General features: G+C 65.0%; 60 protein-coding genes, 4 tRNA genes and 1 pseudogene (2 of these 65 running past the window's edge). 6 read left to right on the top strand and 59 right to left on the bottom strand.

The window, feature by feature from the left end; genetic code table 11:
• From EV191_RS14985 to EV191_RS14850, 28 genes and pseudogenes are all read right to left on the bottom strand, one after another.
• Nucleotides 1-54: the start of an ABC transporter ATP-binding protein gene (locus EV191_RS14985; protein ID WP_132877652.1), read on the bottom strand. The gene continues 1,521 nt to the left of window position 1, outside the view; only the first 54 of its 1,575 coding nucleotides appear in the window; it begins with the start codon at nt 52-54; its stop codon lies beyond the left edge, outside the window.
• Nucleotides 55-418: 364 nt separating this feature from the next.
• Nucleotides 419-862, bottom strand: coding sequence for a 50S ribosomal protein L15 (gene rplO, locus EV191_RS14980; protein WP_132877651.1), 444 nt, complete (start codon nt 860-862; stop codon nt 419-421).
• On the bottom strand, nt 862-1,044 hold the full coding sequence (gene rpmD / locus EV191_RS14975; RefSeq protein WP_132877650.1) for a 50S ribosomal protein L30: 183 nt from the start codon (nt 1,042-1,044) through the stop codon (nt 862-864). Before rpmD ends, rplO begins: the two co-directional genes overlap by 1 nt.
• Before the next feature lies 1 nt (nt 1,045).
• Nucleotides 1,046-1,687, bottom strand: coding sequence for a 30S ribosomal protein S5 (gene rpsE, locus EV191_RS14970; protein ID WP_132877649.1), 642 nt, complete (start codon nt 1,685-1,687; stop codon nt 1,046-1,048).
• 49 nt (nt 1,688-1,736) lie between these two features.
• Nucleotides 1,737-2,144, bottom strand: a complete 408-nt coding sequence (rplR, locus tag EV191_RS14965) for a 50S ribosomal protein L18 (RefSeq protein WP_132877648.1) — start codon at nt 2,142-2,144, stop codon at nt 1,737-1,739.
• Nucleotides 2,141-2,680, bottom strand: a complete 540-nt coding sequence (gene rplF / locus EV191_RS14960; protein ID WP_132877647.1) for a 50S ribosomal protein L6 — start codon at nt 2,678-2,680, stop codon at nt 2,141-2,143. The genes rplR and rplF overlap by 4 nt, the downstream gene beginning before the upstream one ends.
• Before the next feature lie 16 nt (nt 2,681-2,696).
• Entirely contained in the window at nt 2,697-3,095 is a 399-nt protein-coding gene (gene rpsH / locus EV191_RS14955; protein ID WP_132877646.1) for a 30S ribosomal protein S8, read from the bottom strand.
• Nucleotides 3,096-3,214: 119 nt separating this feature from the next.
• Complete coding sequence (locus EV191_RS14950) at nt 3,215-3,400, bottom strand: type Z 30S ribosomal protein S14 (RefSeq protein ID WP_132877645.1); 186 nt, start codon at nt 3,398-3,400, stop codon at nt 3,215-3,217.
• A gap of 6 nt (nt 3,401-3,406) precedes the next feature.
• Nucleotides 3,407-3,973 carry a 50S ribosomal protein L5 gene (rplE, locus tag EV191_RS14945; RefSeq protein ID WP_132877644.1) on the bottom strand — a complete coding sequence of 189 codons (567 nt, stop codon included), beginning with the start codon at nt 3,971-3,973 and terminating at the stop codon, nt 3,407-3,409.
• The gene (gene rplX / locus EV191_RS14940; protein ID WP_132877643.1) at nt 3,973-4,287 is read right to left on the bottom strand and encodes a 50S ribosomal protein L24; all 315 of its coding nucleotides are present in this window, start codon (nt 4,285-4,287) and stop codon (nt 3,973-3,975) included. The genes rplE and rplX overlap by 1 nt, the downstream gene beginning before the upstream one ends.
• Nucleotides 4,288-4,289: 2 nt before the next feature.
• Nucleotides 4,290-4,658 carry a 50S ribosomal protein L14 gene (rplN, locus tag EV191_RS14935; RefSeq protein ID WP_132877642.1) on the bottom strand — a complete coding sequence of 123 codons (369 nt, stop codon included), beginning with the start codon at nt 4,656-4,658 and terminating at the stop codon, nt 4,290-4,292.
• Nucleotides 4,659-4,666: 8 nt separating this feature from the next.
• The gene (rpsQ, locus tag EV191_RS14930) at nt 4,667-4,972 is read right to left on the bottom strand and encodes a 30S ribosomal protein S17 (protein ID WP_132877641.1); all 306 of its coding nucleotides are present in this window, start codon (nt 4,970-4,972) and stop codon (nt 4,667-4,669) included.
• Nucleotides 4,969-5,250, bottom strand: a complete 282-nt coding sequence (rpmC, locus tag EV191_RS14925) for a 50S ribosomal protein L29 (RefSeq protein WP_132877640.1) — start codon at nt 5,248-5,250, stop codon at nt 4,969-4,971. Before rpmC ends, rpsQ begins: the two co-directional genes overlap by 4 nt.
• 2 nt (nt 5,251-5,252) lie before the next feature.
• Entirely contained in the window at nt 5,253-5,672 is a 420-nt protein-coding gene (gene rplP / locus EV191_RS14920; protein ID WP_132877639.1) for a 50S ribosomal protein L16, read from the bottom strand.
• A gap of 140 nt (nt 5,673-5,812) precedes the next feature.
• Nucleotides 5,813-6,554: pseudogene (gene rpsC / locus EV191_RS14915) on the bottom strand (30S ribosomal protein S3); the annotation flags it as partial.
• A complete protein-coding gene (gene rplV / locus EV191_RS14910; RefSeq protein ID WP_132877637.1) occupies nt 6,554-7,003 on the bottom strand; it encodes a 50S ribosomal protein L22 in 450 nt (149 codons plus the stop codon). The gene rplV and the pseudogene rpsC, both read right to left, overlap by 1 nt.
• A gap of 44 nt (nt 7,004-7,047) precedes the next feature.
• Nucleotides 7,048-7,329 (bottom strand): 30S ribosomal protein S19, encoded by a 282-nt coding sequence (rpsS, locus tag EV191_RS14905; RefSeq protein ID WP_132877636.1) that lies wholly within the window; start codon nt 7,327-7,329, stop codon nt 7,048-7,050.
• Between the two features lie 18 nt (nt 7,330-7,347).
• Complete coding sequence (gene rplB / locus EV191_RS14900; RefSeq protein WP_132877635.1) at nt 7,348-8,181, bottom strand: 50S ribosomal protein L2; 834 nt, start codon at nt 8,179-8,181, stop codon at nt 7,348-7,350.
• A gap of 34 nt (nt 8,182-8,215) precedes the next feature.
• Nucleotides 8,216-8,515, bottom strand: coding sequence for a 50S ribosomal protein L23 (gene rplW / locus EV191_RS14895; RefSeq protein ID WP_132877634.1), 300 nt, complete (start codon nt 8,513-8,515; stop codon nt 8,216-8,218).
• Complete coding sequence (gene rplD / locus EV191_RS14890; RefSeq protein WP_132877633.1) at nt 8,512-9,228, bottom strand: 50S ribosomal protein L4; 717 nt, start codon at nt 9,226-9,228, stop codon at nt 8,512-8,514. The genes rplW and rplD overlap by 4 nt, the downstream gene beginning before the upstream one ends.
• The gene (rplC, locus tag EV191_RS14885; protein ID WP_132877632.1) at nt 9,225-9,881 is read right to left on the bottom strand and encodes a 50S ribosomal protein L3; all 657 of its coding nucleotides are present in this window, start codon (nt 9,879-9,881) and stop codon (nt 9,225-9,227) included. The genes rplD and rplC overlap by 4 nt, the downstream gene beginning before the upstream one ends.
• A 34-nt stretch (nt 9,882-9,915) precedes the next feature.
• A complete protein-coding gene (gene rpsJ, locus EV191_RS14880; RefSeq protein WP_132877631.1) occupies nt 9,916-10,221 on the bottom strand; it encodes a 30S ribosomal protein S10 in 306 nt (101 codons plus the stop codon).
• A gap of 440 nt (nt 10,222-10,661) precedes the next feature.
• Complete coding sequence (gene tuf / locus EV191_RS14875; protein WP_132877630.1) at nt 10,662-11,855, bottom strand: elongation factor Tu; 1,194 nt, start codon at nt 11,853-11,855, stop codon at nt 10,662-10,664.
• Between the two features lie 165 nt (nt 11,856-12,020).
• A complete protein-coding gene (fusA, locus tag EV191_RS14870; RefSeq protein ID WP_132877629.1) occupies nt 12,021-14,120 on the bottom strand; it encodes an elongation factor G in 2,100 nt (699 codons plus the stop codon).
• A 65-nt stretch (nt 14,121-14,185) separates the two neighbouring features.
• The gene (gene rpsG, locus EV191_RS14865; RefSeq protein ID WP_132877628.1) at nt 14,186-14,656 is read right to left on the bottom strand and encodes a 30S ribosomal protein S7; all 471 of its coding nucleotides are present in this window, start codon (nt 14,654-14,656) and stop codon (nt 14,186-14,188) included.
• Complete coding sequence (gene rpsL / locus EV191_RS14860) at nt 14,656-15,030, bottom strand: 30S ribosomal protein S12 (RefSeq protein WP_132877627.1); 375 nt, start codon at nt 15,028-15,030, stop codon at nt 14,656-14,658. Before rpsL ends, rpsG begins: the two co-directional genes overlap by 1 nt.
• 423 nt (nt 15,031-15,453) lie before the next feature.
• On the bottom strand, nt 15,454-17,001 hold the full coding sequence (locus EV191_RS14855; RefSeq protein WP_132877626.1) for a long-chain-fatty-acid--CoA ligase: 1,548 nt from the start codon (nt 16,999-17,001) through the stop codon (nt 15,454-15,456).
• A 75-nt stretch (nt 17,002-17,076) separates the two neighbouring features.
• The gene (locus EV191_RS14850) at nt 17,077-17,781 is read right to left on the bottom strand and encodes a dienelactone hydrolase family protein (protein ID WP_243658965.1); all 705 of its coding nucleotides are present in this window, start codon (nt 17,779-17,781) and stop codon (nt 17,077-17,079) included.
• 122 nt (nt 17,782-17,903) lie between these two features.
• Here EV191_RS14850 and EV191_RS14845 point away from each other — a divergent pair, with 122 nt between their 5' ends.
• The gene (locus tag EV191_RS14845) at nt 17,904-18,731 is read left to right on the top strand and encodes a M15 family metallopeptidase (protein WP_132877624.1); all 828 of its coding nucleotides are present in this window, start codon (nt 17,904-17,906) and stop codon (nt 18,729-18,731) included.
• 212 nt (nt 18,732-18,943) lie between these two features.
• Here the strand turns inward: EV191_RS14845 and EV191_RS14840 are convergent, their stop codons facing one another.
• From EV191_RS14840 to rplJ, 15 genes are all read right to left on the bottom strand, one after another.
• A complete protein-coding gene (locus tag EV191_RS14840; RefSeq protein ID WP_132877623.1) occupies nt 18,944-22,855 on the bottom strand; it encodes a DNA-directed RNA polymerase subunit beta' in 3,912 nt (1,303 codons plus the stop codon).
• Between the two features lie 144 nt (nt 22,856-22,999).
• On the bottom strand, nt 23,000-26,512 hold the full coding sequence (gene rpoB, locus EV191_RS14835) for a DNA-directed RNA polymerase subunit beta (protein WP_132877622.1): 3,513 nt from the start codon (nt 26,510-26,512) through the stop codon (nt 23,000-23,002).
• A 449-nt stretch (nt 26,513-26,961) separates the two neighbouring features.
• Nucleotides 26,962-27,939: a hypothetical protein gene (locus tag EV191_RS14830; protein WP_132877621.1), complete on the bottom strand. Its 978-nt coding sequence runs from the start codon at nt 27,937-27,939 to the stop codon at nt 26,962-26,964.
• Between the two features lie 131 nt (nt 27,940-28,070).
• On the bottom strand, nt 28,071-28,706 hold the full coding sequence (locus EV191_RS14825) for a hypothetical protein (protein ID WP_132877620.1): 636 nt from the start codon (nt 28,704-28,706) through the stop codon (nt 28,071-28,073).
• A gap of 83 nt (nt 28,707-28,789) precedes the next feature.
• Nucleotides 28,790-30,049, bottom strand: coding sequence for an MCE family protein (locus EV191_RS14820; RefSeq protein ID WP_132877619.1), 1,260 nt, complete (start codon nt 30,047-30,049; stop codon nt 28,790-28,792).
• A complete protein-coding gene (locus EV191_RS14815; protein WP_132877618.1) occupies nt 30,049-31,284 on the bottom strand; it encodes an MCE family protein in 1,236 nt (411 codons plus the stop codon). Before EV191_RS14815 ends, EV191_RS14820 begins: the two co-directional genes overlap by 1 nt.
• Before the next feature lie 2 nt (nt 31,285-31,286).
• The gene (locus EV191_RS14810; protein ID WP_132877617.1) at nt 31,287-32,492 is read right to left on the bottom strand and encodes an MCE family protein; all 1,206 of its coding nucleotides are present in this window, start codon (nt 32,490-32,492) and stop codon (nt 31,287-31,289) included.
• Nucleotides 32,489-33,472, bottom strand: a complete 984-nt coding sequence (locus EV191_RS14805; protein WP_132877616.1) for an MCE family protein — start codon at nt 33,470-33,472, stop codon at nt 32,489-32,491. The genes EV191_RS14810 and EV191_RS14805 overlap by 4 nt, the downstream gene beginning before the upstream one ends.
• Nucleotides 33,469-34,497, bottom strand: a complete 1,029-nt coding sequence (locus tag EV191_RS14800) for an MCE family protein (RefSeq protein WP_132877615.1) — start codon at nt 34,495-34,497, stop codon at nt 33,469-33,471. The genes EV191_RS14805 and EV191_RS14800 overlap by 4 nt, the downstream gene beginning before the upstream one ends.
• Complete coding sequence (locus EV191_RS14795) at nt 34,494-35,858, bottom strand: MCE family protein (protein WP_132877614.1); 1,365 nt, start codon at nt 35,856-35,858, stop codon at nt 34,494-34,496. The genes EV191_RS14800 and EV191_RS14795 overlap by 4 nt, the downstream gene beginning before the upstream one ends.
• A complete protein-coding gene (locus EV191_RS14790) occupies nt 35,855-36,703 on the bottom strand; it encodes an MlaE family ABC transporter permease (RefSeq protein ID WP_424565460.1) in 849 nt (282 codons plus the stop codon). Before EV191_RS14790 ends, EV191_RS14795 begins: the two co-directional genes overlap by 4 nt.
• 5 nt (nt 36,704-36,708) lie before the next feature.
• A complete protein-coding gene (locus tag EV191_RS14785; protein WP_132877613.1) occupies nt 36,709-37,503 on the bottom strand; it encodes an MlaE family ABC transporter permease in 795 nt (264 codons plus the stop codon).
• A 2-nt stretch (nt 37,504-37,505) separates the two neighbouring features.
• Nucleotides 37,506-38,684, bottom strand: a complete 1,179-nt coding sequence (locus EV191_RS14780; protein WP_132877612.1) for an ABC transporter ATP-binding protein — start codon at nt 38,682-38,684, stop codon at nt 37,506-37,508.
• A gap of 421 nt (nt 38,685-39,105) precedes the next feature.
• Nucleotides 39,106-39,492: a 50S ribosomal protein L7/L12 gene (rplL, locus tag EV191_RS14775; RefSeq protein ID WP_132877611.1), complete on the bottom strand. Its 387-nt coding sequence runs from the start codon at nt 39,490-39,492 to the stop codon at nt 39,106-39,108.
• A gap of 63 nt (nt 39,493-39,555) precedes the next feature.
• Entirely contained in the window at nt 39,556-40,110 is a 555-nt protein-coding gene (gene rplJ, locus EV191_RS14770; RefSeq protein ID WP_132877610.1) for a 50S ribosomal protein L10, read from the bottom strand.
• A 343-nt stretch (nt 40,111-40,453) separates the two neighbouring features.
• Between rplJ and EV191_RS14765 the strand changes: the two genes are divergently transcribed.
• On the top strand, nt 40,454-41,482 hold the full coding sequence (locus tag EV191_RS14765; protein WP_132877609.1) for a hypothetical protein: 1,029 nt from the start codon (nt 40,454-40,456) through the stop codon (nt 41,480-41,482).
• A gap of 80 nt (nt 41,483-41,562) precedes the next feature.
• Here the strand turns inward: EV191_RS14765 and rplA are convergent, their stop codons facing one another.
• The 5 genes from rplA to EV191_RS14740 all read right to left on the bottom strand — a co-directional run bounded on the left by rplA (nt 41,563) and on the right by EV191_RS14740 (nt 44,392).
• Entirely contained in the window at nt 41,563-42,279 is a 717-nt protein-coding gene (rplA, locus tag EV191_RS14760; protein WP_132877608.1) for a 50S ribosomal protein L1, read from the bottom strand.
• A 75-nt stretch (nt 42,280-42,354) separates the two neighbouring features.
• The gene (gene rplK / locus EV191_RS14755; RefSeq protein ID WP_132877607.1) at nt 42,355-42,789 is read right to left on the bottom strand and encodes a 50S ribosomal protein L11; all 435 of its coding nucleotides are present in this window, start codon (nt 42,787-42,789) and stop codon (nt 42,355-42,357) included.
• An 89-nt stretch (nt 42,790-42,878) separates the two neighbouring features.
• Complete coding sequence (gene nusG, locus EV191_RS14750) at nt 42,879-43,742, bottom strand: transcription termination/antitermination protein NusG (protein ID WP_243658964.1); 864 nt, start codon at nt 43,740-43,742, stop codon at nt 42,879-42,881.
• A gap of 79 nt (nt 43,743-43,821) precedes the next feature.
• Nucleotides 43,822-44,256: a preprotein translocase subunit SecE gene (secE, locus tag EV191_RS14745; RefSeq protein WP_132877606.1), complete on the bottom strand. Its 435-nt coding sequence runs from the start codon at nt 44,254-44,256 to the stop codon at nt 43,822-43,824.
• Between the two features lie 63 nt (nt 44,257-44,319).
• A tRNA-Trp gene (locus EV191_RS14740) sits at nt 44,320-44,392 on the bottom strand.
• Between the two features lie 159 nt (nt 44,393-44,551).
• Here EV191_RS14740 and EV191_RS14735 point away from each other — a divergent pair.
• Nucleotides 44,552-45,811: a pyridoxal phosphate-dependent aminotransferase gene (locus EV191_RS14735; protein WP_132877605.1), complete on the top strand. Its 1,260-nt coding sequence runs from the start codon at nt 44,552-44,554 to the stop codon at nt 45,809-45,811.
• 2 nt (nt 45,812-45,813) lie between these two features.
• On the top strand, nt 45,814-46,710 hold the full coding sequence (locus EV191_RS14730) for an LLM class F420-dependent oxidoreductase (protein WP_132877604.1): 897 nt from the start codon (nt 45,814-45,816) through the stop codon (nt 46,708-46,710).
• A gap of 86 nt (nt 46,711-46,796) precedes the next feature.
• Here the strand turns inward: EV191_RS14730 and EV191_RS14725 are convergent, their stop codons facing one another.
• The 11 genes from EV191_RS14725 to EV191_RS14675 form a co-directional block, all read right to left on the bottom strand.
• Nucleotides 46,797-47,654 carry an NAD(P)-dependent oxidoreductase gene (locus tag EV191_RS14725; RefSeq protein ID WP_132877603.1) on the bottom strand — a complete coding sequence of 286 codons (858 nt, stop codon included), beginning with the start codon at nt 47,652-47,654 and terminating at the stop codon, nt 46,797-46,799.
• 8 nt (nt 47,655-47,662) lie between these two features.
• Complete coding sequence (locus tag EV191_RS14720; RefSeq protein WP_132877602.1) at nt 47,663-49,141, bottom strand: MFS transporter; 1,479 nt, start codon at nt 49,139-49,141, stop codon at nt 47,663-47,665.
• Nucleotides 49,142-49,237: 96 nt separating this feature from the next.
• Nucleotides 49,238-49,645 carry a MaoC family dehydratase gene (locus EV191_RS14715; protein ID WP_132877601.1) on the bottom strand — a complete coding sequence of 136 codons (408 nt, stop codon included), beginning with the start codon at nt 49,643-49,645 and terminating at the stop codon, nt 49,238-49,240.
• Nucleotides 49,642-50,091: an FAS1-like dehydratase domain-containing protein gene (locus EV191_RS14710; protein WP_132877600.1), complete on the bottom strand. Its 450-nt coding sequence runs from the start codon at nt 50,089-50,091 to the stop codon at nt 49,642-49,644. Before EV191_RS14710 ends, EV191_RS14715 begins: the two co-directional genes overlap by 4 nt.
• Nucleotides 50,092-50,228: 137 nt before the next feature.
• The gene (rpmG, locus tag EV191_RS14705) at nt 50,229-50,393 is read right to left on the bottom strand and encodes a 50S ribosomal protein L33 (RefSeq protein ID WP_132877599.1); all 165 of its coding nucleotides are present in this window, start codon (nt 50,391-50,393) and stop codon (nt 50,229-50,231) included.
• A 103-nt stretch (nt 50,394-50,496) separates the two neighbouring features.
• Nucleotides 50,497-50,569, bottom strand: a tRNA-Met gene (locus EV191_RS14700).
• A gap of 145 nt (nt 50,570-50,714) precedes the next feature.
• A tRNA-Thr gene (locus EV191_RS14695) sits at nt 50,715-50,787 on the bottom strand.
• A gap of 77 nt (nt 50,788-50,864) precedes the next feature.
• Entirely contained in the window at nt 50,865-53,597 is a 2,733-nt protein-coding gene (locus EV191_RS14690) for a putative bifunctional diguanylate cyclase/phosphodiesterase (RefSeq protein ID WP_132877598.1), read from the bottom strand.
• A gap of 383 nt (nt 53,598-53,980) precedes the next feature.
• Entirely contained in the window at nt 53,981-54,577 is a 597-nt protein-coding gene (locus EV191_RS14685) for a hypothetical protein (protein ID WP_132877597.1), read from the bottom strand.
• Nucleotides 54,578-54,765: 188 nt separating this feature from the next.
• On the bottom strand, nt 54,766-55,635 hold the full coding sequence (locus EV191_RS14680) for a 2-oxo acid dehydrogenase subunit E2 (protein WP_132877596.1): 870 nt from the start codon (nt 55,633-55,635) through the stop codon (nt 54,766-54,768).
• 166 nt (nt 55,636-55,801) lie between these two features.
• A tRNA-Tyr gene (locus EV191_RS14675) sits at nt 55,802-55,883 on the bottom strand.
• Nucleotides 55,884-56,039: 156 nt separating this feature from the next.
• Between EV191_RS14675 and EV191_RS14670 the strand changes: the two genes are divergently transcribed.
• Together EV191_RS14670 and EV191_RS14665 are read left to right on the top strand one after the other, a co-directional pair.
• Complete coding sequence (locus tag EV191_RS14670; protein ID WP_132877595.1) at nt 56,040-56,531, top strand: YajQ family cyclic di-GMP-binding protein; 492 nt, start codon at nt 56,040-56,042, stop codon at nt 56,529-56,531.
• 87 nt (nt 56,532-56,618) lie between these two features.
• Nucleotides 56,619-56,682, top strand: partial view of a sialidase family protein gene (locus EV191_RS14665; RefSeq protein WP_132877594.1) — the 5' portion only. It continues 1,127 nt past the right edge of the window; 64 of the gene's 1,191 nt are visible here — the first part of the coding sequence; it begins with the start codon at nt 56,619-56,621; the stop codon falls past the right edge of the window.

Here is a 56,682-nt window from a genome sequence, read left to right as displayed (position 1 = left end):
CTTCCTGGCGAGCAGGACGGACAACAGGAAGCGTCGCGGGGATCGGGCGTCCACTCGCGACGAGGTGTCAGATTGTCAATCGAATGGTGCTGAGTACATGCGCCTCAAACTACTCGGCGCCACCCCGCCCAGCCACCGATTTATCGCGTTCAGCGGGCTGACCGTCGATAGGCCGCCGCGTTCAGCGGGCTAACCGCGGTCCGCGGGCAACCCGAGGCGCCGCGGCCAGTTGTTAGTTCAGCGGGCTAAACGTCGATGGGTAGTTACGTTTAGCGGGCTGAACGTCGATGGGTGGTCGCGTTTAGCGGGCTGAACGTCGATGGGTGGTCGCGTTTAGCGGGCTAAACGCGCATAAGAAAGCGGCCGGCGGGTGTCCGCCGGCCGCTTTTGCTCGCCTCAGCCCACTGGGCTGACGGGCTCAGAGCTTGGTGGCGGTGCCACCAGCAGCGGTGATCTTCTCGGCCGCGCCGGCCGAGAAGGCGTTCGCGGTGATGTCCAGCTTGACGCCCTGCAGGTCGCCGTCGCCGAGCACCTTCACGAGCCGGTTCTTCCGCACGAGGCCGTTCGCCACCAGCTCGTCCACGCCGATCGTGCCACCGTCCGGGAAAACCCGAGCGATATCGGCAAGGTTGACGGGCTGGTACTCGACGCGGAACCGGTTCTTGAAGCCGCGCAGTTTCGGCAGCCGCATCTGGAGGGGCATCTGCCCACCCTCGAAGCGAGCTGGCACGTTCTTCCGGGCCTTGGTTCCCTTGGTACCCCGACCCGCGGTCTTACCCTTCGAGCCTTCGCCGCGACCAACCCGAGTCTTCTCGGTCTTGGCGCCCGGCGCCGGCCGGAGGTGATGAATCTTGATGGCCATTACTTGACCTCCTCCACAGCGACGAGGTGCCGCACCGTGTGGACCAGGCCGCGGGTTTCCGGAGTGTCCTCCCGAACCACCGACTGCCTGATCTTGCGCAGCCCGAGCGTACGCAGCGTGTCCCGCTGGTTCTGCTTGCAACCGATGGTGCTACGCAGCTGAGTCACCTTGAGCTGAGCCATGTCACGCCCCCTGACCCGCGCGAGCGCGCAGCATTCCGGCCGGTGCAACATCCTCGAGCGGCAGGCCGCGCCGAGCGGCCACCGCCTCGGGCTGCTGCAGATCCTTCAACGCGCGCACGGTGGCGTGCACGATGTTGATCGCGTTGTCACTGCCGAGCGACTTGGACAGCACGTCGTGCACCCCGGCGCACTCCAGCACCGCACGCACCGCGCCACCCGCGATCACACCGGTACCGGCGCTGGCCGGACGCAGCAGCACCACACCGGCTGCCTCCTCGCCCTGCACCGGGTGCGGGATGGTGCCAGCAATCCGAGGCACGCGGAAGAAGTTCTTCTTCGCCTCCTCGACGCCCTTGGCGATCGCCGCGGGCACCTCCTTGGCCTTGCCGTAGCCAACGCCGACCTGGCCGTCACCGTCGCCGACGACAACCAGCGCGGTGAAGCTGAACCGGCGACCACCGGAAACAACCTTGGCAACGCGGTTGATCGCTACGACGCGCTCGAGATGCGGGGTCTTTTCCTGGGCCGCCCCGCCACGGCCGCTGTCCCGACGGTCCCTGCGGTCCCGGCCGCCGCCCCGCTCGGAGCGCTCGCCACCTGGGCCACCCTGGCCGCCGCCGGTCTGCCGTGTACGTCCCGGCATCAGGCTTTCCTTCCGTTCTCAGTCGACATTCCCAGACCGTTCTCGGTCATCAGAACTCCAGCCCGCCTTCGCGAGCCGCGTCCGCGAGCGCCGCCACCCGACCGTGGTAGTCGTAACCACCACGGTCGAATACCACCGTCGAGACGCCAGCTTCCTTGGCACGGGCCGCGACGAGCTCGCCAACCTTGGTCGCGCGGGCCTTCTTGTCGCCTTCCATCGCCCGCACATCGGCTTCCATGCTGGACGCCGAAGCCACGGTCTGACCGGCCAAGTCGTCCACCACCTGAACGACGATGTGCCGGGACGAGCGGTTCACGACCAAACGCGGCCGCTCTGGGGTGCCGCTGACCTTCTTCCGAATCCGGAAATGCCTGCGGGCACGCGCCGCACGCCGCCGGGTGGAGACATCCTTGCCGACGGGCCTGCGCTTTGTAGCATTCGTTTCGCTCATGATCACTTACCCGTCTTTCCGACCTTGCGACGGATCTGCTCGCCCTCGTAGCGAACGCCCTTGCCCTTGTACGGGTCCGGCCGGCGCAACTTGCGGATGTTCGCGGCGGTCTCACCAACCAGCTGCTTGTGAATACCGCTGACGGAGAACTTGGTCGGGCTCTCCACCGCGAACTGGATGCCCTCCGGCGCGGCAATCTTGACCGGGTGGCTGAAGCCCAGCGCGAACTCCAGGTCCTGGCCCTTGAGCTGGACCCGGTAACCGACGCCGTGGATCTCCATCTTCTTCGTGTAGCCCTCGGTAACCCCAACAACCAGGTTGTTCACCAGGGTCCGGGACAACCCGTGCAGCGACCGGCTCTCCCGCTCGTCGTCCGGGCGCTTCACCAGAACGGCGCCGTCCTCGTCCCGTTCCACCGTGATCGGCTCGGCGACGTTGTGCTCCAGAGTGCCCTTCGGCCCCTTCACCGTCACGCGCTGACCATCGATGGTCACCTCGACTCCGGAAGGGACAGTGATCGGCAGCTTTCCGATACGCGACATGCCTGCTCCCCCTTCCTCACCAGACGTAGGCGAGGACTTCCCCGCCTACCCCGTTTTGCTTGGCCTGCCGGTCGGTCTGCAGTCCCGCGGACGTCGAGATGATCGCGACGCCGAGACCGCCGAGGACCTTCGGCAGGTTGGTGGACTTGGCGTAGACCCGCAGGCCGGGCTTCGAGACACGGCGCAGTCCAGCGATGCTGCGCTCCCGGTTCGGGCCGTACTTCAGCTCAACCACGAGGTTGGGGTGCTTTTCCCCGGCCTCATCGCGGTAACCCGAGATGTAGCCCTCGCGCTTGAGGATCTCGGCGATGTTCGCCTTGAGCTTGGAGTGCGGAAGCACAACCTCGTCGTGATACGCCGAGTTGGCGTTACGCAGACGTGTCAGGAAGTCTGCGATCGGATCGGTCATCGTCATGGTGACCAGTCAACCTTCCTCGCCTGGTTCCCAGCTCCTGCCGGGCCTGTGGCGATTGTGTTTCGGTACCGCCGTCCACGAACACCGGACGGCGGAGGGTCGCAAGTGGACGCCTGGTGTCACCAGGAGGACTTGTGCACCCCGGGAAGCTCGCCCGCATGCGCCATGTCACGCAAGCAAACCCGGCACAGCCCGAACTTGCGCAGCACGGACCGTGGACGGCCGCACTTGCGGCAGCGGGTGTAACCCCGAACCGCGAACTTCGGCTTGCGCGCGGCCTTGTGGATCAATGCCTTCTTGGCCATGTGGCGTCACGCCTCCTTGAACGGGAAGCCGAGCTGGCGAAGCAGCGAGCGGCCCTCGTCGTCGTTGGTGGCCGAAGTGACCACGGTGATGTCCATACCGCGCGGGCGGTCGATCGAATCGGGGTCGATCTCATGGAACATCGACTGCTCGTTCAACCCGAAGGTGTAGTTCCCGTTGCCGTCGAACTGCTTCGCCGACAAGCCACGGAAGTCCCTGATTCGCGGCAGCGCGATGGTCAGCAACCGGTCAAGGAACTCCCACATCCGATGGTTGCGCAGGGTTACCCGCGCACCGATCGGCATGCCCTCACGCAGTTTGAACTGCGCGATGGACTTGCGTGCCCGCCGGATCTCCGGCTTCTGACCGGTGATCGTCGCCAAGTCACGGACGGCGCCCTCGATCAGCTTGCTGTCCCGCGCGGCGTCGCCAACACCCATGTTCACCACGACCTTGACCACGCCGGGGATCTGCATCGGGTTGGCATAGCCAAACTCCGAACGCAGGTTCGGCACGATCTCCTCGCGGTAGCGGGTGCGCAGCCGCGGTTGGATCTTTTCTGCTGCGGTGGTCATCAAATGTCCTTGCCGTTCTTGCGCGAGATGCGGACCTTCTTGCCGTCCTCATCGCGGCGGTAACCGACGCGCGTCGGGTTGCCGTCCGAGTCGACGACCATCACGTTCGACACGTGAATCCAGGCTTCCTGCGTCACGATGCCGCCGGACTGGGCGCCCCGCTGAGTCTGCGAGATCCGGGTGTGCTTCTTAACCCGGTTCACGCCCTCGACGAGGACACGCTGCTCGGCAGGGAAAGCCTTGATCACCTTGCCCTTGGCACCCTTGTCCTTGCCGGCGATTACCTGGACCGTGTCGCCCTTCTTGATCTTCATGATCAAAGAACCTCCGGTGCCAGCGAGATGATCTTCATGAACTTCTTCTCCCGCAGCTCCCTGCCCACCGGGCCGAAGATACGGGTGCCACGCGGCTCATTGTCGTTTTTGATGAGCACCGCGGCGTTCTCGTCGAACCGAATGTAGGAGCCGTCCGGGCGGCGCTTTTCCTTCACAGTGCGGACGATGACGGCCTTAACCACATCACCGCGCTTGACGTTGGCGCCCGGAATTGCGTCCTTCACGGTCGCGACGATGATGTCGCCGATGCCCGCGTAGCGCCGTCCCGAGCCACCGAGTACACGAATGGTGAGGATCTCTTTCGCACCCGTGTTGTCGGCGACGCGCAGGCGCGACTCCTGCTGAATCACAACAACTCCTACTTGGCCTTCTCGACGACCTCGACCAGCCGCCAGCGCTTCGTGGCCGACAGTGGACGGGTCTCCATCAGCAGTACGCGGTCACCCACTCCGGCGGATTCCTGCTCGTCGTGCGCCTTCACCTTCTTGGTGCTGCGCATGACCTTGCCGTACAGGGCGTGCTTCTTGCGGTCTTCCAGCTCGACCACGATGGTCTTCTGCATCTTGTCCGAGACCACGTAGCCCTCGCGGACCTTGCGGTAGTTCCGCCCGGAGTCCTTCTTCTGCACAGCGGTCTCGGTCCGCTCCGTGCTCTGCTCACTCATGCGGCACCCTCACTCTGCGAAGCTCCGACCGCTTCGGCAGCCGCGGCTGCCTCTTCCTCATCGGGAGACACGGAAAGGCCGAGCTCCCGCTCGCGCATCACGGTGTAGATGCGCGCGATGTCGTTGCGCACGGTGCGCAGCCGACGGTTGTTGTCCAGCTGCCCGGTGGCCATCTGGAAGCGGAGGTTGAACAGCTCCTCCTTGGCTTCCCGCAGGCGCAGCACGAGCTCCTCATCGGTGAGCTCGCGCAGCTCGGACGCCTTGGTACCCGCTGCCATGGTTAGAACTCACCACCTTCACGACTAACGATGCGGCACTTCATCGGGAGCTTGTGGATCGCGCGACGCATGGCTTCCCGAGCGGTCTTCTCGTTCGGGAAGCTCATCTCGAACATCACCCTGCCGGGCTTGACGTTCGCGACCCAGTACTCCGGCGAACCCTTACCGGAACCCATGCGGGTTTCCGCCGGCTTCTTGGTCAGCGGACGGTCCGGGAAGATGTTGATCCAGATCTTGCCGCCACGCTTGACGTGCCTGGTCATCGCAATACGCGCGGACTCGATCTGCCGGTTCGTCACGTACGCGTGCTCAAGCGCCTGAATGCCGTAGTCCCCGAAGTTCACCCGGGTTCCACCCTTGGCCATGCCAGAACGCTTCGGCGCGTGCGACTTCCGGTACCTGACCTTGCGTGGGATGAGCACTACTCAGCCCTCCCCATTCCCTGCGTTGGAACCAGCGTCACCGGCCTCCGCCGCCGCGGGAGCGGCCTCGGTGGCGACTGCGCTTTCGCTGGTCTGCGTCTGCTTGGCTTCCTCGGCCGTGTTCGCGCCACGAGCCTCACCGCCGGAGCCGCCCGAGCGCCGCGGCCGGCTCGACCGGTCACCGCGCTCCCGGCGCGGCGGCCGAGACTGCTGCTGCTGCTCGGCCTGGTCCCTGGCTTCCTTGGCCTTCAGCCCACCGACGACGTCGCCCTTGTAGATCCACACCTTGACGCCGATCCGGCCGAACGTGGTGCGAGCCTCGAAGAAGCCGTAGTCGATGTCGGCGCGCAGCGTGTGCAGCGGCACCTGACCGTCGCGGTACTTCTCCGAGCGGGACATCTCGGCACCGCCGAGCCGTCCGCTGCACTGCACGCGGATGCCCTTCACCTGCGGCGAGCGCATGGCCGACTGGATCGCCTTGCGCATCGCACGCCGGAACGCGACCCGGTTGGACAGCTGCTCGGCGACACCCTGGGCGACCAGCTGCGCATCCGACTCGGAGTTCTTCACCTCGAGGATGTTCAGCTGAACCTGCTTACCGGTCAGCTTCTCCAGCCGGCCACGGATCCGGTCGGCCTCCGCGCCGCGACGGCCGATCACGATGCCCGGCCGGGCGGTGTGGATGTCGACCCGTACCCGGTCCCGGGTGCGCTCGATCTCCACCTTGGAGATACCGGCACGCTCCATACCCTTGGAGAGCATGCGGCGGATCTTGACGTCCTCCGCGACGTACTCGGCGTACTGCTTATCGGCGTACCAGCGGGACTTCCAGTCCGAGGTGATTCCCAGCCGGAAGCCGTGCGGGTTGATCTTCTGACCCACTACCGGGCACCTTCCTTCTTGCCGGCCTTGGCATTGCTCTGCTTCTTGCCACCGGCCTTGGCAGGCTTGGCCGCCTTGGGCCGGGACTCGACCTCGACCGTGATGTGGCTGGTCCGCTTGCGGATCCGGTAGGCGCGCCCCTGCGCACGTGGCTGGATTCGCTTGAGCGTCGGGCCCTCGTCCACGTAGATCTTCGAGATCCAGAGCGTGTCCGGGTCCAGGTCCTGGTTGTTCTCGGCGTTGGCCATGGCACTGGCGAGCACCTTCGCGACCGGACCGCTGGCGGCCTGTGGCGCGAACTCGAGCACGGCCAGGGCCTCGCTGGCGCTACGACCCTTGATCAGCTCGACTACCCGGCGCACCTTCATGGGTGCGTCCCGGACGAATCGAGCCCGAGCCACGGCACGCGGGAATTCTTCCTGCGTGGCGGCTTCAGAACGGGCGTTCATCGCTGCTTCCCCTTGCTTCTCTCTTCAGCTCGGTCACGGCCCGCTCAGCGGCGGCGCGACTTCCGGTCGTCCTTCACGTGGCCCTTGAACGTGCGCGTCGGCGCGAACTCGCCGAGCTTGTGCCCGACCATCGACTCGCTGATGAACACCGGCACGTGCTTACGGCCGTCATGCACGGCAATGGTGTGCCCGAGCATGTCCGGGATGATCGTGGACCGGCGAGACCAGGTCTTGATCACCGTCTTCTTGTTCGACTCGTTCAGCGCGTCCACCTTCTTGAGCAGGTGGTCGTCCACGAACGGGCCTTTTTTCAGGCTGCGTGGCATCTGTGGCTACCTCCCTACTCAGCGACGCTTGCCGGTCTTACGGCGGCGGACGATCATGCGGTCAGATGGCTTACGGCGCCGGGTCCGGCCCTCGGGCCGACCAGCCGGGTTCACCGGGTGGCGACCACCGGAGGTCTTACCCTCACCACCACCGTGCGGGTGGTCGACCGGGTTCATCACGACACCGCGAACGGTCGGGCGCTTGCCCTTCCACCGCATCCGGCCAGCCTTGCCCCAGTTGATGTTGCTCTGCTCGGCGTTACCGACCTCGCCAACGGTCGCCCGGCAGCGCACGTCCACGTTGCGGATCTCGCCGGAGGGCATCCGCAACTGGGCGTGTGCGCCTTCCCGCGCCACCAGCTGAACCCGGGAACCCGCCGAGCGGGCGATCTTGGCTCCGCCACCGGGGCGCAGCTCGATCGCGTGCACCACGGTGCCGACCGGGATGTTGCGCAGTGGCAGGTTGTTGCCCGGCTTGATGTCGGCGCGCGGGCCGTTCTCGATCCGGTCGCCCTGTTTCAGCTTGTCCGGCGCGATGATGTAGCGCTTCTCGCCGTCCACGTAGTGCAGCAGCGCGATCCGTGCGGTGCGGTTCGGGTCATACTCGATGTGCGCGACCTTCGCCGGCACGCCGTCCTTGTCGTGCCTGCGGAAGTCGATCACTCGGTAGGCGCGCTTGTGCCCGCCACCCTTATGCCGCGTGGTGATCTTGCCGTGCGCGTTCCGACCACCGGTTTTGCTCAGCGGCCGTACCAGCGACTTCTCCGGGTGCGACCTGGTGATCTCGGAGAAGTCGGAGGCACTGGAACCGCGACGGCCTGGCGTCGTCGGCTTGTACTTGCGAATGCCCATTTGTCTCAGCAGTCCTCGGTATCAATCCAAGCCATCAAGCGGCGCTGCCGCCGAAGATCTCGATCGGCTTGCTCTCGGGCGACAGCGTTACCACGGCGCGCTTGGTGTCCTTACGCTTGCCGTAACCAAAGCGGGTGCGCTTGCGCTTACCCGGCCGGTTCACGGTGTTCACGCCAGTGACCTTGACACCGAACACCTTCTCGACCGCGATCTTGATCTCGGTCTTGTTCGCACGCGGGTCGACGATGAACGTGTACTTGTTCTCCTCGAGGAGGCCGTAGCTCTTCTCCGAGATCACCGGCGCAAGCAAGATGTCGCGTGGGTCGGGAATCACTTGTCCGCCTCCTCAACTTCACTCGAGCGCGCCACGGCGGTGGCCTTGCTCGGCCGCCCCTTCACCGGGCCGGCGACGAACCGCTCCAGCGCGTCCTTCGTGAACACGACGTCGTCATTGACCAGCACGTCGTAGGTGTTCAGCTGGTCCTCGACGAGCACGTGCACATTCGGCAGGTTGCGCGCGGACAGCCGGGCCAGCTCGTCGTCCCTGGTCAGCACGAGCAGTACGCGCTTGGCGCTGGTCACTGCCTCGATCGCGGTGCGCGCGGTCTTGGTCGATGGCTTCTCGCCGTCCACCAGTTTGTTGACCACGTGTACCTGGTCGGCACGAGCGCGGTCGGAAAGCGCGCCACGCAGCGCGGCAACCTTCATCTTCTTCGGGGTCCGCTGCGTGTAGTCACGCGGAGTGGGCCCGTGCACGGTGCCACCACCGGCGAACTGCGGCGCCCTGATCGAGCCTTGCCTGGCCCGACCGGTGCCCTTCTGCCGGTACGGCTTCGCCGATCCACCGGCGACCTCACCGCGGGTCTTCGTGTCGTGCGTACCCTGCCGGGCCGCGGCCAGCTGGGCCACCACGACCTGGTGCATCAAGGGCACATTGGCCTGCACGTCGAAGATCTCGCCGGGCAGCTCAACGGTGCCGTCGGTGCCCCCGGCTGGGGTCTTCACATCCACGGTTTTCGTGGACGGGGCTTCGGAGACAGTGCTCACTGTTCGGCACCACCCTTCACGGCGCTCTTGACGAACACGAGCCCGCCCTTGGGACCCGGTACGGCGCCCTTGATGAGCAGCAGGCCCTCTTCGGCATCCACGCGGTGGATGGTCAGGCCCTGGGTGGTCACCCTGGCGTTACCCATCCGGCCGGCCATCCGCATGCCCTTGAATACCCGCGAAGGCGTGGCGGCGCCACCGATGGCGCCCGGCTTGCGGTGGTTGCGGTGCTGGCCGTGCGATGCGCCGACACCGGCGAAGCCGTGCCGCTTCATCACACCCGCGGTGCCCTTACCCTTGCTCGTGCCGGTGACATCGACGAGCGCACCGTCGCTGAATAGGTCCGCGTTGATCTCCTGACCAACCTCGTAGCTGCTCGCGTCCGAAGTGCGCAGCTCGGCCACGTAGCGGCGAGGCGTGGCGCCCGCTTTGCTGAAATGACCGGAGTCCGGCTTGTTCACCTTGCGCGGGTCAATCGCGCCGAAGGCGAGCTGGACTGCCTCGTATCCGTCGTTCTCATTGCTCCGGATCTGGGTGACCACGTTCGGCCCAACCTTGACGACGGTCACCGGAACGATCCGGTTCTGCTCGTCGAAGAGCTGGGTCATGCCGAGCTTGGTGCCCAGGATCCCCTTGATCTGCCTGTCAGACATTGCGTCTTCGTCTCCGCCTAGTTCCGCCGACCGCTCACTGAATATTGACGTCGACACTGGCCGGCAGGTCGATGCGCATCAGCGCGTCAACCGTCTTCGGCGTCGGCTCGAGGATGTCGATCAGCCGCTTGTGCGTGCGCATCTCGAAGTGCTCGCGCGAGTCCTTGTACTTGTGCGGCGAGCGGATGACGCAGTACACGTTCTTCTCGGTGGGCAGCGGCACCGGCCCGACGACCCGAGCGCCAGTGCGCGTCACGGTCTCCACGATCTTGCGCGCCGAGGAATCGATCGCTTCGTGGTCGTAGGCCTTGAGCCGGATGCGGATCTTTTGTCCCGCCATGGTGGTTGGGAGTTCCTTGTCGTCTCGTGCCGCTATCTCAACCAGTGCGGCTGTGCTGTGCCCTAAAGCGCTGGGCCCGGCGAGGCGGGCCTGACACTTGCCAGGTCGGGCCTGTCAAGCCGGTCTGCCCGGCCGCACGTCCCTGTTCACAAGTCAAACGCCGGTGGCCCCGGTCCACGCGGTCGGGTGTGTCGCGCCCGCTGCGCATACGAGTCCCTTGACGTCACTGCTGTTGGGTGGTCGGGGCAGGCCGGTTACGAGAACCAGCTACCCCGCGCCGGAGATTAACTCCGACGCCGGCTACTCACGCGGAGGCGGCCGGCGTGAAACCAGACCGGCCGCCTCCGCGTCAAGCAACCTTATAAGGATGGCATATCCAATTTTGCGCCTCGAAACCGGGGGGCCTGATTGTCAAGCCCGTGTTCCGAGAACCGCAGAAACTACTTGATGACCTTGGTGACCTGGCCGGCGCCCACGGTACGGCCACCCTCACGGATGGCGAAGCGCAGGCCCTCGTCCATGGCAACCGGCTGGATCAGCTGGACGGTGATCCGGGTGTTGTCACCCGGCATGACCATCTCGGTGCCCTCGGGGAGGGTCACCACGCCGGTCACGTCCGTGGTCCGGAAGTAGAACTGCGGGCGGTAGTTGTTGAAGAACGGCGTGTGCCGGCCACCCTCGTCCTTGGACAGGATGTAGGCCTGACCCTCGAACTCGGTGTGCGGGGTGTTCGTGCCCGGCTTCACGACGACCTGGCCACGCTCGACATCCTCGCGCTTGATACCACGCAGCAGCAGACCCACGTTGTCGCCGGCCTGACCACTGTCCAGGATCTTGCGGAACATCTCGACACCGGTGACGGTGGTCTTCATCGACTTCTCCTTGATGCCGACGATTTCCACCTCCTCGTTCGAGTTGATCTTGCCGCGCTCCACGCGACCGGTAACCACGGTGCCGCGGCCGGTGATAGTGAAGACGTCCTCGATCGGCATCAGGAACGGCTTGTCGAGCTCACGAACCGGGTCCGGCACGTTCTCGTCAACCGCGTTCAGCAGCTCCATGATCTTGTCGCCCCACTCGGCGTCGCCCTCCAGCGCCTTCAGCGCGGAGACCTTGACCACCGGCACGTCGTCGCCAGGGAACTCCTGCTCGGACAGCAGCTCACGGACCTCCATCTCGACGAGCTCCATGATCTCCTCGTCGTCGACCATGTCGGCCTTGTTCAACGCAACGAGGATGTAGGGCACGCCGACCTGGCGGGCGAGCAGCACGTGCTCACGGGTCTGCGGCATCGGGCCGTCGGTAGCGGCGACCACCAGGATCGCGCCGTCCATCTGGGCGGCACCGGTGATCATGTTCTTCACGTAGTCGGCGTGACCGGGGGCGTCCACATGGGCGTAGTGGCGCTTCTCGGTCTGGTACTCGACGTGCGCGATGTTGATCGTGATACCGCGCTGCTTCTCCTCCGGCGCCTTGTCGATCTCATCGAACGGCGTGAAGGGGTTCAGCTCCGGGTGCTTTTCGTGCAGCACCTTGGTAATGGCCGCCGTCAGCGTGGTCTTACCGTGGTCAACGTGACCGATGGTCCCGATGTTGACGTGCGGCTTGTCCCTTTCGAACTTCGCCTTCGCCACTGGATTGTCCTCCTGGACTTTTAGTTCTTCCCGCCGCCCATTTGCACCTGCCACCTGCGGTTTGGTGTTTGCTGGGACGACGACTCTTCAGGGTCGGTTGTGTGGAGCTCCGGGGAGTCTCCCCACGATGCGCCGGCACCTAGGTACGGCGCTGCAGGTTTCGGGTTACTCCCCCGTCGCCTTCGCGATAATCTCCTTGGCGACGTTCGCCGGAACTTCACCATAGGAATCGAACTGCATGGAGTAGTTCGCACGACCCTGGGTCTTGGACCGCAGGTCGCCGACATACCCGAACATCTCGGACAGCGGAGTCAACGCCTTGACGACGCGGGTTCCACTGCGTTCCTCCATGGACTGAATCTGTCCACGGCGAGAGTTCAGGTCACCGATGACGTCACCCATGTACTCCTCGGGTGTGGTCACTTCGACCGCCATCATCGGCTCTAGCAGTACTGGACCGGCCTTCCTCGCGGCCTCCTTGAGCGCCTGGGATCCGGCGACCTTGAAGGCCATTTCCGAGGAGTCGACCTCGTGGTAGGAACCGTCCAACAAGGTCACCTTCAACCCGACGAGCGAGTATCCGGCGAGCACGCCGTACTGCATGGCGTCCTGGGCGCCCTCGTCCACCGAAGGGATGTACTCCTTCGGCACACGGCCACCCGTCACCTTGTTGTCGAACTCGTAGAGCGCGCCATCGGTGGTCTCCAGCGGCTCCAGCTTGATGATTACCTTGGCGAACTGGCCCGAGCCACCGGTCTGCTTCTTGTGCGTGTACTCGTGCTTTTCCACCGTCTTCCGGATGGTCTCCCGGTAGGCCACCTGGGGCTTACCGATGTTCGCCTCGACCTTGAAATCGGTCTTCATCCGGTTCACCAGGACCTCGAGGTGCAACTCACCCATGCCCTCGATGATCGTCTGGCCGGTCTCATCGTCCTGACTGACCCGGAAGGTCGGGTCTTCCTCAGCCAGCTTCTGAATCGCGGTGGACAGCTTCTCCTGGTCAGCCTTGGTCTTCGGCTCGATGGCCACCTTGATGACCGGCTCAGGGAAGGTCATCGACTCGAGGACAACCGGGTTCTGCGGGTCGCAGAGCGTGTCGCCGGTCGTGGTGTCCTTCAGCCCCTGCACCGCGTAGATGTGCCCGGCCTGCGCGTTGTCGACCGGGTTCTCCTTGTTGGAGTGCATCTGGAACAGCTTGCCGATGCGCTCCTTGCGTTCCCTGGTCGCGTTGAGCACCTGGGTGCTCTGCGAGACCTTGCCGGAGTACACCCGGATGTAGGTCAGCTTCCCGTAGAACGGGTGCACCGAGATCTTCGAAACCAGCGCCGCGAACGGCTCGTCGATACTCGGCTTGCGCTCGGCCGGGGTCACCCCGTCCAGCAGCAGGCCCTGTACCGGCGGCACATCCAGCGGCGAGGGCAGGAAGTCCAGCACCGCGTCCAGCATCGGCTGCACGCCCTTGTTCTTGAAGGCGGAGCCGCAGAGCACCGGGTAAGCCTCGCGCTCGATGGTCAGCTTGCGGATCCCGGACTTGATCTCCTCGGCGGTGAGCTCCTCACCACCGAAGTACTTCTCCATCAGGGCTTCGTCGGATTCCGCGACGGCCTCGATGAGCTGCTCGCGATACTCGGCCGCGGTCTCGGCGAGGTCCTCGGGGATCTCCTCGACCTCGTACTGCTCGCCCTTCTTGACGTCGCCGCGCCAGGTGAGCGCCTTCATCGAGACGAGGTCAATCACGCCCTGGAACTCGGATTCGGCGCCGATCGGCAGCTGCACCACCAACGGACGGGCGCCAAGCCGCTCGCGGATCGTCCGAACCGTGAAGTAGAAGTCCGCGCCGAGCTTGTCCATCTTGTTGACGAAGCAGATACGGGGCACTTCGTACTTATCGGCCTGCCGCCAAACCTGCTCGGACTGCGGTTCGACGCCTTCTTTACCGTCGAACACGGCGACCGCGCCGTCGAGCACCCGCAGGGAACGCTCCACCTCAACGGTGAAGTCCACGTGTCCCGGGGTATCGATGATGTTGATCTGGTAGTCGTTCCAGAAGGTGGTGGTCGCAGCCGAGGTAATGGTGATACCCCGCTTCTGCTCCTCCTCCATCCAGTCCATCGTCGCGGCGCCATCGTGCACCTCGCCGAGCTTGTAGTTGATCCCGGTGTAGAACAGGACCCGCTCGGTGGTGGTGGTTTTGCCCGCGTCGATATGGGCCATGATCCCGATGTTGCGGACCTTGGCCAGGTCGGTAAGCACGTCGCGTGCCACGAGAGTCTTCCCCTGTCTTCAAAGCGGATAGCGGCGCCCGGCCGGTCCGACCGGGCGGGCAGTCATCACCAGCGGTAGTGCGCGAAGGCCTTGTTGGACTCGGCCATCTTGTGGGTGTCTTCCCGGCGCTTAACGCTGGCGCCAAGACCGTTGCTCGCATCGAGCAGCTCGTTGGTCAGCCGCTCGATCATCGTCTTCTCCCTGCGCTGCCGGGAGTAGCGGACGATCCAGCGCATCGCCAACGTGGTCGAGCGGCTCGCCCGAACCTCGACCGGCACCTGGTAAGTGGCGCCACCCACACGGCGGCTGCGCACCTCGAGCGCGGGCTTCACGTTGTCCAGCGCGCGCTTGAGCGTGACTACCGGGTCGGTGCCGGTCTTCTCCCGCGCACCTTCCAGCGCGCTGTAGACGATCCGCTCGGCCAGCGAGCGCTTACCGTCCACAAGCACCTTGTTGATCAGCTGCGTCACCAGCGGCGAGCTGTAAACCGGATCGGAGATCAGCGGCCGCCTCGGGGCCGGTCCCTTGCGGGGCATCAGCTCTTCTCCTTCTTCGCGCCGTACCGGCTGCGGGCTTGCTTGCGGTTCTTCACACCCTGGGTGTCCAGCGAACCGCGGATGATCTTGTAGCGAACGCCCGGCAGGTCCTTCACACGTCCACCACGCACCAGCACCATCGAGTGCTCCTGCAGGTTGTGACCCTCACCGGGGATGTAGGCGGTGACCTCGATGCCACTGGTCAGCTTCACACGTGCGACCTTGCGCAGCGCCGAGTTCGGCTTCTTGGGCGTCGTGGTGTACACGCGGGTGCACACGCCACGCCGCTGCGGGCTCCCCTTGAGCGCCGCGGTCTTCAACTTGGCAGCCTTGTCCTGGCGGCCCTTGCGGACCAGCTGCTGGATCGTGGGCAATGGACCAGCTTTCTGTCGCGTTCACTTCTTCGCGTACCCGGTGACCAGCATCGAGCACGCCTGCACGTCGTGTACTTCGCGCCACTCCGCCCCACGAGGTCGGGCGTGTCGGCCCGCATCACGACCGGAAAGGCCGTAACTTCCCATCGAGGATTGGGGAGGCTTCCCCGCTGCACCCGGTCCGGCAGCCGTGCGTACACGGCCCGCACCAAACCAACAGGCACACGGAGCGGCCCGACATACATCGGGCGCAAGCACTAAAGATACCCGTCGCCGATCACGGTGGTCAAAACGGGGGTGCCTTAGACCGGCTAGTTAGCCCCGGAAGCCCGACCGACGGCCGGTCGCAGCGCTAAGTTTACCCGAAATACGCCCGGGGTTCGATGCGCCGGCAACATCAACTTCGCGGCGCTTTCGGCGGCGCTAGGCGCCGCGTTCGACGCCTTCCCAGTACGGCCTGCGCAGCTCTCGTTTGAGCACCTTCCCGGTCGGATTCCGGGGCAACTCGCTGAGTACCGTTATCGACTTCGGACATTTGAATGCGGCGAGTCGTTCCCGGCAGTAAGCAAGTAGTTCCTCGACATCGATTTCCTTGCCGACCACGATCGCCTTCGGGGTTTCGCCCCAACGCTCGTCCGGCACGCCGATAACGGCCACGTCTAATACCGCTGGGTGTTCGGCAAGCACGCGCTCGATCTCGGCGGGATAAACATTCTCACCACCACTGATAATCATGTCCTTGATTCGGTCCGTGATGTAGAGATACCCGTCCGCGTCCAACTTTCCGGCGTCCCCACTGCGCAACCAACCGTCCTCGGGCAACGCCTGCGCGGTTGCCGCCGGATTACCCCAGTAGCCGGACATCAGCTGCGCGCTGCGCACCAACACCTCACCAACCGAACCAGCGGGCAAATGTTCCCCTGTGGACGGATCCCCGATGGCGATCTCGACGCCGGGTATCGGCGTTCCCGCGGAGACCAACCGGTGCCGCTGCCGCTCGTCCCTGTGGTCTTCCGGGCTGAGTGTGGTCACTACGCCGCAGGCCTCGGTCATCCCGTACACCTGGCGGAATCCGAACGGAAAAGTCTCCAGACACTGACGCAACAGCGGCAGCGGCATCGGCGATGCTCCGTAGCACAGTTCGCGCACCGCCGAGTAGTCGCGATCGGCCACCCCTGGAACGTTCAGCAACACGCTGAATACCGCCGGTACCAGGAATCCGTGCGTCACCTTGCGCCGCACGATCTCATCGAGCAACTGTTCAGGGACGAGCTCACGCACCACAACGATGCTGGCCCCACCGTAGAGCGCAAGGATTGCCCAGCTGGAGCCGCCGACGTGAAAGAGTGGCATGGCCACAAGGGCCACGTTTCCCTCGACTATTCCGGCATGCTCCACATTGGTCACGGAGTGCGCGAGCATGCCGCCATAGGTCAACATCGCGCCTTTGGGAAACCCGGTCGTGCCTGAGGTGTAGAGCTGCAGAAAGCTGTCGTCCGGTCGATGTGGCCGAATCTCGGTCAACGGTTCGGCGGCGGCAAGCAAGTCCTCGTACTGATCGGTCGCGCCACCGATCACCACGATCTCGCGCACCGTGGTGAGTTGGTCGCCAAGCTCTTCGACGACCGGGAGGAACTCGGCGCCCACGAACAGCACCGTGGCCTGCGCGTCGTTGATCGTGTACGCGACTTCTTCGGGTGCGAGTCTGAAGTTCACCATGGCGTTGGCACTGCCAATTCTTGCGCAGGCGAGGGTGATCTCCAGGCTTGCTGGGTGGTTCTTGTCGTAACTGGCCACCCGGTCGCCGGGCCCAACCCCTGCGGCGCTCAATGCGCCAGCCGCCCGATGGACCCGATCCGCGAGCTCCGCCCAACTCCACGTCCGCGGACCGTATTGCACCGCGACGGCGTCTGGGTCCGTTGCATTCCAGTAGTCGACGAGATCCGCGATTCCATTCGGGCGACCGGACATGCCTGACCTCCATGGTTCGGCAGCGACGTTGCTACGCCCCAAGCTTGCCCGAATCGGCGCACGGACGCGAGTGCGCTAGCTCAGTTCCGTCCGGAGAAATTCCAGTGTGCGCTGCCAGGCGAGCGCGGCGGAGTCGGCGTGATAGGTGGCGGTGTTCCGGTCGTTGAAGAAGGCATGTTCCGCTGGGTAGAAGTGAATTTCTGACCGGATGCCCGTGGGTGCCTGCTCGGCGAGCTTGGCGTGCATGCGTTCGACGGCAGCCGGGTCGATACCGCGGTCCTTTGTCGCGTAGTGCCCGAGTACCGGAGCCCGCAGGCCGGAGAAATCCGTACTGTCCACATCGGGCAATCCGTAAAACGGGATCGCGGCGCCAATCTTTTCGCCCTGCTGCGCCGCGAGTACCAGTACGAACTTGCCGCCCATACAGAATCCAACGGCACCGATCCGTTCACTGGTAACGGCTTCGTTGGTACGCAGGAAATCGACCGCCCCGGCAAGATCCTTGGCCGCGTCGTCAACGGGCAGTTCCCGCATCAGCCGGGCCGCTTCCTCCGCGTCATGCGTGGTGCGCCCGCCGTACAGGTCGGGCGCAAGAGCGACGAATCCCTGCTTGGCGAACCGATCGGTCACATCGGCGACGTGGTCAGTGAGCCCCCACCATTCCTGGATGACGACGAGGCCGGGCCCGCTGCCGCTCGGTGGTGTCGCCAGGTAGCCGTAAGCGGTGCCGCCGTTGCTCGGAAAGGTGGTGTTCTGATGTGCGTTCGGTACCTGCGTCACGGGAACTCCTCGCGGCCGATTCGACATTCTGGCGTGGTACAGCCTATCCAGCTGGACGCTTGCTCACTGATTTCACCTGGCTGGCTCTTCGCCGCCGGATGGCGAACTGCTAGGACGGAACGATGCAGATCGCTACTCAGTTTCGTGGGCGGCTGTGCGCAGCTCTACTCGCCGCCTTGACCGCGGTTACCCTGGTCGCGGGACCTTCCGCGGCCGCGGCCAACGATCCGACGTCGGCCGCGCGGTGGCAGGCGCCGGATGAGTTCGTCGCGCTAGCCGATGTCGCTCCGACGATCAAACAGGAGATACGCTACAACGGCTGGCACAATTTCGTAGGCCGACCAGTAACCGGTTACCTCGAGCCGATGTGCGTGTTGACCCGACCAACCGCGCAGGCGCTGCGGGGCGCGCAGCAGGAATTTCTTGCCATGGGCTACAGCTTGAAGATCTACGATTGTTTTCGACCGCAGCGAGCCGTGGACGACTTCGTACGCTGGGCGCAGCGACCGCAGGATGAGCGAATGAAGGCGGAGTTCTACCCGCGTATCGAGAAATCGACCTTGTTCGATGATGGCTATATCGCCGAGGAATCCGGGCACAGCAGGGGCAGTACGGTGGATCTCACGCTCGTGCCGCTGCCGGCGAAACCGCAGCGGCCATACCTACCTGGCGAACCGTTGGCGCCCTGCTACGCCCCCGCTGACGAGCGATTTCCGGATAACTCGGTGGATATGGGGACCGGGTTCGACTGCTTTGACACGCTCTCGCATACCGATGATTCACGGATTACCGAGACGCAGCGCGCAAATCGCGAACTGCTAGTGGAAACGCTCGAATCGTATGGCCTGGAAAACTACGACAAGGAATGGTGGCATTTCACGCTCACCGACGAGCCGTTCCCGGACACCTATTTCGACTTCCCCGTCACCCGGCTCGCTCTAACCAACTAGCCCCCACCAGGGCCTCGATCAACGTTTAGCCCGCTAAACCAAATTACTTGCACACGCTAAACAATCAACGATCAGCCCGCTGAACTCAATTACTTGCACAGGCTAAGAATTCGACAGTGAGCCTGCTAAACGGGGTATTTTCCCAGGTGGATATGCGTGGGCCCGGCGAAGCAGGAGGCTTCGCCGGGCCCAGTCAGTTCACTACGGTCGCGTCAGCGGTAGTCGCGGCCGAAGTCGTAGTCGTCCAGCGGGACCGCGGCACCCGTACCGGTGCCGAACACATCCGGGGTGTAGTAGCCGTCGTCGTAGGACGGGATCGCGTACGCCGCGACCCTGGCCTCCTCGGTCGGCTGCACCTGGATGTTGCGGTACCGGTTGATACCCGTACCAGCGGGGATCAACTTACCGATGATCACGTTCTCCTTGAGGCCGACCAGCGAGTCAGACCGGCCGTTGATCGCGGCATCGGTGAGCACCCTGGTGGTCTCCTGGAACGACGCGGCGGACAACCAGGAGTCCGTGGTCAGCGAGGCCTTGGTGATGCCCATCAGCACCGGCCGACCGGAAGCGGGGTCCCCGCCCTCGGCAACCGCCTGGCGGTTCAGGCCCTCGAACCGCGTCCGTTCCGGCAGCTCGCCGGGCAGGAAGTCGGTCGAACCCGAGTCGATGATCGTGACCCTGCGCAGCATCTGCCGGACGATCACCTCGATGTGCTTGTCGTGGATCGACACACCCTGCGCCCGGTAGACCTCCTGAACCTCGTTCACCAGGTGCAGCTGAGCCTCGCGCGGCCCCATAACCCGCAGTACCTCGTGCGGATCCGGGGTGCCCTCCAGCAGCTGCTGGCCGACGTCCACGTGCTCACCGTCGGCGAGCGGACCATTCGGCCCCACCGCCAACCGCTGCCGCTTGGGCAGCTTGTCGAACACGATCTCATCGCTGCCGTCGTCCGGGATCAGCGTGATCTTCCAGAACCGCTCGGTCTCCTCGATCCGCACCCGACCGTCGACATCAGCGATCGGCGCCTTGCCCTTCGGCACCCGAGCCTCGAACAGCTCCTGCACACGCGGCAGACCCGTGGTGATGTCGTCACCGGCGACACCACCCTGGTGGAAGGTACGCATCGTCAGCTGGGTACCCGGCTCACCAATGGACTGCGCCGCCACGATGCCGACCGCCTCGCCGACATCGACGAGCTTGCCGGTGGCCATCGAACGGCCGTAGCAGGCCGCGCAGATCCCGACCGCGGACTCACAGGTCAGTACGCTGCGCACCTTGACCTTGGTGATACCGAGGGACAGCAGCCGCTCGATCGCGGGGTCGCCGAGGTCATCGCCCCGGTTGTGCACCACGTTGCCGCTGGCGTCCGACACGTCGCCGGCGAGCGTACGCGCGTACACGCTGGTCTCCACGTACTCCGCACGCACGACCTTGCCGTCCGCGGTCTCCTGACCGATCGGCATGTTGATGCCGCGGCGGGTGCCGCAGTCGGCCTCCCGGACGATCACGTCCTGCGAGACGTCCACCAGGCGTCGGGTCAGGTAACCCGAGTCGGCGGTCCGCAGCGCGGTGTCCGCGAGACCCTTACGCGCACCGTGCGTCGCGATGAAGTACTCGAGCACCGAAAGGCCTTCCCGGAAGTTGGCCTTGATCGGACGCGGGATGTACTCACCCTTCGGGTTGGAGACCAGACCACGCATACCGGCAAGCGAGCGGATCTGGGTCATGTTGCCCGCCGCCCCGGACTTCACGATCATCGAGATCGAGTTGTCGTCGGGGAAGTGGTTCTCCATGACCTGGGCGACGTCTTCGGTCGCCTGCGCCCACACCTTGACCTGCTCGGCGTTGCGCTCGGCGTGCGAGAGCTGACCACGCTGGTAGCGCTTCTCGATCTGCGCTGCCTTGCCCTCGTACTCGTCGAGAATGCCCTGCTTCTCCGGCGGCACGAGCACATCGGAGATCGCCACGGTCACACCGGAACGGGTGGCCCAGTGGAAACCGGCGTCCTTCAGCTTGTCCAGCGTCCTGGCCACCGTCACCATCGGGTACCGCTCGGCGAGATCGTTGACGATCAGCGACTGGCGCTTCTTCGGCAACGCCTCGTTCACGAACGGGTAGTCGTCCGGCAGCAGCTCGTTGAACAGCACCCGCCCGAGGGTCGTCTCCGCCAGCCACGGCTGGCCAGGCTGCCAACCCTCGTCGATCATGCTCGCCTGCTGCTCGCGCGGCGGCTGCCGATCGGCGACCCGGATCTTCACCGGCGCGTGCAGGCTGATCATGCCGCGATCGTTCGCCATGATCGCCTCAGCCGGCGAGGAGAAGGCCAGCCCGGCGCCCTCGGCGTCGTCGACCTTCCTGGTCAGGTGGAACAGCCCGGTGACCATGTCCAGTCGCGGCATCGCCAGCGGACGACCGGAGGCGGGCGAGAGGATGTTGTTCGCGGACAGCATCAGGATGCGCGCCTCGGCCTGCGCCTCCGCGGAAAGCGGCAGGTGCACGGCCATCTGGTCACCGTCGAAGTCCGCGTTGAACGCCTCACAGACCAGCGGGTGCAGCTGGATGGCCTTGCCTTCCACCAGCTGCGGCTCGAAGGCCTGGATACCGAGGCGGTGCAGCGTGGGCGCCCGGTTCAGCAGCACCGGGTGCTCGGTGATGACCTCTTCAAGCACGTCCCACACCTGGGGCCGCGCCCGCTCCACCATCCGCTTCGCGGATTTGATGTTCTGCGCGTGGTTGAGGTCAACCAGCCGCTTCATCACGAACGGCTTGAACAGTTCGAGCGCCATCTGCTTGGGCAGTCCACACTGGTGCAGCTTCAGCTGCGGGCCGACGATGATCACCGAGCGGCCCGAGTAGTCCACACGCTTACCGAGCAGGTTCTGCCGGAACCGGCCCTGCTTACCCTTGAGCAAGTCGGAAAGCGACTTGAGCGGGCGGTTGCCGGGCCCGGTCACCGGCCGGCCGCGGCGGCCGTTGTCGAACAGCGCGTCGACGGCCTCCTGCAGCATCCGCTTCTCGTTGTTCACGATGATCTCGGGCGCGCCGAGGTCGATCAGCCGCTTCAACCGGTTGTTCCGGTTGATCACCCTGCGGTAGAGGTCGTTCAGGTCAGAGGTGGCGAACCGGCCACCGTCCAGCTGCACCATCGGCCGCAGATCCGGCGGGATCACCGGAACGCAGTCGAGCACCATGCCCATCGGCGAGTTGTTCGTGGCCTGGAAGGCCGCGACCACCTTGAGCCGCTTGAGCGCGCGCAGCTTCTTCTGGCCCTTGCCGTTGCGGATCACGTCCCGCAGCGATTCGGCCTCGGCGTCGACGTCGAAGTTGGCGGCCAACTTCTGGATCGACTCGGCACCCATGGCGCCCTCGAAGTACTCGCCGTACCGGTCGTAGAGCTCCCGGTAAAGCACCTCGTCCGAGATCAGCTGCTTCGGCTCGAGCTTGGTGAAGGTGTTCCAGACCTCGTCGAGCCGGTCCAGCTCGCGCTGGGCGCGGTCGCGAAGCTGGCGCATCTCGCGCTCGCCGCCTTCTTTGACCTTGCGGCGCACATCCGACTTGGCACCCTCGGACTCGAGTTCGGCCAGATCGGCTTCCAGCTTCTGCGCGCGAGCCTCGATATCGGCGTCGCGCTTGTTCTCGATCTGCTTGCGCTCGACGCCGATCTCGTTCTCCAGCGTCGACATCTCGTTGTGCCGCAGCTCGGTGTTCACACTGGTGATCACGTACGCCGCGAAGTAGATGATCTTCTCGAGATCCTTCGGAGCCAGGTCGAGCAGGTAGCCCAGCCGGGAAGGCACACCCTTGAAATACCAGATGTGCGTGACCGGCGCGGCCAGCTCGATGTGGCCCATCCGCTCACGACGCACCTTGGCGCGGGTGACCTCGACGCCACAGCGCTCACAGATGATGCCCTTGAACCGGACTCGCTTGTACTTACCGCAGTAGCACTCCCAGTCCCGGGTGGGGCCGAAGATCTTCTCGCAGAAGAGGCCGTCCTTCTCCGGCTTGAGCGTGCGGTAGTTGATCGTTTCGGGCTTCTTCACCTCGCCGAAGGACCACTGGCGGATGTCGTCAGCGGTGGCCAGACCGATCCGAAGCTCATCAAAAAAGTTGACGTCCAGCACTAGCTAGCCCGCCTCCCCGCAATTTTGGTGTTGGCGCGTTGGGAAAGAACAGTTACGACTCATGGTTTCCTTTGGTCGCCTGCCGTCACGGTCCCCTGAGGTGCGGTTGGGTGCTTGCACGGCCGCACCACAGGGGATGGACAGCTACTGCACGACGTCGTCTACGGAGGGCGACTCGTTGCGGGACAGGTTGATACCCAGGTTCGCCGCGGCGCGTTCCAGGTCCTCGTCGTCGGAGTCGCGCATCTCGATCGCGGCACCGTCGCTGGAGAGCACCTCGACGTTCAGGCACAGCGACTGCAGCTCTTTGAGCAGCACCTTGAACGACTCCGGAATACCCGGCTCCGGAATGTTCTCGCCCTTGACGACCGCCTCGTACACCTTGACCCGCCCGACCACGTCGTCCGACTTGATGGTGAGCAGTTCCTGCAGCGTGTACGCCGCACCGTAGGCCTGCATCGCCCAGCACTCCATCTCACCGAAGCGCTGGCCACCGAACTGCGCCTTACCACCGAGCGGCTGCTGGGTGATCATCGAGTACGGGCCCGTGGACCGCGCGTGGATCTTGTCGTCCACCATGTGCGCGAGCTTCAGGATGTACATGTAGCCGACCGAGACCGGGTACGGGAACGGCTCGCCAGAGCGACCGTCGATCAGTACCGCCTTGCCGTCCGAGTTGACCATCCGGTCGCCGTCACGGTTGGGCAGGGTCGATCCGAGCAATCCGGTGAGCTCCTGCTCGCGGGCACCGTCGAACACCGGGGTCGCGGTGTTCGTGCCGGGCTCCACCTCGTACAGGTCTTCGGAGAGCCCCTGCGCCCAGTCCGGACTGCCCTCGATCTTCCAGCCCTGTGAGGCCAGCCAGCCGAGGTGCAACTCCATAACCTGGCCGATGTTCATCCGTCGCGGCACACCGTGGGTGTTCAGCACGACGTCGACCGGAGTGCCATCCGGCAGGAACGGCATGTCCTCCTGCGGCACGACCTTGCCGATCACACCCTTGTTGCCGTGCCGGCCGGCGAGCTTGTCACCGTCCTGGATCTTGCGCTTCTGCGCCACGTACACCCGGACCAGCTCGTTCACGCCCGGGGGCAGCTCGTCGTCGTCATCCCGGCTGAACACCCGGATACCGATGACCTTGCCGGTCTCGCCGTGCGGCACCTTCAGCGAGGTGTCCCTGACTTCCCTGGCCTTCTCGCCGAAGATCGCGCGCAGCAACCGCTCCTCGGGGGTCAGCTCGGTCTCACCCTTCGGCGTGACCTTGCCGACCAGGATGTCGCCATCGCGCACCTCGGCACCGATCCGGATGATGCCCCGCTCGTCGAGGTCGGCGAGCACGTCCTCGGAGACGTTCGGGATGTCCCTGGTGATCTCCTCGGCGCCGAGCTTGGTGTCCCTGGCGTCGATCTCGTGCTCATCGATGTGAATCGAGGTGAGCGTGTCGTCCTCGACCAGTCGCTGGGAGAGCACGATCGCGTCCTCGTAGTTGTGCCCCTCCCAGGGCATCACGGCGACGAGCAGATTCTTGCCCAGCGCCATTTCGCCCTCGTCGGTGGCCGAACCATCCGCGATCACCTGGCCGAGCTCGACCCGGTCGCCCTCGTTCACCACGGGCTTCTGGTTGATGCAGGTGCCCTGGTTGGAACGCTCGAACTTCTGCAGCCGGTAGCCGCGCCGGCTGCCGTCATCGTGCATCACGGTGATGGCGTCGGCGGAGAGCTCTTCCACCACGCCGGCCTGCTCGGCGACGAGCACGTCCCCGGCGTCCACCGCGGCCTTCAGCTCGACCCCGGTGCCCACCAGCGGCGACTCGTTACGCAGCAGCGGCACCGCCTGACGCTGCATGTTCGCGCCCATCAGCGCGCGGTTCGCGTCGTCGTGCTCGAGGAACGGAATCATGGCGGTCGCGACCGACACCATCTGGCGCGGCGAGACATCCATGTAGTCGACGTCCATCGGGTCGATCAGCTCGACCTCGCCGCCCTTCCTGCGGACCATGACGCGGTCCTCGGTGAAGTGGCCGTCGTCATCGATCGGCGCGTTGGCCTGCGCCTTGACGAACCGGTCCTCCTCATCCGCGGTGAGGTAGTCGATCTGGTCGGTTACCCGGCCTTCGACAACCTTGCGGTACGGCGTCTCGACGAAACCGAACGGGTTCACCCTGGCGTAGGAGCACAGCGAGCCGATCAGACCGATGTTCGGCCCTTCCGGCGTCTCGATCGGGCACATCCGGCCGTAGTGGCTGGCGTGCACGTCGCGCACGTCCATGCCAGCGCGATCCCTGGACAGACCACCCGGTCCGAGCGCGTTGATCCGGCGCTTGTGCGTCAGACCCGCGATCGGGTTGTTCTGGTCCATGAACTGGGACAGCTGCGAGGTACCGAAGAACTCACGGATCGCGGCGACCACGGGACGGATGTTGATCAGCGTCTGCGGCGTGATCGCTTCGACGTCCTGGGTCGTCATCCGCTCCCGGACGACGCGCTCCATCCGGGACAGACCGACCCGGATCTGGTTCTGGATCAGCTCGCCGACCGTACGGATACGCCGGTTCCCGAAGTGGTCGATGTCGTCGACCTCGACCGGGATCTCCGTGCCCTCGGCGTAGTCGGCGCCACGAGCCGGCATCTTGTCCTCGCCGGCGTGCAGCCGGACCAGGTACTCGATGGTGGTGACGATGTCGTCCTCGGTGAGTACGCCGGTCTCGTACGGCTGGCTCAGACCCAGCTTCTTGTTCGCCTTGTAGCGGCCGACCTTGGCGAGGTCGTAGCGCTTCTCCTTGAAGAACAGGTTCTCCAGGAGGGTCTGCGCGCTCTCCTTGGTCGGGGGCTCGCCGGGACGGAGCTTGCGGTAGATGTCCAGCAGCGCCTCGTCGGTGCCAGCGGTGTGGTCCTTCTCCAGCGTCGCGAGCAGCGTCTCGGAGAAGGAGAAACGCTCGCGGATCTGCTCGGTGGTCCAACCGAGGGCCTTCAGCAGCACGGTCACCGGCTGCCGGCGCTTGCGGTCGATGCGCACACCAACGGTGTCGCGCTTGTCGACGTCGAACTCGAGCCAGGCACCGCGACTCGGGATGATCTTGACGCTGAAGACATCCTTGTCGGTTGTCTTGTCCAACGCCTGGTCGTAGTACACGCCCGGCGAACGGACGAGCTGGGAGACCACAACCCGCTCGGTGCCGTTGATGATGAACGTGCCCTTGTTGGTCATGACGGGGAAGTCACCCATGAACACCGTCTGGCTCTTGATCTCGCCAGTGGTGTTATTGGTGAACTCCGCGGTGACGAACAGCGGGGCCGCGTACGTCATGTCCTTGTCCTTGCACTCTTCGACGGTCGCCTTGACCTCGTCGAAGCGTGGGTCGGAGAAGGAAAGGGACATCGAACCGGAGAAGTCTTCGATCGGGGAGATCTCGTTCAGGACCTCTTCCAACCCACCGACCGGGTTCTCGTCACCTTCGTCGACGCGGCGCTGGAACCACGACTCGGCTCCGGTGAACCATTCGAAGGACTGGATCTGAACGTCCAGCAAGTCCGGGGTGCCGAGCGGCTCGCGGATCTTCGCGAAGGAGACTCGCTTGGGCGCGCCCGGAATATTCGAGTTGTCTTTCGCGGTGGAGTTGGTCGCAACAGTGGCCTTGGTCGCGCGGGAGACTGCCAAGATGCGTCCTTCCAGGGACTGTGAGCGGTTGATCAGCCGCGCTAGCAATCCGCAACGCGACTGTCAAGGGTGCGTTCGTGCCCAGTATCCTAGCCCCCTGTTTTGGACACACGGAAAGTGGGCAGCGCAAACTGCGAGTCTAACTGCCAAGACGGCAGCTGTCGAGTGGGGGCCACCTGGGAACCCGGGGCCGAACCCACTGCTCGCCATCAAGCGTGAACCCGCGAAGCCGCCACGTCAAGATGCCACGCCACGATCCCCCGGCCGGCGCAGCAACCGACCAGCACGGACCAGCACAGACCGCTCAACGCAAAACTTGACCAAGGTCACATCGGCGCCGCTCAGCACCATAAATAACACTGCTATATATCGAGTTTAGCGGGCTAACTGTTGATTTCGGGCGCGCGTGTACGGCGCGTTTAGCGGGCTAAACGTGGTTTCTTAGCTGGTTAGTTCTGGCCCGGCTGGTTCTGGTCTGGGTTGTTCCCATTCGGGTTGTTCTGGTTTGGGTTGCCCTCCGGGGCCTGCGGCGGGTCCTGGCCGAACAGGTCGAGACTGGTGATCTTCCAGCGGTCGTCTTCGAAGCGCGCGCCGATGGCCAGCTGCGCCGGGGCGGCCGCGGTGTCCCCGCTGGTCCCCCGCACGCTCGTCTGGTCGGCGAAGACCAGCAGTCGTGCCTGATCACCCTCCAACCGAATAACGGCGCTCTGCACGACCTCCATGGTGACCACCATCTGTTGCTCCGGAGCGAGCTTCTTGATCTGGTCGAACAACTGTTCGTACTCGGAGCGGACCTCCTCGCCAGCGAGGATCTGCTTCGCTGCCTGCTCGGTCTTGTCCGTATCCGTGTAGTTGTACGAGAACAACTGCTCGAAGCCGTCCGTGACCTGCTCCTTGAGTTCACTGGTCCGCGCCGCGTTCAGGAGCGCCTCGTTACTGGTCGACTCACTTGCCGCGGCACCCTCCACCCGGAACCAGAACGCCAATGCGCCAAGACCGATCGCAAGCACCGTCAGCAGCGCGGCGAGGACCACCGGGTTGCGCCGCCACCCCCCGTCGCCACCAGCGTCCTCGTCCTCGGCGGACGTGTCGGCAGCGTCCTCGATCGCCGGCACGGGAGCCGACACCGCGAGCTGGCCGGCATCATCCGGACGCGCGATACCGGTCGACCGGCGCTTGCCAGTCGGGCTCGGCCCGCGCTTGACCGGCGAGGGAACGGGCGGGGCTGGTTCGGCCTCCGGTTCGGTGACGGACTCGAGCACCTCGGCATCCGTGCGGTCACCGGGCTCAGCGGGCCCATCCGACTCGCCGGGCTGGTCCAGCTCGTCTGGCCCGGACTCGTCTGGCACAGAGTCGTCTGGCACAGGCTCATCTGGCGCGGGATCCGCCTCGGTTACCGCGGGCTCCACCGACTCGGTCTCCGTCACCGACTCGGCGCCCTCCGGCGCTGGCTCCGTCTCCCTCGTTGCGGGCCGGTTCCACCCCGCAACCTTGGGCCGGCGCGCCGACCCGGTTCGCTGTTGCCCTGTAGGCCGGTGAGGCCGACGAGACCGTGCCACTAGTTACCGTCCCCTTCGGGCGCGCCGCCCTGCTGTCCCTGCTGACCTTCCTGGCCCTGCTGACCTTCCTGGCCCTGCTGCGGAGCCATCCCCACATGCCGGATGCCGCTGAGCTTCCAGCCGTCATCGGTCCTGGTCAGCTCCGCCTCGACGCGCACCGTCTTGGGTACTGGCTGCTCCTCGCCCACCTGGGTGGTCAGCTCGACGGCTGCCATCACCAACGCCTTGCCTTCGTCGACCTCGAGTTCGCTGACGGCGCTCTCCAGGACCTCGGCGGTGCTCACCGACTTCGCCTCTTTCAGCTGCTTCTTCTGCTCATCCTGATACTTCTGGACCTCCTCGAGCAGATTCCCGGTAGCAGCCTGCTCCCAGTTGCGGAAACCTTCCTCCGGCTCGCGGTAATCAAGCGTGTTGAAGGTGGTAATCGCCGACTGACCAACCCGCAGCACCTCGTCCCTGGTTTCGGCGAGCTCGGCATTGTCCCCCGATCCCGCCTGCCACCAGGAAATGCCTAACCAGGCGACGAATGCGGCAGCTACCACGACAAGCGCCAGAGCCGCCACAACGAGGTTGTTCGACAACCAGGGCCACCGAGCACGGCGCGAATTCGCTGACTTGTCAGGCTTGGTGTCCATGTAGCTCCAGGGTAGGTTGCATCGTTTGGTTCGAGTTTCCTCCGATCACCGCGAGTCGGTCTCGCCGAACCGCTGACCGGCTGTTATCCGGGTAAGCCGAGCAGGTCAGACATACTGGTCAAGGTCGTGCTCTCGGCCCGTGCTCCCGGAACGCCCCGCCCAGCCTGCTCCGCGGCCGCTTCGGTGGGCCGGTCACTGCTCGCCTCGATCTCCGCCTGCGTCGGCGCGTCCGGCCGCCCGCCGTACGGCGCGTTTGCCGAACCGCGCACGTTGATGGGACTGCCCTTCGGCTCCGCGCAGTAGGCCTGCGAATTGGTCGGCGCCTCAGAAAGATCATTGCCGGGGCGCCGGTTCGTGCCCTCATAGCCCACCATGCAGGTTGGCGGATCAAGCAGGTTCAGCGCGAACCCGAGATGCGCCTTGCCATCCTCGTCGATCAGGCTCTGCGCAGCCGCGCCAGCCATCGGATAGACGATGAACGACATTTCCAGACCATCGGTGCGGGTGGACAGGATCTTCGACGTGGTCAGCAGGTTCGCGAGCACTACGCCGAGGTTCTCGCCGGAATCCCGCAGCACCGCGCTGACCTCATTGGACACCTGCGGCGTCACGGAGATCAACTCCCGAATATCGCCGTCCGAACTCTTCAACTGTTCGGAAAGCAGCCGCAGGTCTTCGCTGAACGACGTGATGTTTCCCGCCTGCGCCCGTTGTGTGTTCAGCACGGTGTTGCCGGTCTCAAGCAGATTCACCGTCTGCGGCAGGTTTTCCTTGGCGGTGGCGGTGAAATCGCGTGCGGTGTCCAGCAGTACCTGTAGATCTCCGCCCGTACCACGGAAAGCCTCGTATGACTCGTCCACCACGGTGCGCAGTGCGTCGGTGGGAATCGAGGTCGTCAGGCCGTCCAGGTTCGCGACCACCTCGTCCGTGCCTACCGGAGTACTCGTGCGCCGCACGTCAATCTGCGAACCGTTCTCTAGGTACGGCCCCGAATTGGTGTTGGGGCGCAGATCGACGTACTGCTCGCCAATCGCCGAGCGGTTCGCCACCACGGCCTGTAGATCGGTGGGGATCTTTGGTGTGTCCGGATCCAGATTGAGGTCGGCCTCAAGCCCATCGGCTGTCAGCCGAAGTTCGCCCACCCTGCCGACGTTGACACCGCGATAGGTGACTTCGGCATTACTGAAGATTCCCCCTGACTGGGCGAGCTCGAGTGTCGCCGTATAGCCGGATTCGCCGAATACCTTGCTGATATCGGTGAAGCGGAACAACGCGTACGTCACCGAAACCACGGCGATCATGAAGAACGCCACGACCTGGAGCTTGGTCCGCCTGGTGAGCATTACGCACCACCCCCGGTGAGTACGCCGAAGATGCCACTCGCGCCCGATGCGGGCGGTGCCGCACCGTCACTATTGGGCGAACCGCCAGGGGGTTCCGGAGCCGGCGCCGAGGCCGAGTCGGGCAGCGGCAGTGGCGGCGGTGCTCCCGGCTTCTCGCCTTGTGTCGGCTCGGCAAGATCACCAAGCAGCGGAAGACCGTCCAGTGGATTCGTTCGCGACCGGCTCAGGTTCTGCAGCAGCGAATCCACGTTGAGATCGAGATCGGCATACAGATTCACGAAATCGCCCTTGGTGCCCTCGATCGCGGCGTCCGTGAACGGGATGGTGAACAGGAGCTCGAGTGACTGGGGCAGGTCCGTGCCAGCTTCGGCCAGCTTCTGCAAGGTCGGCGCGAGGGCCTTGAGGTCGGCGACCAGATCCTCCTTGCTCTTGTTCACCGTGTCCACCGCTACACCGGAGAGTTTCCGCAGGCTCTGCAACATGGTGACCAGCTGGCCGCGTTGCGCGTTCAACACCTCGAGCCCGGGGCCCAGGTTGTCGATCGCGTTCCCGATCTGGTCCCGTTGCTGAACCAGCGTGGTCGACAGGCGGTTCACGCTGTCCAGCGCCCTGGTGATGTCTCCGGAGTGCGCGTCCAGATTCTCGGTCAACTCCCGGACATTACCGAGTAGCGATCGGATCGAGCCTTCATTTCCCTCGGTGACATTGTTCAGCTCTCGGGTGATCGTGCGCAGCTGGTCGACCCCGCCACCGTTGAGCAACATGGACAGTGCGCCAAGCACCTCCTCCACCTCGGTATTGCGGTTCGTCCGGTCCACCGGAATCAGCCCGCCATCCGAAAGTTCGCTGCCCTCTGCCGGCGTCCCGTCGGCGGGATTGGACAGCTGGACGAACTTCTCACCGAGCAAACTGGACTGCCGCAGCTGCGCGGTGGCGTTGGCTGGCAACCGCACGTCACCGTTGATCAGCAGGGTTACTTCCGCGGTCCAGCCATCCTTGGCCAACCCGACCTTTTCCACCCTGCCGACCGGCACGTCGTTGACCTTCACACCAGACTGCGGCACCAGGTCGAGGACGTCCCGGAACTGCACGCGCACCTGGTACGGGTTCTCGCCGAGATCCGCACCGCCCGGCAGTGGAATGTCATAGGCGCCAGTAATCCCGCAACCGGCAAGCAGTATCGCGGCCAGGGCACTGGCGAGCGCCAGGCGAGCCGAACGTATCCCGCGCCGCATGATCAGTTACCTCCCTGCACCGCGGCGGGCGAGCCATAGGCCTCGCCCGCGAGAGGGAGCGGAAGTGGCGGTAGCTTACCCTCATTCAGCGCCACGATCACCTGGTTGACGGACGGCAGGGGCAATGTGCCGTCCACGACCGGCGCGAGCGCATCGCAGATGTCCGCCAGTGTCTGCGGCAGCTGATCGGGCGTTGCCTGCCGCACGGCGGTACACGCGGTGACGATGGGTGGGGCGGAGAACCCGGCGAAGACATCGCGCGCGTCCAACGTGCCCGACGAGGCGTTGTAGGTATTGAACAGGTTCGCCAGCCCGGTTGGCGCGACATCGAGTATTTCGGCCAGCGCTTCCCGCTGGTCGACGAGTACTCCGGTGATCCCGGCCAGCTTCTCCACGTTGGTGTCGATCCGGCCGCGGTTCTCGCTGATGAACTGCTGGACCGTACTCAACGCGGTACCCAGCTGCTCGACCGACTCGCCAAGATTTCCCCGCTCCCGCGCGAGAAAATCGTTCACTCCGGACAGCCGCTCGGCGAACTCGTTCACCTGTCGATCGCTCTGCGCCAGGGTGGTCGTGAACTGCTGCAGATTGTCCACCGTGCGGAACAGATCCTCCTTGTTGCCGGACAACGTGCGTGACGCCTTGGCCAGCTCGCTGACAGCAGTGTTGAACTGCTTGCCGACACCATCCACATTGGCGGAAGTGGTTTCCAGTAGCCGGGTCAGGGCACCGTCCTCGTTGGCGCCTTCCGGCCCGAGCGCCTTGGACACGCGGTTGAGGCTGTTGTAGAGATCGTCCACTTCCAACGGGGTCGCGGTCCGGTCGAGCCCCAGCCGCGCGCCGTCGGCCAGTTCCGCGCCGCCCTGGTAGGTCGGGGTGAACTGCACGTACCGGTCGCTGACCAGTGATGGAGCCACGATCACGGCCTTGGCGTCAGCGGGGACCGGATACTTGCGGTCCACTTCGAGCTCGACGCGTACCTGGTCACCCATCGGTACCACGCTCTGCACGCTGCCAACCTTGACGCCCTGGATCCGGACATCGTTAGCTTCGTAAAGGCCGACCGTCGCGGTGAACATCGTGGTGAATCGCTTGGTATTCGCGTCCTGCATCGTCCACCACAGCACGCCGGCGAGCACCAGACCGAGCGCGCAGGCGAGCGCGGTGGCCTGCGCGATCCGTTGCCCTGTCCGCGATTCGGGGTTCATAGTCGACACCCCTCCTCGTTGAACGGCCCAACGGCCGGCGGCAGCAAGCCACACATGAAGGCGTCAAACCAGCGTCCGTTGCCGAGTGTGTTGGTAAACAGGCGCGCGAACGGAGCGAGATTGCTGATGCCCTGCCGGAGTGACTCCTGGTTCCTGCTCAACATTCCGGTCAGTTGATCCAGTTCGGCCAGCGCGGGCCCCAGCTGCTCATTGTTGTCCGCGACCAGCCCGCGTAGTTGTCCGGATAGCTCCTTTGTGCCCTGCAGCAAGGTCCGGATCGCTTCCTCGCGGCGGCTGATCTCTTCGAGTAGCTGGTTACCGTCCTGGATGAGCCGCTGCACCTCAGCGTCGCGTTCGGCAAGCGTGCCGGTGATCTGCTCGGTGTTGGACAGCAGTTTGGCCAACTGCTGATCACGACTGGAGATCGTTTTGGACAGCGCGGAAAGCCCGGAAAGCGCGCCCTTCACATCGTCCGGGGTGTTCGCGAAGGTCTCCGAGATGGTGTCGAAACTCTGAGCCAGCTGGTCGGTGTCGATCTCGTCCACCGTGCCGGACAAGCCGCGGAAGGCTTCGAGCACATCGTAGGGCGCCGTGGTGCGCTCCAGCGGAATCGCCTGGCCAGGGTTGAGCGACTGCTGACCATCCGGAACCAGCGAGAGAAACTTCTGGCCGAGCAAGGTCTTGATCTTGATGTCCGCCCTGGTCTTGTCGCCGAGCCAGGCATCCTTCACTTTGAAACTGACGAGAACCTTGCCGTCGTCAAGATCGACATCGCTGACCTCGCCCACCTTGACGCCGGCTACCCGAACCTCGTTGTCCGGCGAGATGCCGGCTGCCTCGCGGAACTCCGCGGTGTAGGTCGTGCCACCGCCGATGATCGGCAGATCGTCCGCGTTCATCGCGGCGGTGACGCCGAGGCCGAGCAGCACGATGCCGACGAGCGCGATGGGGATCGGATTGCGCGAACTGAAGGACTTCATCCCTGACACCTACTTTGGGTAGTCGGCATCAGTGGCAGCGGTATGTCGGGCAATCCCGCTCCGCCTACCGTGGCATCCATCTCACAGAGGTAGAAGTTGAACCAGGAGCCATAGCTGGCGGTACGGGTAAGCCGTTCGGCCTTCTCCGGCAGGAACTGGATGAAGTGTTCCACGGTCGGTTCGCTGTCGTTGAGATTCTGGGAAAGGTCGCTCAACCCTCGGATGCTCTCCTTCAGCGGGGCTCGTCCTTCTTCGAGCAGTCCTGAGGTGCTGTCCGCGAGCCCACCAAGCGATTCGATGGCCTCACCGATCGGCTCGCGGTCCTGAGCAAGGCCGGAAACCAGTTCCTGCAGCCGAACGATCAACCGGGATAGCTCAGGGCCGCGCGCGTTCACGGTGTCGAGCACTTCGTTCAGGTTGCCGATGACTTCTCCGATGACCTGGTCCTTCTCCGCGATAGTCGTGGTCAGCGACGCGGTGTGCTTGAGCAGGTTCTCGACCGTGCCACCTTCACCCTGCAGTACCTGGATGATCTCGTAGGAGAGCTTGTTCACGTCCTCTGGGGACAGTGCGCGGAACAGCGGTTTGAACCCATTGAACAGTTCGGTGAGATCGAGCGCCGGAGTTGTCTGCTCAAGCGGGATCGTCTCGCCGGGTTCCAAGGTATCGTTCGGGTCGCCGGCGGCACCCTGCTCGAGTGAAAGATAGCGCTGGCCGATCAGGTTGCGGTACTTGATCGTCGCGGTCACGCCACTCGGCAGCGTTCGACGATCGTCCACTTCGAACTCGATCATAGCTTGTGCGCGGTCGACGACCTTGACGTCACTCACCTGTCCGACCCGCACACCCGCGATACGCACATCGTCACCGGGAAGCAGCTGCGAGGCGTCGGTGAACCGCGCCGAGTACGGCTGCACGCTGCCAAGCTGCGCGTTCGCGATAGTGATCCCGAGTACCGCGGTGGCGAATATGGTCACGGCAACGAACACCAGGAACTTGATCAGCGGCGATGCGAGGCTTCTCATTTGATGTCCACCTCCGCCCCACGGTAGAGCGGGCCGACCAGCAGGCCGCTCCAGCCAGGTACGTCCTGTGGTGCCACATCCAGCTGGGGCGAGAGCAGGGTGGCAAGTACATCGCGTTCGTAGCCAGAGTTGGCCAGGCTAGCCGATCCACTGTCCGCACTGGACGGACTCGTGGTGCCGCCCTGGTCGTAGAAACTGCCCGTCGCCGGCGGAAGCACCCCGGCGTCAGCGATCTCCGCGGCGGGCGGTTTGCTGCTGCCGTCCTGGATCGGACCATCCGGCGGATGCTGTGGGAACGGATCCGGCAACTCTTCGAACTCGTAACACCGCGGGCCCCGATGGTCGTCGTACCGCGGCTCGTCCTTACCCGGCTCGTACTTGCCGCGGTTGTTCACGATCTCAATCTTCGCGTGCAGTCCCGGCTTGTCGGTGCCTTTACCGAAGGCCAGGTCCAGCTTGTCCTTGGCCTGGCGCATACCCCGGAGGAAACACGGCGTTTGCGGGGAGTAGCGCTCGAGCACTTCAAGTGTCTTACGTGACTCGGTCGAGACGTTGATCAGATTGTCCTTATTCGCCACGAGCCAGGAGTTCAGATCCTCGGAGGTACCGGTCACTGTGCCGTACAGCGTGTTCAGATTGCCTTGCTGGTCCACAATGGTCTGCGTCGTCGTGGTCAGGTTGTCCAGCGCGGCCACGAAATCCGGCGCGGCCTCGTTGTACACGTCGGACACGTCGGCCAGCCCGCGAAGGTTCTCGGTAAGCTTCGGCACGTTGGGGTTGAGCTCGGTGAGATACTGGTCGAGCTCAACCAGCGTCTGCCCCAAGGGTTCCCCGCGCCCTTCGAGCGCGGTGGAGATCGCGCTGAGCGTGCTGGACAGTTTTTGTGGCTGCACCGCCTGCAGTACCGGAAGCAGGTTGTCCAGCGCCTGCTCCAGCTCGATCGCCGTGCTGGACCGGTCCCGCGAGATCACGTCGCCGTCCCGCAGGGACTCACTGGCTGGCTGCTCGGGCAGTTGCAGAGATACGTAGCGTTCCCCGAACAGCGTTTTCGGGAGCAGTCGAGCGGAGACGTTCTGCGGGATGAGGTGGGTCTTCGCCGGATCCAGGGCGAGTTCCAGTTCGGCCCCGTCGAGTCGCGGCTCGACCCGCTCGACAGTCCCCACGATCAGCCCGCGGACCTTCACATCGGCCTGTTCCTTCAGCTGGCTACCGATCGTGCCGGCCTGCAGCGTGACCCTGGTGAAGGTACTGAAGGTTTTGTTGTAGAACGCGACGGACAGCACGATCACGCCGAGCAGGCAGGCGATGAACGCCAGGCCAAGTAGCCGGCGGCGGAGGGTGATGAGCGCGCTGCTTCTCATCCGGCGATCCTTACTGTCACCGTGGTTCCCCAGATCGCGAAGCCAATGAAGAAGTTGAGCAGCGCCACCACGACGATCGTGGTACGTACCGCGCGACCAACGGCGACCCCCACCCCGGCCGGACCGCCACTTGCGCGGTAACCGTAGTAGCAGTGCACCATGATGATCACGATCGCGAAGATGAGAACCTTGCCGAAAGACCAGAACACGTCTTGTGGCGGCAGGAATAACTCGAAGTAGTGATCATAGGTTCCTGCCGACTGCCCGAAGAAGTACACGGTGACGATCCGGGAAGCGGCGTATGAGGTGAGCAGGCCGATGATGTAGAGCGGGATCACCGCGATGAACCCGGCGATCACCCTGGTGGTCACCAGGAACGGCAGACTGGGCACCCCCATCACTTCGAGCGCGTCCACCTCCTCGGAGATCCGCATGGCGCCCAGCTGCGCGGTAAAACCGGAGCCTACCGTCGCGGACAGCGCAAGTCCGGCAACCAGCGGCGCGATCTCCCTGGTGTTGAAGTACGCCGAGGTGAAACCCGCGAAGGCGGCGGTGCCGATCTGGTCCAGCGCGGCGTAGCCCTGCAAGCCGACGACGACACCGGTGAATACGGTGAGTCCGACCATCACCCCGACGGTGCCGCCGATCACCGCGAGCGCACCACTGCCGAAGCTCACTTCGGCGAGCAACCGCAGCGTTTCCCGGATGTAGCGGTGCAGCGCGCGGGGTATCCAGGCCAGCGTCTTGAGGTAGAACGACATCTGGTCGCCGGCCTTGTCCAGCACGCCAAGCGGGGCGTTCACCACCCTGCGCATGGTTTGCGTGGTACGGGAGTTCCCAGCCATCTACCTCAACTCCCCTTTGCCGGCACGATCGTGAGGTAGATCGTGGTCAGGACGAAGTTGACGAAGAACAGCAGCAGGAAGGTGATCACGACGGATTGGTTTACCGCCTCCCCGACGCCTTTCGGCCCTGGCGGCGGGTTCAGGCCACGGTAAGCGGCGACGACTCCCGCGATAAAGCCGAAGATCAACGCTTTGAGCTCGCTGATCCACAGGTCGGGTAGCTGCGCGAGGGCGTTGAAACTGGCCAGATACGCACCGGGCGTACCGCCCTGCAACACCACGTTGAAGAAGTAACCACCGAGCACCCCGACGACACTGACCAGGCCGTTGAGCAGCACGGCTACCAGCATCGAAGCCAGTACCCTTGGCACCACGAGGCGCTGCACCGCGGAGACCCCGAGCACCTCCATGGCGTCGATCTCCTCGCGGATCGTGCGCGCGCCGATATCCGCGCAGATTGCCGAACCTCCCGCGCCGGCGACGAGCAGCGCGGTCACCAACGGTGCGGCCTGCTGGATCACCGCGAGTACGCTCGCGGCACCCATGAATGACTCGGCGCCGAACTGGGTGACAAGGGAACCCAGCTGCAGGGCAATGACCGCGCCGAACGGTACGGCGACCAGTGCGGTCGGCATGATCGTGACGCTGGCGATGAACCAGCACTGCTGAATGAACTCGCGAACCTGGAATGGGCGCTGGAAGAATCCGCGCACCACATCGAGACCGAGTGCGAACAACCGTCCGGTCTCGCGAAGCATGCCGACCCCAGGAAAACCAGCCTGGGTGCGGGTGGAAGTCATCGCTAGCCGTCACCGGGGCGCGGTTGTGGCGCTTGCGGTGATGATTCGGGCGGCGGCTGCCACGCCGAACGTGGCAGGTTGGCTACGGACTCCTGGCTCAGCGCGTGGTTCGGCCGTTGCGCGCCGGGACCTAGCGGCCTGGTGTCGTCTGGCCGGCCAACCGGGGCCGGCTGACGCTGCAGCCCATAGCGCTGTCTGTCCGAATCGGACAGCGACTCGACAATACCCTGCTGAGCAGGCGCGGGGAGGTTGTGCAGGATCCGCATCACCCGATCCTTCCTGCGCCGATCGCCCTTGCGAACCGGCAGCCCGGGGGACGGTTGCATCTGGGGCACGACTCCACGTACGTCTTCCTCGGGCGATCCGTCGTGATGGCCGGCCGCGCGGGCGGCTTCCTCGGCGGCCATTGTCGCGGTGTCCTTCTCCTCGGACATCCCGATCGGCCCGATCCGGCGGCCGTTCAGGAACTGCTCGACCGCGGGTTCGTCACTGGTCAGCAGCACCTCACGGGGGCCGAACATGACGAGTTCGCGGCGAAAGAGCATGCCGAGGTTGTCCGGCACGGTCCGAGCGACGTTGATGTTGTGCGTGACGATCAGGATCGTCGCGTCGATCTGCGCGTTCAGGTCGATCAGGAGCTGGGAGAGGTACGCGGTGCGCACCGGGTCGAGTCCGGAGTCCGGTTCGTCGCACAGGATGATTTCCGGATCGAGTACCAGTGCGCGGGCGAGGCCGGCCCGTTTACGCATACCGCCGGAGATCTCGCCGGGCAGCTTCGACTCGGCGCCGAGCAAACCGACCATTTCCATCTTTTCGAGCACGATCCGTTTGATCTCCGACTCGGATCGCTTGGTGTGCTCGCGCAGCGGGAATGCGACGTTGTCGTAGAGGTTCATCGAACCGAACAGCGCACCGTCCTGGAAAAGCACGCCAAAGAGTTTGCGAATCTCGTAGAGCTTGCGTTCCGAGCAGGAGCAGATGTCCACGCCGTTGATGACGCATTTCCCGCGTTCTGGCTTCAACAGCCCGATCATCGATTTGAGGAAGACGGATTTACCGGTACCCGATGGTCCGAGTAACACGGATACCTCACCCGGCGGCAGGGTGAGCGTGACATCCCGCCAGATGGCTTGCTTGCCGAACGACTTGGTCAGGCCCTCAACAACAACCTCGGCGCCCACCGGACCTCCTGCGCTCCTCGACGAGCCATGTACGCGTCCTGCCCGCTGAGCCAGGCTCCGAGTACTGGCCAGACGGCCCTCACCCTTATGCAACGAACAGGAGCAGGTGAGGTTACTGGCCAGTTGGGCGCATTGCCTACCAACAGCGGGCTGGAAGCCAAGATTTCCATAACGGTATGAACACGCCGACCTACTCAACCAGGCAGCACTACACACCGCGTCCGAAACACTACCCCGTGACACGGCAGCAGGGCTGCCCGGACGCGCTCACCCCTGCTCGCTAACGACATTCAGCCCGCTAACCGCGAACGCCGGATAACGCGGTTAGCCCGCTAAACGCGGTATTTGCCCTGGATACACGAAGGGGTGGGCAGCCCTGATACGGACTGCCCACCCCTTGGTGGTTGAGCGTTGAATTAGCTCACTTGATGGAGATCTTGGCGCCGGCCTCTTCCAGCTTGGCCTTGGCAGCCTCGGCGGCGTCCTTGTCCACCTTCTCCAGCAGCGGCTTCGGCGCGCCCTCGACCAGCTCCTTGGCCTCCTTCAGGCCCAGCCCGGAGATGACCTCGCGGACGACCTTGATGACCTGGATCTTCTTGTCGCCAGCGCCCTCGAGCACGACGTCGAACTCGTCCTGCTCTTCCTCGGCGGCGGCTTCGCCGCCACCGGCCGGGGCGGCAACAACGGCAGCCGGGGCGGCCGCGGTGACGTCAAAGACGTCCTCGAACTGCTTCACGAACTCGGACAGCTCGAGCAGCGTCATCTCCTTGAACGCGTCGAGCAGCTCGTCGTTGCTCAGCTTCGCCATGATGGCGGTTCCTTCCTACTTCGGATACGCCCAGGCGGGCGCGGTCTGTCGGGTGGGGATTGCTCAGCTCTCGGCTGGTGCCTCTTGCTCGGCGGACTCGCCCGCGGCGGACTTCTTCTCCTGGAGCGCCGCAGCCAGCCGGGCCACCTGCGAGGCCGGGGCGTTGAACAGCCCGGCGGCCTTGGTGAGGTTGCCCTTCATCGCGCCGGCCAGCTTGGACAGCAGGACCTCGCGGCTCTCCAGGTCGGCGAGCTTGGTGACCTCGTCGACGGAGATCGGACGGCCATCCATGTAGCCGCCCTTGATTACGAGACCCTTGTTGTCCTTCGCGAAATCACGCAGCACCTTCGCGGTGTCCACCGGCTCGTCATCGACGAACGCGATGGCTGTCGGACCGGCGAAGAACTCATCGAGCCCTTCCACGCCGGCCTCCGCGGCGGCACGCAGGACGAGGGTGTTCTTCGCGACGCGATAACTGGCGCCAGTGCCGAGAGCGCGGCGGAGGTTGGTCAGCTGAGACACGGAAAGACCGCTGTACTCGGTCACCACGGCAGCCGAGCTGTTGCGGAAACGATCCGCGATCTCAGCGACGGCCGCTACCTTGTCCGGCTTCGCCATTGTCGCCTCCTCTCGTGGCTAGTGCTCTGGTAACGAGACGACCACCGGCCGAGGAGGGCCCAGAAATGCCAAACGCCCCGGCGCAGCAGGCACGGGGCGACAAAATGCGCACGACAAACGCGCGGAACTCACCACGTCCTCCTGCGCAGGCCGCCCACATCTCGTGGGACCTTCACTTCCCGGATACTCAGCAAGCCGAAACGAAACTGGGCAAGCCGAGGCGAACCGGAAAGGACCGGCGGTCTTCGGTAGAACGAGCCAAGCCTACACCGCTACGCAGGAACTTCGGTTGGCACCCCCGGGCTTACCCGCGGTGTACGACCCGACACGGCATCATGGAGCCGTGGCACCCAATGAGCAGCCCGGCCGCGGCGACACCCCAGACACGCCCGAGCGATCTACCCCGGGGCAGCCCACCCCTGCCGAACCCGAATCAGGCGGTACCGGAAACCGGCCGGCGCCAGCCAGCGACCCAATATCGGCAAGCGACCCAATATCGGCAAGCGACGGAGTGCACCAGCCCGTCGTGTACCAACCCGGCGCTGATCAACCCGCCATCAACCAGCCAGCCGACTCCCAGCCGCTCGACCAGGCACAGCTGGAGCAGTTTCGGCAGTTCCAACAGTTCCAGGAGTTTCTGCGGTTCTCCGAAGCTCAACAGGGTGCGGCACAACCGGGGCAGCCGCCCGTCCCGGGCCAACCAGCAGGCGGGGTCCAGGGCACGGGCGGGCAGCCACCGGCTCCTCCCGGCGGAGCCAGGGGCGAGCTACCGGCCGGTCAGCCGCGCTCCGGCCGCCCGTGGTGGCGAAAGCTACTCGCCAGCAAGATCTTCCGCCGCCTGGTGTACCTGCTGATCATCTTCCTCGCGCTGAACTGGGCCTACCAGAAGTACTTCGGCACCGAGGACTCGGACAACGCGGCCGAAACCGGCGGCGGCACCTATGTGGAAACCCAGCTGCTTTCCACCACCCCACATGAAGCGGTTCGCAAGGTCTACAAACACGTGGCACAGGGCCGGGCCGATCTCGGCTGCGGCAGGTTCACCGCATCGGCCGCGCGGCAGTTCGCCAACAACTTCGACGAGCCGAACTGCACGGCGGCGATCAAGCAGCTGAGTACCGAAGTCGAGAACATGAACGCCTACGCCGAGCCATGGTTTCCCAACTCGGCCTACCGCACACCGAGCGGCGACCACACCACCATCAGCTCCTGCGAGATGACCGTCGAAGGCGGCCCATCACTGGGCGTGTTCACGCTGAAGCAGGTCGAAAAGGGTCAGTGGATCGTCGACAGGCACGAGCAAGAGCCCAATCCGTGCCCGCCGCCGCCGTCCGAGGACGTACCTACGCCGCCAGCGGCCCCGACTGGCTGACCGCATACAAAGAGGGCCGCACAACCGGTTCGGTGTGCGGCCCTCTTGTTAGCTCAGCTGCCCGTGCTTGACCAGTTTGGTCAGGCGCCGTCCTCGGCGAGCAGGTTGCGGGTCCTGGCCGGGTCGACCGGGATGCCCGGGCCCATGGTCGTGGTGAAAGTGACCTTCTTCAGGTAGCGCCCCTTGGCCGCGGCTGGCTTGGCCCGCAACACCTCGTCCAGCGCCGCCGCGTAGTTCTCGACAAGCGAGTTCGCCTCGAAGGACGCCTTGCCGATAATCAGGTGCAGGTTGCCCTGCTTGTCCACGCGGAAGCTGACCTTGCCGCCCTTGATGTCGGCAACGGCCTTCGCCACGTCCGGGGTCACCGTGCCGGTCTTCGGGTTCGGCATCAGACCGCGCGGGCCGAGCACCCGCGCCACCCTGCCGACCTTGGCCATCTGGTCCGGCGTCGCGATCGCGGCGTCGAAATCGAGCCAGCCACCCTGAATGCGCTCGATCAGCTCGTCCGAGCCAACAACGTCCGCACCGGCGTTCTCCGCCTCGGTCGCCTTGTCGCCGGTGGCGAAGACGATCACTCGAACGGTCTTACCGGTCCCGTGCGGCAGGTTCACGGTGCCGCGGACCATCTGGTCGGCCTTGCGCGGGTCGACGCCCAGTCGCATCGCCACCTCGACGGTGGCATCCATCTTGATCTTGGAAGTTTCCTTGGCCAAGCGGACCGCGTCCAGCGGGCTGTACAGCCGCGTCCGGTCGATCAGCTCGGCGGCCTGCTGATAGGCCTTACTGCGCTTTGCCATTGCTGTCCTTGTTTCCTCTGCGGATCAGTTGTGGTTGGTACAGAGCCGCGCCGGCTCTCCCACGACGTTGACGAGTCAGTCTTCGACGGTGATGCCCATGGACCGTGCGGTACCGGCGATGATCTGCGCGGCCTGGTCGGTCGTGTAGGCGTTCAGGTCGGCCTTCTTGGTTTCGGCGATCTCCCGAACCTGGTCCCAGGACACCTTGGCGACCTTGTTGCGGTGTGGTTCGGCACTGCCCTTCTCCACGCCCGCGGCCTTGAGCAGCAGCTTGGCCGCTGGCGGCGTCTTGAGCTTGAAGTCGAAGGAGCGGTCTTCGAACACGGAGATCTCAACCGGCACCACATTGCCGCGCTGCGATTCGGTCGCGGCGTTGTAGGCCTTGCAGAACTCCATGATGTTCACACCGTGCTGACCCAGCGCGGGGCCAACCGGCGGCGCGGGGTTCGCGGCCCCTGCCTGAATCTGCAGCTTGATGATCGCTGCGAGTTTCTTCTTCTTGGGTGGCATTTCCGTGCTTCCTAATTTCGCTATGTAATCCCGATGGCGCCTGCCGCCCCATCGGGTAGCTGCCGGCGGCTCGCGCTCGAGCGCACCGGTCAGATCTTGGAGACCTGGCTGAACGACAGCTCGACAGGCGTTTCCCTGCCGAAGATCGACACCAGCACCTTCAGTTTCTGTCCACCCGCGTCGACTTCGCTGATCGTCGCGGGCAGCGTGGCGAATGGGCCATCCATCACGGTAACCGACTCGCCAACCTCGAAGTCGACCTCGACGGCCGAAGAACCAGCAGCGGCCTGCGTCGACTCTTCCTTGCTCGCCGCGGCCGGCTTGGCCTGCTCGACCTCGGGCGCGAGGAACTTGAGCACTTCGTCAATGCTCAGCGGAGACGGACGCGAGGTGGCGCCGACGAAACCGGTGACCCCGGGGGTGTTGCGCACGGCGCTCCAGGACGCGTCGTTCAGGTCCATCCGCACCAGGATGTAGCCGGGCAGCACCTTGCGCTGCACCTGCTTGCGCTGTCCGTTCTTGATCTCGGTGACCTCTTCGGTGGGCACCTCGATCTGAAAGATGAAGTCCTCGACGTCCAGCGTGTGACTACGCGTCTCCAGGTTGGACTTGACCTTGTTCTCGTACCCCGCGTAGGAGTGCACCACGTACCAGTCTCCCGGCGCCGCGCGTAGCTCCTTACGCAGCTGCTCGACCGGGTCGTCGGCCTCTTCCGGCTGCTCGGTAGCCGCCGGTTCGGCGCTGACTTCGTCCGCCGCTTCCTCGTGGGCGACTTCCTCGGTGTCCTGGTCCGCCGAGTCCTGGTCCGCCGAGGCGTCTTCGGTGCCCTGCTCCTCGGCATCCGAAACGGCCACGGTGTCCTCGGTGTCCACCGTGTCGATTTCGGAGGTCTGGTCGGCTACCTCCGGCGCATCGGGCTGGCCGGTCGTCTCCGCACCGTTCTGGGAGGTCACTTCGCCTCTCACTTCCTACTCGTGCATCGCGTCGGGCCTGTCCGCGGCTGGTCGAGCACCGGTGGAAAACCGGGCCGGCTCAACCGAAGAGCCACAGCACGCCCCTGGAAAACGCGAGATCCAGTCCGGCCACCAACGTCACCATGAAGGCCACGAACACCAACACCACGATGGTGTAGGTAATCATCTGCTTCTTGGTCGGCCAGATGACCTTACGCAGCTCACCTACGACTTCACGGAAGAAGCGGGCGAGCCGAGCGAACAGCGAGGGACGCTTCTCCTTGTCCTCCCGAGTCCGCGCCGAGCGCGGGGTGTTGTCCTTGACGTCCCCCGATTTCGACTTCGGCGCCGCGGCGTCCCCACCCTTCGCCGATTTCTTGCCAGCATCGCTGCGCTTCCCGGCGGGTTTGGCGGTCGAGCCCGCGGATTCACGGCGCTCGCGCCGAGCCGAGGCACTGACCGGGCGGGAGGAATCCTGGTCCTCCGTCCGGTCCTTGTCACCGTCCTCAGTCACGCCGTTCCTCCACTGGATCTTCCGCCAACGGCAGATCTTCCGCTACTGGCAGCTTGCTGAACGCAGGGGTGACAGGACTTGAACCTGCAACCTGCGGTTTTGGAGACCGCTGCTCTGCCAATTGAGCTACACCCCTATAGACACATCGAATCATCCCCGAAAGTCAACTCGGGGATGATGTCAACGCTCCAAGTTCGAAAGTGTACGGCAACGCTCCTGGGCCCCGATAACCGCGCCCCTACCGAGCGGGGGTCTGCCGCGCTGACCTCCCATTAGATCTGCGACGATAGGCACCATGGCCACTCCGCAAGCCCACACCGGACAACCCACAGGACCAGACTCCGCCGACCTGAACCGCCCCCGCGTGTCCAAGCGCATCGGCGGCATCAGCCCATCGGCCACCCTCACGGTGGACGCGAAAGCGGCCGAACTGAAGTCCAAGGGTCGACCGGTGATCGGCTTCGGCGCCGGACAGCCCGACTTCCCGACGCCCGATTACATCGTCGCCGCCGCCGAGGCCGCGTGCGCGCAGCGGGCCAACCACGGCTACACCGCGGCTGGCGGGCTTCCCGAGCTGAAGGAAGCCCTCGCCGCGAAGACCGCGCGGGACTCGAACTACGAGGTGGCGCCGAGCCAGGTGTTGGTGACCAACGGTGGCAAGCAGGCCGTCTACTCCGCGTTCGCCACGCTGCTCGATCCCGGCGATGAGGTGCTGCTGCCCGCCCCGTTCTGGACCACCTACCCGGAATCGATCGCGCTGGCCGGCGGTGTCGGAGTCCAGGTGACCGCGGACGAGACCACTGACTACCGGGTCAGCGTCGAGCAGCTCGAGGCGGCGCGGACGCCGCGCACCAAGGTGCTGCTGTTCAACTCCCCGGCCAACCCGACGGGCACGGTGTACTCCCGCGCCGAGATCGAGGCCATCGGCCAGTGGGCCGTTCGGCACGGCATCTGGGTGATCACCGATGAGATCTACGAGCATCTCACCTACGACGGCGCGGAATCGGTTTCCCTGCCGGTCGCGGTGCCCGAGCTCGCGAACCAGTGCCTGGTACTCAATGGTGTCGCGAAGACGTACGCGATGACCGGCTGGCGAGTCGGCTGGATCATCGGGCCGAACGACGTGATCAAGGCGGCGACGAACTACCAGTCGCATATGTGCGGCAATGTGTCCAATGTGGCCCAGCGCGCCGCGCTGGCCGCGGTCGCCGGCCCATTGGACGCGGTGACCGAGATGCGCGCGGCCTTCGACGAGCGGCGCCGCAAGATCGTCGAGCTGTTGAACGCGATCCCCGGGGTGCACTGCCCAACCCCGCAGGGCGCGTTCTACGCGTATCCGTCGGTGAAGGAGCTGCTCAGCAAGCAGCTGCGTGGCCAGCGTCCGCGGTCCAGCGCCGAGCTCGCGGGGCTGGTGCTCGAGCACGCCGAGGTCGCCGTGGTGCCCGGTGAGGCCTTCGGCACCGACGGCTATTTCCGGCTCTCCTACGCCCTTGGCTACGACGACCTCGTGACGGGAGTGGAGCGGATCGGCGCGCTGCTGCGCGAGGCCGAGTAACGATGCGGATCGGGCTGGGGCTGCCGCACTACGGTCCACTCGCGGATGCTTCCGGGATCGCCAGGTTCGCGGCAGCGGCAGAGGAACTCGGTTATACCTCGCTGTGGACTGGCGATCGGGTGCTGGCTCCGGTGCGGCCGAGCGATATCTACCCGGGCGGCGGCACCCCGGAGCGTCCCTACCCGCCGGAGTACACCCGGTTTCTCGACCCACTCGTCGCGCTGACCGTGGCGGCGACCACGACCAGCACCATCCGGCTCGGTACCAGCACGCTCACCGGAACCCTGCATACCCCGGTCCTGCTCGGCCGTTCGCTAACTTCGCTCGATCAGGTGAGCGGCGGCCGGTTGGACGTGGGGTTGGGCATTGGCTGGCTGCGGGACGAGTACGCCGCGGCTGGCGTGCCGTGGGCTGATCGGGGCAAACGGCTGGACGAGCTGATCGACGCGTTGCTCGCGTTGTGGACCCGTCAGCCGGTGGAGCACCACGGGCACTTCTGGGACATTCCGGAATCCACCGTGGATCTGCGGCCGGTGCAGCAGCCGCGACCGCCGATCCTGCTCGGTGGGTTCTCCGCGGCGGCGCTGGAGCGGATCGGTCGACGCGCGGACGGCTGGCTGATGGCGGGGTTTTCCCCGCATCTGCTCGCCGAGCAGTGGGCAACCATTCGCGCGGCCGCCGAGCGCGCCGGTCGCGATCCGAGCGCGGTGCGCCGAGTGCTACGACTGAACCCGCAACAGCCGACGGACGTGGCCGAGGTGACCGAGCAACTCGGCGTGGCCAAGGAGCTCGCCGTGGACGAGGCTTTCGTCGACCTGCACTTCGTGGCCACGGACATCGACGACGCACTAGCGTACGCAACCGCCCTACGTGCACAAATCCCGCGTTTAGCAGGCTGACCGTTGATTATTTAGCGCGCGCAAGTATTGCGTTCCGCGGGCTAAACGTTGAACGCCCAGCGCACCTGTGCACTGAGTTCAGCGGGCTAAACGTTGGGTGGAGCACACAGTTTGGCGATCGCGATCACGTCCTCATCGCCGTAGCCGTGCGCGGCAGCGGCGATCAACTGCGCGAGCGCCGCGCTGCCCACCGGCACGGGTACGCCCCACCGGCTCGCCGCGTCCACCGCCAGCCGGACGTCCTTCGCCGCCAGGTCCACGCCGAAGCGAGCAGCCCAGTCACCGTCGAGCAGCCAGGGCAGCCGCACCTGCTGCTGAAACGAGGCCGCACCGGTATCCGCCAGCGCCTCGGCGAACACCCCGGGATCGATGCCGGCACGCGCCGCCAGCGCATGCCCCTCGGCGAGCACCGCCACGTTGGTCATCCCGATCAGATTGGACACCAGCTTGAACGTGGTCGCCGCCGCCACGGTGCCGAACTGGTAGACCCGCTCGCCCATCCGCGCCAGCACCGGCGTGAGACGCTCGATCGCCTCGGCCGGCCCACCCACGAACAGCGGGATCGCACCCTGCTCGGCATGCTGTGGCGTCTTACCAAGCGGACAGGCAACGAAATCGACCCCGGCCGCCGCGCACTCCTCGGTCGCGCCGCGCGCGGTGTTCGGGTCGATCGTGGAGATGTCCACCAACGGGGTCCCTACGCCAACCGCGCCGACGAGCTCGGTGACCGTACGCAACACCAGTTCCGGCGTCGGCAAACTGGTAAGCACCACATCCGCTCCGGCAACGGCGGCAAGCGCGCTGTCCGCCGGCCGTACCCCCGCCTCGGCACAGCGGCGCACGGCGGCGGGATCCGGATCGTAGGCGGTCACCGGGAACGCGCCGGCCAACCGCCTGGCCACCGCGCCGCCCATATTGCCGACCCCGATACATGCGATGTGCATAGCGCTCCTTAGCCGTCTTCCCTCGCAGGACCAGCAGGACCAGCAGAATCAGCCGGATCAGCGAAATCCTCTGCGTCCACATCGGTGCCAATCGGCTCCCAGCGGATCAACAGCAACGTCAGCAAGCCGAGCGCGGGCGCGATCATGACCACCCAGAACACCCCGGTGCCAAGCGCGTCGGACAGCACCGGGAACAGCAGCAGTGAGGTGGTTGAACCGATCCGCAGGGCCATCTGCCCGAAGCCGGACCCGGTGCCGCGCAGCGATGTCGGGTAGCTCAGCGTCGCCATCGTCATCCCCTGCGCACCAGGGCCATAAGCGTGAAAGAACACGAAAACGCCGAGTAGCGCGCCGGCCGCGATGATCCCACCGGTGCCGGTTGGTTCACCGATCAACGCGAGCGGCGGTAGCGCGACAAGGCACACCACGAACCCGGAGACCGACAGCCCCCAGGAGCCGAGGCGGGCGGCCAGCGCGACGCCGGCGAAACCGCCGGTGACACCGAAAACGAAGTTGAAGATCAGCGGACCGATGATGGTGGTCAGGGTGTCCTGGCCGAGAAATGAGCCGATGATGAACGGCAGCGCGAACCCGACCGCGTAGTACTGCGCGGCCTGCGTCGCGCTGAGCACGCCGGCAAGAATGGTGCGCTTGCGATAGCGGCGGGTGAACAGTTGCTTGATTCCTCGCCACCACGCGGGCGGCTCCGTTGCCTGTTCCCGCACCGCATCCTCGGCGAGTACCGCATCCACCCCGTACGAGTTCCGTAGGATCTGCACGGCTCGTTCGAGTTTGCCCTGTTTCGCGGCCCAGGAGGCCGATTCCTCCATATACCGGTGCCGCACGAGCATCACGACCAGTGCCGGAACCGCACCGAAACCGACCGCCCAGCGCCAGAGATCACCGTGCGCGGATTCCGGTAGGAGGAAATACATCGGCAGCAGCACGGCAAAACTGGTTCCGGTAGCGATGTACCACATCGGTTGCCAGAGCGTGACTCTGCCGCCTTTGCCGCGCAATGCGGAGTATTCCGCGATAAACGCAAGCGCCACCGGGAAATCCAGCCCGATACCGACACCCATGATGAATCTGGCGAGCGTGAGCGTTTCCGCATTCGGCGCGAACGCGCACGCGAGGGCGGCGATGACGAAAAAGACCATATCGGCCATGAACATCTTGTAGCGGCCGATCTTGTCCACCAGATAGCCGCCGAACAGCGCGCCAAGCAAGGCGCCAACCATGATCGAAGCACCGACCACGCCATGTTCGACCGCGTCCAGGTCAAACTGTTCGGCGATATCGCTGAGCCCGAAGGCCAGCGAGGTGAAGTCGTAGGCATCGATGAAGATCCCACCGAGCGCGATCAGGATGATGGCACGCTCGTTACCGCCGCGCACCCGCCCGGAATTGATCGCGTCCACGACATCGCGCGCGGTACGGATAACGACGGCGGGCTCGGCTGGACTGGACGACGGGGTCTGCGACACTGCATCCTCCGCACGGGGCTCGTGGTAAGACCTCTTGCCCTAGCGAAGAGCTACTGTAAGCGGGCTCACTCGCCCCGTCAATCCAGCCAGGCGGGTTCAGCTCGCCAGGCGGACCACCGCGACTGCCTTGCCGAGCACCGTTTTGCCCGCGAAACGCGCGGTGATATCGATGCGCGCGGTGCCGTCGTCGCGGACCTCGCCGACCTTCCCGGACAGTTCGAGCTCGACCCCCTGATCGTCGTCCGGAACCGGCACGGGGCGGGTGAACCGCACGCTGTACTCGCGCAGCGCGCTCGGGTCGGCAAGCCAGTTGGTGACGAGCTTGCCGGCATAGGCCATGGTGAGCATGCCGTGCGCGATCACGTCCGGTAGCCCAACTTCGAGCGCGGTGCGCTCGTTCCAGTGGATCGGGTTGAAATCGAGCGAAGCGCCCGCGTAGCGAACCAGGTCAGCCCGGGTAATCCGCTGCGTCAGCGCGGGTAGTTCATCACCAACGGCGGTCATGACGACTCCCCTCGGACGACAAGTTGGGCACGAGTAGTGGTGATCAGCTCGTCCGCGGAATCGCGGATCTCCGCACGCAACGTCAGAAAATCATTGCCGGCCCTGGCCATGATGTCTTCGACATACGTGGTGACGGTCAGGTCAGCGCCCGCGTAGGTGGGCCGGTGATGGACGAACCGCTGGTCGCCATGCACCATGCGGCCATAGTCAAGGCCAAGCTCAGGGTCGCCAATGATCGTGTTGATCGCACCCAGGTTGATGATGGTCAGGAAGGTCGGCGGCGCGAGCAAATCGGGATGCCCGGCAGCACGCGCGGCGGCAAGATCGTGATAGACCGGGTTGTCGTCACCGATGGCGGTGGCGAACTCGCGGATCTTGGCGCGGCTCACCCCGTAGGTTTCGGTTGGCGGATAGCTACGGCCGATAAAGGACTGATCGAGGGGCACGGATGCAGAGTACAAGCCGTGCCGAAACACCGACTGAAACTACCGCCCAGGGGTTACCCAGTTCAGCGCACGACAAAGAGGCCGTCCGCGCGCGATGCGCGAAACGGCCTCGATGCTGAACCGCTGTGTGCGGTATCTCAGCGGGTTTCTTTGTGCGCCCGGTGCGTACCGCAGTTCGGGCAGAACTTCTTCATCTCCAAGCGATCCGGGTCATTACGCCGGTTCTTCTTGGTGATGTAGTTGCGGTGCTTGCATTCCTCGCACGCCAGCGTGATCTTCGGTCGTACATCGGTGGCAGCCACAACAAAGCCTTTCTCTACACATAACGCCCCTGCTGGGGTGTGGAGGCTGAGCCTCCACGCTTCTGGGAAGCATGGACCTGTCCGACGTATCCTGCTTCTCGCGTAGCGGTGGCGGGACTCGAACCCGCGACACAACGATTATGAGCCGTTTGCTCTACCGCCTGAGCTACACCGCCAAGCGTCTCACCGCAGCGAGACCTCGGATCCACAGTATAGTCACCGACCTACGCAGGCCGAACACTCACCGCGTCTCCGCCCACCTACCAAACACAAAGCAACCCCCAGCCGAAGCTGGGGGTCCGAGGCAATGCCCCGGGGCGGAGCCCCAATACGGAATCGAACCGTAGACCTTCTCCTTACCATGGAGACGCTCTGCCGACTGAGCTATTGGGGCGTGCTCGCTTGAGCCGTGCAGAACTTTACACAATGCTCCAGAAGCCATTTCGCCGGGGGTACCCTCGGCGACCGGACTCAGGAGACCAGCGTCAGCACGGTTTCGTCGCGCAACCCGCGCGCCTTGGTGGTGCGCGCCTGCAGCCAGGCTTCCAGGCGATCCTCGGAGAGCGGCCGGGAAATCAGGTAACCCTGCGCCACATCGCAGCCCATCGCGGAGAGCTGGTCCCGCGCCACGTCCTCCTCGACACCTTCGGCGACGACCCGCAGGCCGAGTGAATGGCCGAGTTCGACGATCGAGCGCACCACCGCGAGATCGCCGAGATCGGTCCCCATGCCGAGCACGAAGCTCTTGTCGATCTTCACCTCGTCCACCGGCAGCTGCCGTAGGTAGGCCAACGAGGAATAGCCAGTGCCGAAGTCGTCCACGGCCAACTCGACGCCAAGAGCGTGCAGTCGCCGCAGGATCGGCATGGCACGCTGCGGATCGGCCATCACCCCGGACTCGGTGAGCTCGAAGGTCAGCAGCTCCACCGGAACGTCCACCCGGCGCAACGCCTCGATGACCCGGTCGGGGAAACCTTCGTCCACCAGGCTGCGTACGGAGATGTTCACCGAGGCCGAGATACGCAGGCCACCGTCCAGCCATTTGCGTACGCGGCGCAGGGCCTGGTCCAGCACGAAATCCGTGAGTACGTCGATCAGCCCGGCCGCTTCCACTGCGGGGACGAACTCGTCGGGATCCAGTGCGCCAAACTCGGGGTGCTGCCAGCGAACCAGCGCTTCCACGCCGAGCACGTTGCGCTGCGGCAGCGAAACCTTCGGCTGGTAATGCACGGCAACCTGACCGGTTTCCAGCGCATGCCGGAACTGGGTAACCAGTTGGAACCGGCGTAGGAAGATCTGCCCCATGCTCGGTACGTAGCCGCGGACCGGATCGGTCCCGCCCCGTGCCGCGCGCACCGCGACGTCGGCTCGCTGCAGCAGTGCGTCCACATCGATCGAGGCGCCGTCTTCGCCGGTGGCGGAGACATAGCCGACCACCGCGTTAGCCTCCACGGTGAGCCGGTCAACCGCATACGGCCGGGACAGTTCCTGGCGCAATCGCTCACCGATCCGCTGCGCCTGCTCGGAGCTGGTATCGGTGAGCAGCGCCGCGAACGAATTACCCTCCAGCCGGGCAAGCAGCACCTCGGGACCAAGGACTTCACGCACCCTGCGGCCGGCGACAACCACCAACCGGTCACCCCAGGCGTACCCGAGCGCCTCACTCACCGTGGACAGCACCTCGAGGTCGATCCGCAGCACGACGGATTCCGGCCGGACACGCACCGGCTCGGCGCTGGCCTGCCGGAAACCGGGGCGGTTGAGCAATCCGGTCAGCGGATCGTGATAGGCGTCGTGTCGCAGCGTGGCGAGCAGCCTGCGGTTGTCGAGCGCCATCGCCAGGTGGCTGGCCATGGTCCCGATCAGCTGCACGTCCGCCTTGCCGAAACCACGCCAATGGGACAGCCGGTCATGCACCTCGAGCACACCGAGCAGTTGACTGGCGCTGCGTAGCGGCACCACCAGCGCTTCCCGCGCGTCCCTTGCCCGCAGCGCGCGCTGGACCTCCGGACCTGGGCCACCCGCCCTGAAGTGCCGAACCTGCGAGCCGGGTAGCCAGGTCAGCGGATCGTTCTTACCGCCTTCGTCCGCGTCGCCGAACACACCGCCCGGCAGCTCATCGCCGACCAGCAGGGTGCGCATCGGCTCTTGCGGGTCAACCCGCATCCGCAGGACGACGCGACGCGCGGCGAGCTGATCCTTGATCCGTTCGACCGTGCCGCGCCACTGTTCGGCGTCACCGTCGAACCCTTCGTTGGCCCGGGAGCCCGCGGCGTGCTGCCCGAATCGGGCGACGAGCAAGCTGACATCGCTGAGCGCTTCCAGGTCGCGCTGCTCCCGAAGCAGTCCGGCATACGCGGTGTACATCGCGCCGAGCCCGCCGAGCGCGACGAGTACGACCGGCCAACCCCACGGCACGTACACGACGGCCTGGTAGCAGATCAGCCCGACCGCGGCGTTGACCAGCCCGACCACCAGGATGCGTGCCATCAGCCGCATTCCGGTGTCCAGCCGCATCTGTCGCTTGAATACCCATACGGCCGCCCAGGCGAGCGCGGTGCTCACCACCGGAGCCAGGATCGCCCCGACGAGCACCGCGACATAGGCAAGTCCGTGCGCGCCGAGTAGCAGGCCCAGCCCAGCCGCCGCGGCGTAGGCGGTGACCACCTCGAGGGTCAGTACGCCCGCGTTGCACAGCACCCGCCCGGAAACCTTGCGGAGCAGCAGCACCCCGATACCGGCGACGAGATGCGCGAGCAAGGTCACTTCGAACGGGGCTACGAACAGCCCGATGACCAGCGGGATCTCCGTGAACGAGATGGTCCAGGACAACCCGCTGCGCACATCGACGTTAATGGCCAGTTGTTCCGCGAGCAGGAAGCCGAGCGCGAGCAACAGGCCAACCCACCACAGGTGTGGGCTCGGTTCAAAGGGCAGCCACCAGGAGACCGCCAACGCGGTCAGGATGGCCGTGAGTACGACCGCCGCGGTGAACTTCTGGAAACGCCGTTCCCGCGCCTCGTGTTCGGCGGCGGATACCGTAGGTTCCGCGTCCGGCGGTGCCGGTTCGACTATCGGAGCCGCCCATTCCGCAGGATTCCATTCCACCGGGTCCGCATCGGCGCCGTGGCCGAGGAGGCTGGCGGAATGCGCACAGCTCGCCGAATCACGCGCACGGGCCTGCCGTACTGAGCGATCCGGCATGCAACCTCCCGACTAGGCTGCCTCAGCGCACTGGCCGTGCGCTGATCCGTAGATTTCCTGCCGTTGCGTACCCGTCTGCGATCACACCCTGACGAGGAAGTAACTGTACCCCGTTCGGGCGAGATCGGTAGCGTGTAGTTAAACCTGCTTCGCCAGTAACTCCACGTGCGGACTACTCAAGCAGTAGACAAGCAATTCTCCTGCACGAATTGTTACAGCGCGTCCAGATAGTCGCACGCACTGCTCGTCAACTGCAACTTGCAACTTTCCCTGGCAACGGGCCGCTCTATGCGGCGCCCAGCTCGGCGCGGCCGAACCGAGCGACCCACCAGGCCACCTGTGGTAATTGCCACACCACGGATGGGTGAGAACGTGGTGCCACCTCAGCCGTAGATCTCCAGCTCGAAGGCGCGCTCGGCAACGATGCGGAACTGCTCGAAGTGACGTTCCGGGGCGATCAAGGCGACCTGGATGTACTGATCGCCGCGTTGCCAACCGCGCACCACCTGGTGTTCGAGCTGGGCACCCTGCCGGTAGGTGAACTCGTACTCCGCCGTGTCCTGGTAACCGTTCTTCGGTGCGTCGTCGAACCGCTTGAGCACGTAGTCGTCCAGCGCCGCCGAGTTGGTCTCGTGCCGCTCGAGCAGTGTTCGCGCCGCGCTTCCGGACTGGTTCGCGGTGGTGAGCTGCACCCGCACGGTTTTGCTCGCGTCCCACAGGACCAGGGTTGGCTCGGGCGTCGCGGGTTCGGACCGCCAGTCGGTCGGCAACAAGGTGCGCGAGATCTCGTTCGGCAGCGTCCGCCAGTCATAGCCGGCGGGCAACGTCGGCTCGTCCGCGCACTGGGCGGCACCTGCGCCGCTGGCTGGTACCGCGACCGCGGTCAGCCCGATCGCTTGCCCCCCGAGGGCCAACGCGACGCCGAGCAGTAGGGCGCCAACTCGTTGGGTGGTTCTCCGGCTCAGCCGTGAAATGCGCATGACTGATACACCTCCGAATACTTGGCTATTAGTGGAAACGCATTTACCCGTGGCCCTGGTTTGCCGGCTTCACCAGATCCGGGCATACCGGTCACGGACAAGCGCCGGACCGACACCCACAGTTAGTCAAGCACCGACAGGCAACCCGATAGGTTGGGAGTTTCCTGCGGTTTAGATTGCTGCAAGTTTTAGCCGAGTACTTCGGCCGATTCGATGATTCGCCGTAGATCCGCCACGAAACGGGCTGCCGGCGCTCCGTCGAGCACGTTGTGATCGAAGGTTACGGTCAGGTTCAGCATCTCCCTCGGCACCACTTCGCCGTCGATGATCGCGGGGCGCACGCTGGCGCCACCGACGACGACTTTCAGCGAGGAGGGGCCGGGGGGCGCCATCGCGTAGCCACCGCCACCGCCGAACATGCCGACCGAGGTGACCGAAACCGTGCCGGACATCCGGCGCAGCCGGCTGGAGCGGCGGGCCACGACGGCCGCTGCCGAGGCGAGCCCGGGGACCCGGATCGCCGCGCGGGTGGCCTTGTTCAGCTTGCGCCCGTTCGCGCTGCGTTTCGGGTTCGCCTTGACCGCGTCGAGTTCGCCGCTTACCTCGTCCGCATTGCGGATATCCGCGTCCCGCACCACGTGGGCGAGGCCGAATTTGCCGCCATCGCTGGGAATCTCGATGAGCGTGGCGATATCGACGAAGTGGTGCATGCGCAGGTCACCACGCCAGTTCCGGTAGGCGTGCACCTCGGGGTGCAGCGCTGCGGCCCGGCCGACGGAGGCAACGACGAAGGCCGTCAACGACATCTGGCCGGTGTCCAGCTGCCGGCGGGCTTCAGTGAGGTCGACCTCGAAGAGGCCATGCATCGGTACGGCTGTCCTGCCGGCACGCACCGCGGCCAGCACCAGCCTGCGGATGGTCGGGAACCGCCGAACCTCCACGGCCCTGGGACGACGCGGATCCGGCCCGGTGTTCGCCAGGCGTCGCACGTTGTCCACCGCGAGATCAAGATGCGTCGAGTCGGGCGAGGCTGAACCGTTCGTGGTGGGGCGTCCCATGTCTCATTTGTACAGGTTCCACCGGTAGGCCGGCACGGCGTGCACTGTCGACACGCCGTCGCAGGGCGGGAAAATCCCCCAGTCGGCGCGCCTTGCCCGTACCCGGTGGGCACAAAAATGCCCCCGCGTCCTGCGCAGGCAGTCCACGGGGGCATTTTGGCTGGTGTGCCGGGTAGAGGATTCGAACCTCTGAAGGCTGTGCCGGCTGATTTACAGTCAGCTCCCTTTGGCCGCTCGGGCAACCCGGCTGGTTGTGGCCAACGCGTCGGCCAGGGACAAACTCTACCGAACCGGTCCGGAGCACGAACAACGGGGCGGCGACAACCTCGCACGCTGCTCGTGGCCGGTACCGGCGTAGAGTCGGCGGGCACCCACCAATCGCCTAATGTCATCGGGGAGGCACCGTGGCAGATCCATCTTTCGACGTGGTCAGCAAGGTCGACCGCCAGGAGGTGGACAACGCGCTCAACCAGGCTGGCAAGGAACTCGGCAACCGGTTCGACTTCCGCGGCACCAACGCGCAGATCAGCTGGGCCGGCGAGGAGGCCGTTGTCATCCAGGCCGACACGGAGGAGCGCTGTAAGGCCGCGATCGAGGTGTTCAAGGAGAAGCTGATCAAGCGCGGCGTTTCACTGAAGGCCTTCGACGCGGGCGAACCAGCCGCCTCCGGCAAGGTGTACAAGGCGACCGGCAAGATCCTCGAAGGCATCGCGACGGACAAGGCGAAGCAGATCTCCAAGGCGATCCGCGATGAGGGCCCGAAGGGCGTGCAGGCGCAGATCCAGGGCGACCAGCTCCGGGTAACCGGCAAGAAGAAGGATCACCTGCAGGATGTCATCGCGATGCTGAAGAACAAGGACTTCGATATCGCGCTGCAGTTCACCAACTATCGCTAACCTTAATTCTGTTGGTTTTTCACCACGTCCGCTCCGGATGTGGCATCGTGATCGCGGCGAGTATCCGCACGATTCCGGAGAAGTACGATGCCCCGTTCGGTCGCCCGTCTCGGCTTGTTGCTGAGTAGTCTGCTTGTCATCATGCTCGCGC

This window comes from Tamaricihabitans halophyticus, from assembly GCF_004340875.1.
GTDB classification, from domain to species: Bacteria; Actinomycetota; Actinomycetes; order Mycobacteriales; family Pseudonocardiaceae; genus Tamaricihabitans; species Tamaricihabitans halophyticus.
Note: the sequence above shows the minus strand (reverse complement) of the source record. Positions and strands in the feature narration are given on the sequence as shown.

Coding starts and splice junctions, on each gene's coding strand:
- rplO (WP_132877651.1), bottom strand. CDS start 862: ATGGCCATCAAGATTCATCACCTCCGGCCGGCGCCGGGCGCCAAGACC.
- rplF (WP_132877647.1), bottom strand. CDS start 2,680: ATGTCGCGTATCGGAAAGCTGCCGATCACTGTCCCTTCCGGAGTCGAG.
- EV191_RS14810 (WP_132877617.1), bottom strand. CDS start 32,492: ATGAACCCCGAATCGCGGACAGGGCAACGGATCGCGCAGGCCACCGCG.
- EV191_RS14855 (WP_132877626.1), bottom strand. CDS start 17,001: ATGTCCGGTCGCCCGAATGGAATCGCGGATCTCGTCGACTACTGGAAT.
- EV191_RS14785 (WP_132877613.1), bottom strand. CDS start 37,503: ATGACTTCCACCCGCACCCAGGCTGGTTTTCCTGGGGTCGGCATGCTT.
- EV191_RS14680 (WP_132877596.1), bottom strand. CDS start 55,635: ATGGGACGCCCCACCACGAACGGTTCAGCCTCGCCCGACTCGACGCAT.
- rplK (WP_132877607.1), bottom strand. CDS start 42,789: ATGCCACCCAAGAAGAAGAAACTCGCAGCGATCATCAAGCTGCAGATT.
- rpsQ (WP_132877641.1), bottom strand. CDS start 4,972: ATGAGTGAGCAGAGCACGGAGCGGACCGAGACCGCTGTGCAGAAGAAG.
- EV191_RS14690 (WP_132877598.1), bottom strand. CDS start 53,597: ATGCCGGATCGCTCAGTACGGCAGGCCCGTGCGCGTGATTCGGCGAGC.
- EV191_RS14950 (WP_132877645.1), bottom strand. CDS start 3,400: ATGGCCAAGAAGGCATTGATCCACAAGGCCGCGCGCAAGCCGAAGTTC.
- EV191_RS14685 (WP_132877597.1), bottom strand. CDS start 54,577: ATGCGCATTTCACGGCTGAGCCGGAGAACCACCCAACGAGTTGGCGCC.
- rpsS (WP_132877636.1), bottom strand. CDS start 7,329: ATGCCACGCAGCCTGAAAAAAGGCCCGTTCGTGGACGACCACCTGCTC.
- rpsE (WP_132877649.1), bottom strand. CDS start 1,687: ATGCCGGGACGTACACGGCAGACCGGCGGCGGCCAGGGTGGCCCAGGT.
- rpmC (WP_132877640.1), bottom strand. CDS start 5,250: ATGGCAGCGGGTACCAAGGCGTCCGAGCTGCGCGAGCTCACCGATGAG.
- EV191_RS14790 (WP_424565460.1), bottom strand. CDS start 36,703: ATGGCTGGGAACTCCCGTACCACGCAAACCATGCGCAGGGTGGTGAAC.
- rplE (WP_132877644.1), bottom strand. CDS start 3,973: ATGACCACCGCAGCAGAAAAGATCCAACCGCGGCTGCGCACCCGCTAC.
- rpsG (WP_132877628.1), bottom strand. CDS start 14,656: ATGCCCCGCAAGGGACCGGCCCCGAGGCGGCCGCTGATCTCCGATCCG.
- rplL (WP_132877611.1), bottom strand. CDS start 39,492: ATGGCGAAGCTGAGCAACGACGAGCTGCTCGACGCGTTCAAGGAGATG.
- EV191_RS14825 (WP_132877620.1), bottom strand. CDS start 28,706: ATGGACACCAAGCCTGACAAGTCAGCGAATTCGCGCCGTGCTCGGTGG.
- EV191_RS14815 (WP_132877618.1), bottom strand. CDS start 31,284: ATGCGGCGCGGGATACGTTCGGCTCGCCTGGCGCTCGCCAGTGCCCTG.
- rplJ (WP_132877610.1), bottom strand. CDS start 40,110: ATGGCGAAGCCGGACAAGGTAGCGGCCGTCGCTGAGATCGCGGATCGT.
- rplC (WP_132877632.1), bottom strand. CDS start 9,881: ATGTCTGACAGGCAGATCAAGGGGATCCTGGGCACCAAGCTCGGCATG.
- rpmD (WP_132877650.1), bottom strand. CDS start 1,044: ATGGCTCAGCTCAAGGTGACTCAGCTGCGTAGCACCATCGGTTGCAAG.
- EV191_RS14725 (WP_132877603.1), bottom strand. CDS start 47,654: ATGCACATCGCATGTATCGGGGTCGGCAATATGGGCGGCGCGGTGGCC.
- EV191_RS14735 (WP_132877605.1), top strand. CDS start 44,552: ATGGCCACTCCGCAAGCCCACACCGGACAACCCACAGGACCAGACTCC.
- rplB (WP_132877635.1), bottom strand. CDS start 8,181: ATGGGCATTCGCAAGTACAAGCCGACGACGCCAGGCCGTCGCGGTTCC.
- EV191_RS14805 (WP_132877616.1), bottom strand. CDS start 33,472: ATGAAGTCCTTCAGTTCGCGCAATCCGATCCCCATCGCGCTCGTCGGC.
- rplX (WP_132877643.1), bottom strand. CDS start 4,287: ATGAAGATCAAGAAGGGCGACACGGTCCAGGTAATCGCCGGCAAGGAC.
- EV191_RS14800 (WP_132877615.1), bottom strand. CDS start 34,497: ATGAGAAGCCTCGCATCGCCGCTGATCAAGTTCCTGGTGTTCGTTGCC.
- EV191_RS14845 (WP_132877624.1), top strand. CDS start 17,904: ATGCAGATCGCTACTCAGTTTCGTGGGCGGCTGTGCGCAGCTCTACTC.
- rpsJ (WP_132877631.1), bottom strand. CDS start 10,221: ATGGCGGGACAAAAGATCCGCATCCGGCTCAAGGCCTACGACCACGAA.
- EV191_RS14795 (WP_132877614.1), bottom strand. CDS start 35,858: ATGAGAAGCAGCGCGCTCATCACCCTCCGCCGCCGGCTACTTGGCCTG.
- EV191_RS14715 (WP_132877601.1), bottom strand. CDS start 49,645: ATGACCGCCGTTGGTGATGAACTACCCGCGCTGACGCAGCGGATTACC.
- EV191_RS14820 (WP_132877619.1), bottom strand. CDS start 30,049: ATGCTCACCAGGCGGACCAAGCTCCAGGTCGTGGCGTTCTTCATGATC.
- EV191_RS14730 (WP_132877604.1), top strand. CDS start 45,814: ATGCGGATCGGGCTGGGGCTGCCGCACTACGGTCCACTCGCGGATGCT.
- rplA (WP_132877608.1), bottom strand. CDS start 42,279: ATGGCAAAGCGCAGTAAGGCCTATCAGCAGGCCGCCGAGCTGATCGAC.
- rpsH (WP_132877646.1), bottom strand. CDS start 3,095: ATGACGATGACCGATCCGATCGCAGACTTCCTGACACGTCTGCGTAAC.
- rplV (WP_132877637.1), bottom strand. CDS start 7,003: ATGAACGCCCGTTCTGAAGCCGCCACGCAGGAAGAATTCCCGCGTGCC.